40 protein-coding genes (1 of these 40 only partly in view) are annotated in these 50126 nt (G+C 46.4%); 7 read left to right on the top strand and 33 right to left on the bottom strand.

Going from position 1 to position 50126, the window contains the following annotated elements:
- Positions 1-215: 215 nt before the first annotated feature.
- Together T499_RS0106120 and T499_RS14640 are read left to right on the top strand one after the other, a co-directional pair.
- The gene (locus tag T499_RS0106120) at positions 216-785 is read left to right on the top strand and encodes an HU family DNA-binding protein (RefSeq protein WP_033150106.1); all 570 of its coding nucleotides are present in this window, start codon (positions 216-218) and stop codon (positions 783-785) included.
- A gap of 74 nt (positions 786-859) precedes the next feature.
- Positions 860-961 carry a smalltalk protein gene (locus T499_RS14640; protein WP_157054530.1) on the top strand — a complete coding sequence of 34 codons (102 nt, stop codon included), beginning with the start codon at positions 860-862 and terminating at the stop codon, positions 959-961.
- Between the two features lie 155 nt (positions 962-1116).
- Here T499_RS14640 and T499_RS0106115 read toward each other — a convergent pair whose 3' ends face one another.
- From T499_RS0106115 to T499_RS0105970, 30 genes are all read right to left on the bottom strand, one after another.
- A complete protein-coding gene (locus tag T499_RS0106115; protein ID WP_033150105.1) occupies positions 1117-3024 on the bottom strand; it encodes a fimbrillin family protein in 1908 nt (635 codons plus the stop codon).
- Positions 3024-4070, bottom strand: coding sequence for a fimbrillin family protein (locus T499_RS0106110; protein WP_033150104.1), 1047 nt, complete (start codon positions 4068-4070; stop codon positions 3024-3026). Before T499_RS0106110 ends, T499_RS0106115 begins: the two co-directional genes overlap by 1 nt.
- 14 nt (positions 4071-4084) lie before the next feature.
- A complete protein-coding gene (locus T499_RS0106105; RefSeq protein WP_033150103.1) occupies positions 4085-6574 on the bottom strand; it encodes a hypothetical protein in 2490 nt (829 codons plus the stop codon).
- Between the two features lie 6 nt (positions 6575-6580).
- The gene (locus T499_RS0106100) at positions 6581-8137 is read right to left on the bottom strand and encodes a hypothetical protein (RefSeq protein ID WP_157054529.1); all 1557 of its coding nucleotides are present in this window, start codon (positions 8135-8137) and stop codon (positions 6581-6583) included.
- Between the two features lie 32 nt (positions 8138-8169).
- Positions 8170-10845 carry a hypothetical protein gene (locus tag T499_RS0106095; RefSeq protein ID WP_157054528.1) on the bottom strand — a complete coding sequence of 892 codons (2676 nt, stop codon included), beginning with the start codon at positions 10843-10845 and terminating at the stop codon, positions 8170-8172.
- A gap of 5 nt (positions 10846-10850) precedes the next feature.
- Positions 10851-11921 carry a fimbrillin family protein gene (locus T499_RS0106090; protein ID WP_198021247.1) on the bottom strand — a complete coding sequence of 357 codons (1071 nt, stop codon included), beginning with the start codon at positions 11919-11921 and terminating at the stop codon, positions 10851-10853.
- 4 nt (positions 11922-11925) lie between these two features.
- A complete protein-coding gene (locus T499_RS0106085) occupies positions 11926-13884 on the bottom strand; it encodes a fimbrillin family protein (protein WP_198021246.1) in 1959 nt (652 codons plus the stop codon).
- A 23-nt stretch (positions 13885-13907) separates the two neighbouring features.
- Positions 13908-16031, bottom strand: a complete 2124-nt coding sequence (locus T499_RS0106080) for a fimbrillin family protein (protein ID WP_033150098.1) — start codon at positions 16029-16031, stop codon at positions 13908-13910.
- A gap of 9 nt (positions 16032-16040) precedes the next feature.
- Entirely contained in the window at positions 16041-18278 is a 2238-nt protein-coding gene (locus T499_RS0106075; RefSeq protein ID WP_084162912.1) for a fimbrillin family protein, read from the bottom strand.
- Between the two features lie 33 nt (positions 18279-18311).
- The gene (locus T499_RS0106070) at positions 18312-19514 is read right to left on the bottom strand and encodes a fimbrillin family protein (RefSeq protein ID WP_157054527.1); all 1203 of its coding nucleotides are present in this window, start codon (positions 19512-19514) and stop codon (positions 18312-18314) included.
- On the bottom strand, positions 19501-20709 hold the full coding sequence (locus T499_RS0106065; protein WP_198021245.1) for a fimbrillin family protein: 1209 nt from the start codon (positions 20707-20709) through the stop codon (positions 19501-19503). Before T499_RS0106065 ends, T499_RS0106070 begins: the two co-directional genes overlap by 14 nt.
- The gene (locus T499_RS0106060) at positions 20706-21869 is read right to left on the bottom strand and encodes a hypothetical protein (protein WP_033150094.1); all 1164 of its coding nucleotides are present in this window, start codon (positions 21867-21869) and stop codon (positions 20706-20708) included. The genes T499_RS0106065 and T499_RS0106060 overlap by 4 nt, the downstream gene beginning before the upstream one ends.
- Positions 21866-23191, bottom strand: a complete 1326-nt coding sequence (locus T499_RS0106055; RefSeq protein ID WP_157054526.1) for a DUF3575 domain-containing protein — start codon at positions 23189-23191, stop codon at positions 21866-21868. Before T499_RS0106055 ends, T499_RS0106060 begins: the two co-directional genes overlap by 4 nt.
- Before the next feature lie 236 nt (positions 23192-23427).
- Positions 23428-24402, bottom strand: a complete 975-nt coding sequence (locus T499_RS0106050) for a F0F1 ATP synthase subunit gamma (RefSeq protein WP_013063234.1) — start codon at positions 24400-24402, stop codon at positions 23428-23430.
- Between the two features lie 6 nt (positions 24403-24408).
- Positions 24409-25995, bottom strand: coding sequence for a F0F1 ATP synthase subunit alpha (gene atpA, locus T499_RS0106045; RefSeq protein WP_013063841.1), 1587 nt, complete (start codon positions 25993-25995; stop codon positions 24409-24411).
- A 6-nt stretch (positions 25996-26001) separates the two neighbouring features.
- Positions 26002-26538 carry a F0F1 ATP synthase subunit delta gene (locus T499_RS0106040; protein WP_013065407.1) on the bottom strand — a complete coding sequence of 179 codons (537 nt, stop codon included), beginning with the start codon at positions 26536-26538 and terminating at the stop codon, positions 26002-26004.
- 11 nt (positions 26539-26549) lie between these two features.
- Entirely contained in the window at positions 26550-27065 is a 516-nt protein-coding gene (gene atpF / locus T499_RS0106035) for a F0F1 ATP synthase subunit B (RefSeq protein WP_013065315.1), read from the bottom strand.
- 54 nt (positions 27066-27119) lie between these two features.
- Positions 27120-27362 carry an ATP synthase F0 subunit C gene (gene atpE / locus T499_RS0106030; protein ID WP_028913239.1) on the bottom strand — a complete coding sequence of 81 codons (243 nt, stop codon included), beginning with the start codon at positions 27360-27362 and terminating at the stop codon, positions 27120-27122.
- 68 nt (positions 27363-27430) lie between these two features.
- A complete protein-coding gene (atpB, locus tag T499_RS0106025; RefSeq protein ID WP_033150092.1) occupies positions 27431-28486 on the bottom strand; it encodes a F0F1 ATP synthase subunit A in 1056 nt (351 codons plus the stop codon).
- A 6-nt stretch (positions 28487-28492) separates the two neighbouring features.
- Positions 28493-28885, bottom strand: a complete 393-nt coding sequence (locus tag T499_RS0106020) for a hypothetical protein (RefSeq protein WP_033150091.1) — start codon at positions 28883-28885, stop codon at positions 28493-28495.
- 15 nt (positions 28886-28900) lie between these two features.
- Positions 28901-29143, bottom strand: coding sequence for an ATP synthase F1 subunit epsilon (gene atpC / locus T499_RS0106015; RefSeq protein ID WP_013063897.1), 243 nt, complete (start codon positions 29141-29143; stop codon positions 28901-28903).
- A gap of 32 nt (positions 29144-29175) precedes the next feature.
- Positions 29176-30702 carry a F0F1 ATP synthase subunit beta gene (atpD, locus tag T499_RS0106010; RefSeq protein ID WP_013063092.1) on the bottom strand — a complete coding sequence of 509 codons (1527 nt, stop codon included), beginning with the start codon at positions 30700-30702 and terminating at the stop codon, positions 29176-29178.
- Between the two features lie 131 nt (positions 30703-30833).
- The gene (locus T499_RS0106005; protein WP_033150090.1) at positions 30834-31934 is read right to left on the bottom strand and encodes an AAA family ATPase; all 1101 of its coding nucleotides are present in this window, start codon (positions 31932-31934) and stop codon (positions 30834-30836) included.
- Positions 31935-31995: 61 nt separating this feature from the next.
- Positions 31996-32973 carry a 6-phosphofructokinase gene (pfkA, locus tag T499_RS0106000; protein ID WP_028904323.1) on the bottom strand — a complete coding sequence of 326 codons (978 nt, stop codon included), beginning with the start codon at positions 32971-32973 and terminating at the stop codon, positions 31996-31998.
- Positions 32974-32994: 21 nt separating this feature from the next.
- Positions 32995-34386, bottom strand: coding sequence for an SLC13 family permease (locus T499_RS0105995; protein ID WP_033150089.1), 1392 nt, complete (start codon positions 34384-34386; stop codon positions 32995-32997).
- Positions 34387-34399: 13 nt separating this feature from the next.
- Positions 34400-36223: a transporter substrate-binding domain-containing protein gene (locus tag T499_RS0105990; protein WP_033150088.1), complete on the bottom strand. Its 1824-nt coding sequence runs from the start codon at positions 36221-36223 to the stop codon at positions 34400-34402.
- A 112-nt stretch (positions 36224-36335) separates the two neighbouring features.
- On the bottom strand, positions 36336-37136 hold the full coding sequence (locus T499_RS0105985; protein ID WP_033150087.1) for a DnaJ domain-containing protein: 801 nt from the start codon (positions 37134-37136) through the stop codon (positions 36336-36338).
- Positions 37137-37142: 6 nt separating this feature from the next.
- On the bottom strand, positions 37143-37712 hold the full coding sequence (locus T499_RS0105980; protein WP_033150086.1) for a Maf-like protein: 570 nt from the start codon (positions 37710-37712) through the stop codon (positions 37143-37145).
- Positions 37713-37767: 55 nt separating this feature from the next.
- The gene (locus T499_RS0105975) at positions 37768-38286 is read right to left on the bottom strand and encodes a KdsC family phosphatase (protein ID WP_013063720.1); all 519 of its coding nucleotides are present in this window, start codon (positions 38284-38286) and stop codon (positions 37768-37770) included.
- 116 nt (positions 38287-38402) lie between these two features.
- Entirely contained in the window at positions 38403-38930 is a 528-nt protein-coding gene (locus tag T499_RS0105970; RefSeq protein ID WP_013064502.1) for a nitroreductase family protein, read from the bottom strand.
- Positions 38931-39064: 134 nt separating this feature from the next.
- On the opposite strand from T499_RS0105970, the gene T499_RS0105965 reads away from it, so the two are divergent.
- The gene (locus tag T499_RS0105965; protein WP_033150085.1) at positions 39065-40045 is read left to right on the top strand and encodes a GNAT family N-acetyltransferase; all 981 of its coding nucleotides are present in this window, start codon (positions 39065-39067) and stop codon (positions 40043-40045) included.
- On the opposite strand, the gene T499_RS0105960 is transcribed toward T499_RS0105965, so the two are convergent.
- Together T499_RS0105960 and T499_RS0105955 are read right to left on the bottom strand one after the other, a co-directional pair.
- Positions 40046-40342 (bottom strand): hypothetical protein, encoded by a 297-nt coding sequence (locus T499_RS0105960; protein ID WP_157054525.1) that lies wholly within the window; start codon positions 40340-40342, stop codon positions 40046-40048.
- A 17-nt stretch (positions 40343-40359) separates the two neighbouring features.
- Complete coding sequence (locus T499_RS0105955; RefSeq protein ID WP_033150083.1) at positions 40360-42432, bottom strand: RelA/SpoT family protein; 2073 nt, start codon at positions 42430-42432, stop codon at positions 40360-40362.
- A 108-nt stretch (positions 42433-42540) separates the two neighbouring features.
- Between T499_RS0105955 and T499_RS0105950 the strand changes: the two genes are divergently transcribed.
- On the top strand, positions 42541-44040 hold the full coding sequence (locus T499_RS0105950) for a DUF4301 family protein (RefSeq protein WP_033150082.1): 1500 nt from the start codon (positions 42541-42543) through the stop codon (positions 44038-44040).
- A gap of 264 nt (positions 44041-44304) precedes the next feature.
- Here T499_RS0105950 and T499_RS0105945 read toward each other — a convergent pair whose 3' ends face one another.
- Positions 44305-44928, bottom strand: coding sequence for a TetR/AcrR family transcriptional regulator (locus T499_RS0105945; RefSeq protein ID WP_013063633.1), 624 nt, complete (start codon positions 44926-44928; stop codon positions 44305-44307).
- Positions 44929-45046: 118 nt separating this feature from the next.
- Here T499_RS0105945 and T499_RS0105940 point away from each other — a divergent pair, with 118 nt between their 5' ends.
- The 3 genes from T499_RS0105940 to rpsA all read left to right on the top strand — a co-directional run.
- Positions 45047-47350, top strand: coding sequence for an NADP-dependent malic enzyme (locus tag T499_RS0105940; protein WP_033150080.1), 2304 nt, complete (start codon positions 45047-45049; stop codon positions 47348-47350).
- Between the two features lie 231 nt (positions 47351-47581).
- Positions 47582-48919 (top strand): NADP-specific glutamate dehydrogenase, encoded by a 1338-nt coding sequence (locus T499_RS0105935; protein WP_033150079.1) that lies wholly within the window; start codon positions 47582-47584, stop codon positions 48917-48919.
- 324 nt (positions 48920-49243) lie between these two features.
- Positions 49244-50126, top strand: the 5' portion of a protein-coding gene (gene rpsA / locus T499_RS0105930; RefSeq protein WP_013063631.1) for a 30S ribosomal protein S1. It continues 896 nt past the right edge of the window; only the first 883 of its 1779 coding nucleotides appear in the window; it begins with the start codon at positions 49244-49246; the stop codon falls past the right edge of the window.

The raw sequence follows: 50126 nt of genomic DNA, 5'->3' as shown, positions 1-50126 counted from the left end.
TAAAATAACTACCAAAATATTTGCACAATTCAAATATTTTTTGTACCTTTGCAATGTTGTTGAAAGGCAACAAAAAAGAGCGTTCAAGCCATAGAAAAATTTTTTGTAGGCCTACCAGAAAATTTTAGATGACTACACCCGCTCAAACACGACTAAGGAAGAGGTTTTAAGGAAAAGGAAAGATTATAACAAACCCTTTAATTTAAAACAAAATTATGGCACTTAAAGTAAAGGCAGTTGAGCGACTGCTTAAGTTTGACAAAGAGAAAGAAGGTAAGTATCGTTATGTACTGAGCCCCGACCTGTACTCTAGTCTGGATCAGGACAAGGTAATCAAGGAGGCTGCCAGTCGCAGCGGTGTGATGGAAGGCGTAATGCAGGCCTGCTGGAATGCTGCTGGCGAGGTAATCAAGGCCTGGGCCACCGAAGGACACTCGGTTGCCATTCCCGGACTGGGCACCATGCGTTTCGGCCTACGTGGTAAGGCGGTTGAGAACGTGAACGAGGTTAAGGCCGGACTGATCACCACCCGTCGTATCATCTTTACACCAACGGTTAAGCTGAAGGACGAGCTGGCTAACACAGCTATCCAGATTACCTGTATCGACCGTAACGGCAAGGAGGTGAAGCGTGTAACCAGTAGCGACAGCGGCGACGTGGAGGATCCTGAGAACACCCAGCCATCAACTGGTGGTAACACTGGCGGCAACGGCAACAACACCGGCGGTAACCAGGGTGGTAACACAGGCGGTGGCAGCGGTAACCACGAGCCGATTGGAGACTAAGGGCTTGGGGCTTAGGCCCCAGCCTTCCCATTAAACATGAAACATTAAACATTAAACAGTAAAGATTAAACATTATGAGTAAGAGAGAAACAGTAAAGTTCATCGTACAGATGATAGCGAGTATCGCCACAGCGATAGTAACCGCCCTAGGCGCCACCAGCTGCATGGGCCTATAATCAAAGAAATCAGCCGAGGTACCCTACCCCTCGGTTGATTTTTTTGCCCCCATCCAAAAATTTCCCAACCTGTGTCAAAATTGCACAGGTTCAAATTGAAGAAGATGAACTTGAAAGGAATACTTGACAGTTCAAAAAAGGAATATTACCCCACGTTATCTTATAATAACCGTGGGGTAATTGCCGGGGGTGAAGGTGTAGTTAAATTGGCTACCTTTAAAAGAATTGTCCTTATACCATTTGTTTAGACTTGAATTCAAGTTGCTTACAAAGGTAGTCAATGTTGAGTTTGTAAACGAGGTGATATCGCTGGCTTGGTAGCAGCCTACGATGTTGCCGGTTTTATCTCCATCGTAGTTGGTGCCTACCAGATTGCCTGCGCCTGTGTAGTAGCTGGCATGGATAGTACCGGTGTTGGTACCTACCAGGGCGCCAGCGCCATCGCCAGAAAGGGTTACATCGTCGATAACCTTACAGCCACCGATGATACCTGCATTTGTGCCAGCCAAGGTGCCATTAGTAACATTGCCAATGGCGGTGATATGCAACTGCTCAACACAAGCATCCTCCCCCAGCTTAACAAACAGCGAGCTCCCACTCAAGCGGTTGATATAACGATCGCCACCCAGGAAGGTGCCGTTGAACTCGTTACCATCCTCGCCTATTCCTTTCCACACATAATCGCTGGCAGTAGCGCTGCTTTGCATGGTGATATCGGCATCGAGTCGCACATATTTACCTGTGAAATCGTAATCACTATTCACCTCCTTAGCAAACGCCAACATCTGCAAGGCGGACGTGATACGGAACGCAGTAGCAGCACTAGTACCATCGTTGCCATAGACATCCTTCACGACATTGTTGGATTCATACAGCCAGATAGCATCGTCGATATTATCTACCTGACTATGCGTTTTAATGGCGGTATTATCTACATTCATAGTCATATAGGTAGACTTTTTACGCAGCACACCTAAGTCGGGTGTTGGCACAAGATTCCAGTCGTTATAGGTCACATCTATGTGCATTTTCTCGCCACTATGACTCAATGCTACATTAATAGTGGTGGTTTTGCCAGAGTTAAACAATACGCCACTTTTAATACCATGATAGTTATGGGTAACATAATTGCCACCATCGTCGACATCGCGATACCTTACTTTAAAATCAAACTCAAAAGAACTATTGTTGGCATCATAAGCTAAGTAAGCAGCGTCCTGTGGTGTGGTGAGTCCATAGAATGTAAATGTTTTACCAGCGCCTGAGCCTGAAGTACTTTTACGCCATAGTTTTATGTTGCGTTTGGTCTGACCATTACTATCATCGCAATTAAGCGTAGAGAGTTCCTTGCTATAACCGCTCCACTTAAACTTGCAGGGCTGATTAAGAATGGTCATATCTGTAACATCTATATCGGCATCGAGTACATTGTCACCAGTAGCAAAATCCTTGATATTAACCACTATACACACATTGCTGAGTGCATGGGTAAAACTAACAGCGGTTGTAGTGCTACCAGCCACCGCCTTAACCGAATCGCTATAACTTATCAGCAGATCTTCGGCAATAATCGCATCGTTATCTGATGAGAAATCGACGGTTTTATCACTATCCAATCCATATCCCAGCTCGCCTTGATAAGGTTCGGTGGTATTGGCTGTGGGTAAAACCCAATAATAATTTTCAGAAGGCAGACTATAACCTGCAAAAGTATGGTAAGACGTAACATCGGTCCAATATATCTTCTCAGGATCGGTGGTGGTACGTTTCCAAGTGTCGTTATAGGCATACGGGATGTTGCTGTATGTAAAGGGTTCCAACGCATCCTGGCTACGACGGATGGTGGTAAGCACCACCTCATTGCCAGCTTGGAACGCCGTACGCCCTACCCCAAGCATTTTTGACTCAGCAGCACGTGTAAGCGACTGGTTATCGACAGCTATAGTAGGTGTGATACTACTAATCTCGAGTGCTGTATCGGGGGTAACAGTCTCATCATTAGCTTGGCATGCCGTAAGGAGTGCCAACAAACCTGAAAAGTATATTATTTTATTGCGTTTCATTATTTAAGAGTCATTGTAATTTGATAAAGTGTACCGGGCTGAACATCGTCGATATTAAGAGCCATGTTATAGCGTTTGTCGCCATCACGCAACATGATAGTGGCATTGTTAATGGCATAAGGCGGAATAATGAGTCGATAGGTATTATTTACATCTTTATACGCCGTATAAGTGGTTTTCTGTGTAATGTCCTTGAAGAGCTTACAAGTAGCCGTTCGCTTTTCATCATTTATCACAGTTATGCCCAGCGCCTTGCCGTTATCGCCTATATCGCAGCTGCTCTTGGTTTTATAGCTATAGTCGTATTGTTTATCAACCGCCGTATTAATTTTACTCTTGGCAGCATAGTAATCGCCTACAATCACCTCGGCCTGGTTGATATCAAGCATATTATCGATAGTAAGCACAGCATTGGAAGATATATCGCCTACAACCTTGATGAGCAACGCCGACATAACGTGTTTGAAATTAAAGTGCACACGATAAGTACCTGTTTGCATGATGGTTTGCGCCCATAACAGATCGCTGGCCTTATAATCAGCTTCCTTGCTCTGATTGGCATGGAACACGTTACTATATTGCTCAACACGTGTACTCTTGGAATCAACAAATACCTGCTCTTGGCTCCAGGTTTGTGCTGTAAACACGTAAGGTGTGGGCTGAGCCAGAAAACGGCTATAGATATCAGGAGAATTGGAATCGGTGTAATCGCCATCGATATCGCAATGATCATCGCTGGTAAGTGTAGCCAGTGAATCGGCATGCCACTTAAGCAGATAAAAGGCATCGAAACTGCCACCATAGGTACTTTCACCCAACTCGGTATGTTCAGAGAATGGGCACACAATCTTTATTTTGAATTTATCGCCTGGCTCAAAGCCATTACCCGACAGATTGACACGAGTAGAAGCCTCGCCATCAAACTGCTGTACCGATGTGGTAAACGAAAGCGTGCCTGCCTGTTGCTGTGTGGGCTGCGGCTCGTCGGCCTGGCAGCCCACTAACAGCAGGGCAATAGAGAAAAAGGGTATCTTATATATCTTCATTGTTACTATTTTTCTTACTTATCTAATGTAGGGTAACTGTTGGTGTAGGCATCGCCAACCATGCTGTACTTCATAATGCAGGGATATTTCTTACCAACAGTAGTTTTGTTATACTCGCTAATACCTTGGTTCATTGCATTCCAAGGCGCCATACCGTAGATGGTATTAAGTACATTTGGCTTTTCTTTAGCAAGTTTTGCCTTATCAACATCATTACCGAGCATATAATCGAACTTTGCCTTAAGCACATACGACTTGCTACCACGAACGTAATCATCGTAATCGTAGGCATCGGCAACTCCTGCAACGGCTGTAGCTTTCGGCGACAGGCTTGTATCGTAATAGTTATACATTTGTGTACCCCATTTAACACTCTTATTACCAACCAAGGCACCAGTAGTTTCATCAAGATTGTCAGCAGCCTGCATACACCCGAACATGGAAAGTGGATAGCCTGCATCAGCTACTCCTACCAACGCTGCCCCAGCTGTACCGATATGAATACAACCTACCACATAGCTTGTACCTTTTAGCGAGGTGGCAATAGAACTGCCACTACTGGGGCACAACATCGAGATACCGGCAATATAACAGCCCCATCCTAATGTCTTATCGCTAAATTCGGCCTTATTCAACAAACAGGTATTGTGGGTGCTCTCAATCTTAAGATTAGTAATGGCACCATCCTTTACATAATCAAACAGATAGCCACCATCCATATACAGGTTTTTAAGCGAGTTGCCACAACCATTAAAGTAACCACGGAAAGCCTTGCCTGCCGCAGCATCGCCAATGCCAGGAATCTTTATATCATAAAAATCAAGATCATTGGCAAGTTCTACCTTGTAACGGAGATCAAAATCGGTATCGTAGAAATCAACTGGTCCGGTAACATAATCCTCGATGACATACGCGCTCTGGTTTACATCTGATGCATGGTAGTGGGGATAGAACACATAGCCATCAGACTCGGCCTGTTCACGTGTCATCTGTACCGTATTGCCATTGCCATCATCCTTTATCCAATAGTAGGTAGGGAATCCCTCGGGTCCATTTTCAGCACGAACCTCGCCACGTTCAAGTCCACTCGTTTTGGTAGCAGCCGTGCCGTTAACCAAACGGATAAAGGTGTAGAACTGCTGGGGGCTGGAAATAGTAAACGAGGGCACAAAATCCTTATTACCGTTAATGGCATCGTTGGCTGCCGATGCTATAGCTTCTGTCCACCAACTAAAGTCGAGATTGCCCAGAGTATGGTTTTCGAGGGTGGCATAGTCGGCAATCTCAGGGCCATCGGTCCAAGAGAAACTGCCGGTACTTATTACAGAGAACTGATTGTACTGATAGCCCACACTAAACGAGTAACTATAGCCCGCCTTAAGCGTAAGGCCATCTGGGAAGGCTTTAGTTTTACCATCATCTTTCAGAATCTTACCCAACTCAAATATATGGCATTCGGTTTCGCGACTACTCTTACCATTTTCGCCTACCTTATACAACCAAACCTTAACACGGGTACAGGCAGGCAGTGTGATGGTTTCGCCAGCATTAGTTTTACTCATGTCGAACGGGATCGACAGCAGATACTGATTACCATCATTGTTTTTAAACTCCGGATGCTGCACATTAGCAGCAATGTCGTCGGCTTCCAAAGTATTAATCTTTACAATATTATCCTCGGAGGTATATTTCTCAAGATGATTAAAATCGGTTTTATCATCCTCATAAAGTTTCTTAGTCATTGCCGTAAGCAGGAATGTTTCATCATCCACACCGGCTGGCATACACATCCTGTAGTAAGCATTCCTCACTTCAGTAGCAACTGCAGTATTATTATCGTAATCAGCATCGTCTAAACACAACTGTACAGAGCTCAACTCATTACCCGACTTGGGGGTAAGAGCTATACGACAGGCGATATGGCGCATGGTAAGAGGGATGTTTTCGGTTGGACCCGATACGGTAACCCAATCGCTAACGGTATAATCGGGATAATAAACATCACGGGCTGCGGTATTTGTTGATGCCGAAAGGGCACCCGACAGATTACTACGCCCCCACGCACGGAAACGCACAACACGTCCATCCTCCCATGTCAGCGAATCGGCTGAAGTCTGAAGCGATGTAGTGCCAGGCACATCGGATTTCTGTGTATTTAATTTATCATAAGCCGGCAACCAGTCGTTATTAAGCGACAAGGCAGTACCTGTGGCGTAGTTCATTTTGTAATAATAGGTACGGAATATCTCGCCGGCCTCATCAAACGTTATACCATCGGTATTAGCATACTGACGGAAAATACGCATCTGGTCGCCCTCGTTAAACGAGCCATCATGATGATAGGTGGTGCGGGTAACAAACGGGTCGGCCATGGTGGCACTAAAGCTAATACCCTGCCCTATCAAGCTCTCCTGCCGGGGAGTAAGCTGCCAGCTGATATCTTCGGCTGTACAGGCCGCAAACACAGCGGCTGTTATCAGATATATCGTGTTTCTTATCTTCATATATACTTAGTTTTTATATGGAACAAGGTCGGGAGTAACATCACCTACAGAACTACCATCATTCCAGCAATTCTTTACATGTGCGTTAGTGGGTTGCGTTTCGAAGAGTACACCGCCCGTGATGGTTACATTGAATATCTCAGAATTCCATCCTGCATTTAAACTACTGTACAACCAGTTACGAGTGCCATCAGGCACAACTGTTATGGTATGCCCCATGCCATCGAGATGCCCAACCAACGCGGTGGGGAAATCAGCCAGAGATATGGTGATATCCTTTAGCAAAACAAAATATTTGCCTTTACAGTCGCCCTTTTCGGTAGCTTGCTTTAACTTGGCAATAAACTCTGCACCATCTGAGATATACTGATATTTATACTCTTTACCATCGGCAACTGTAGCGTTATAATCGCGATAGGTATAGGCACGCTGCCAACTGCTGCCTGCCATCGAGAGTTCGTGATCGGGGTTATCAACGCCATAATACTTATCATGGTAAGTATTTAAATTCCAAAGGCGTGAACCAGTGCTGTTATAGTCGATTTTCTCGGGACTGACACGCAGATAAACCACCGTTTCGTCGTTGGCATTCAGGTCGAACTTAAACGTCTTCTCGTACTCCAGATCGTTTTCGAGTGTCAGTTCAAAATCAATTTTGTTGGAACAGGTATCGGTGTCGTTCGCTGGCAACTCGTCGCCCATTACCATTGCTTTATTAGAAGTTTTGGTATAGGTGGGGCGCACAATGATATCGTAGTATGGTGAATCGCCGTATGAGACAGCTGTGTATTTACTACTGTTTTCGCTAGCCTCCTTATAATTATCATCGGTAGGGAATACGAAATTGTTGGTTCCAGTTTCCTGATAGATGGTAATATCCTCGTGGTTCAGATAATGAGGGGTTACTTTGGTAGCAGTAGTCCAATGCGGGCGACCATCTGTATCAACATAATCCAGCACCTCCACATTGCAAAAGCGCAGTTTTGCATCTTTGGGATCGGTGGCATACCCTTTCAGCTTGGTTTTCGTGCCATTCACGTTCTTAATTTTATCATCTATCAGAACGTATGCTACCACACGAGCCAGGCGATGCTGCGTAGGGATGGTAATCTTATCGATAGTGGCATAAATCTCCTTTTTCGGGGGCAGCGAAGTGTACTGCCAAAGATCGTCGTACGCTTTGGTAGTACCCTCATTACGCAAGTTCACAGGCACATAAGCCCCACGGAACACATGCGCACCGTTGCCCAGCCACTTAGCTGGTGTATCGGTAACTTTGCCATCGGTACCATACAGATTCATACTATAGCTACTTTTATCATATTTTAAAAGGGCATACTGCTCACAGGTACCCAAATCGTACACCATATTCATACCATCTGTATTCAAACCTTCGTTTAGCCAGCCTGGAACGGTTGACGCTTCGGCACGGGTGGTAACAGCCGTAGTCATGTCGGCTGTAGTAACAGAGCCTACATGTATGGTCAAAGCCTCGTCATCAGCGGGGTTCAGCACATCATCGTGCGAACCGCAGCCTGATAATAATATCAAGGCTAATGCCATATTGATATATCTATATTTTAATTTCATCGTAATTAATAATTTGAATCAGAAGTTGGTGCAATGGCATTACGTTTACCGATGGCAGCTTCAACACTTTCGAAATAGGTTCCCACACCACGGCAATCAGCATCTGTAGGCCACCAGTTACCCTGACACCCCTTAGCTGTACCATTTGCAGAACCATTCTTGGCATATCCTAAGATACTGCCATGGTGTTCGTCGTTATCAAGTTTTACAAAACTACTGCAGTCGGTAATGGTAAGTTCAACTTTATCGTCAGAATCCTGTTTATACATAATACCACCCACAATACCGCCATAATAGGCCTGCTGGGATGTTGAGCCAGTAAGCGTACTGCCTCTATGCAGCACACACTGGGTTACGGTTCCATTCGAAACTGCCGACACAATACCACCAGCCAGTTTATGACCTTGAGTATTATTGGTTGGAGCCTGTGATACAATGTTTACCTTTGCCTCGCAACCACTAACGGTAGCACCACCATAAACCCATACCACCAAACCGGCCGGGTTAGATGATGTGATTTTAAAATCGGGATCGGCCATCTTTACCTTTACATTACTAATCTTGGCGTCGGTACCATGAAGAAATAAAGCCAAGGGAGCCATTACATCGGTACCATCATCTTTCAATTCTGATTTCAAGTTATCGCTCAACATAAGGGTAAAATCATGCACATGGCTAGTTATCGAATTAAAGATCATGGATTTTGTAGTAATCTGCTTACCATTGCCATCCAATTCATATTCAACATCTTTTCCTGTGGGAGAATCTACAGTAATATCGTCGGCTAAGCGATAACGACCTTTACCAGAGGCATAATTAAGCTCTTTCTCATTATCGATAACACCGGTATAGGGATTTGAATACGTATTATTCATACCCGAATATGTAGCAATAGTGGGCCAAGCATTACCATCGATTGACTTATAAGAAGATATCAGCTCACCAACAATATTTCTATGGTTATCTTTTTGCAGTAAGGTTATACCATACTCGAAAGTATTGTTGGTAACATAACCATCGGCACGGCCCACAATACCACCTACCCAGGCTTCAGAATTACTACTTGAAACACGATTTGTTACCGTACAGCCATCTATAACAGCAGCCTTAGTGCCGTTGGAAGTAGATGTGGCTGCAATACCACCTACATAATTAGCATCGGTACTAACCACTTTAAGCGCAGAGCGGCACTTAGAGATGGTGCCGTTATTAGTAATCACAGCACCAGCCACCTTGGCAGAAGCTCCCGAATTATCCTTAACCGTAATATTGATGTTACTGATAGAACCACTATTCTTGTTAGCAATAGCAGCATCTACCGTACCACCTATCTGGATGGTACCATTAAGCAAGCTGGCAGCCTCACCTAGTTCATCAAGGAAACATGAGTTACTGGTTAATGCAAAGTTACCAAGATCTAAAGTACAATTTAGTTTGCAATTCTTATACTGATCCCATGAACCTTGATAAGTAGAATTCTCGTCATAACCATCAAGATTGATATTTTTCTCTAAAGTCGCTACGTTACCTGCCTTATTCTGCTCTGAATTCTTAAGAAAAGCAATCAACCTATCGCGACTATCAATCATGATGGGGTCGCCAGCATTACCATAATCATCGCTGACAATGGTTTTTATCTCTTCAGTCCAATCACGGATATATGCCGACATTTTGTTCTGACGACTGCCACGACCTAACGTAACGGTAAGAATCAGATGCTTGCCTGGCTCAAGTTTATAATTACCATCATCACTTGTTTCGTCGTTGGCTCGGTAGAACGAATAGTTCTGACCCGAAAGGTTTATCTTGGTTATCAGGTCGGATGATGGATTCGTATAATAATTGTATGGTTTTACAATTGCATCGTAACGAGTGGTGTAAGTGTACTTTGTTTCACCATCGTAAATAATTGAATCCTTGCAAATTAGCGGTGCAATTTCCAGTTTAGCATCACCATACGAATAAATGGTTGCCGAAATATCTTTCTTGGCATTTTCAACCTGTAATGCCTCGCGACTAACACCCTCGCCAGCCTTCAGTATTACACTAATGCGAGCACGCTTATGCTTAAGGAAAAGTGGAATCTTTTTATAATCAGTATCATCTGAAAACAGCTTAACTGTACTATTCAGATCCTTCCAATCCTTTGCTGTTCGATAGTTAAAGTCATCAATATTATCGATAGGCGAACCTGTATTCTCGTCGCCCTGCCATTTTTTAATGTAACCAAATCCTTCTAAAAGGTCTTGTTTAAGCCAATCGGTTACATTTGACTGCGTTTCTGACAATTCCTCACTTCCAGCAATAGCCTTAAAACCGTATTCTACCACAGTACTTGGCCAATAAAGCTGGGTTGTTGTACCTTTTAAGGTACCATTATCATAATTATCATCAATGGTATATTCGCCTGTTTTTTCGTAATTACCATCTTTCGAGCGCATCGTAATACTAAACTCATAAGCTTTATCTACAACCTTATAGTTCTTCATCGCTTCGTCGTAATCGGATTGGGCAGAACGGGTTACAACAGCATTAGCCATTGAGGTGGTAAACATCACCTCCTCGCCCACCTCGATATCATCCGAGAATATATGTTCGAAGGTTTCACGGCAACTCGTGGTAACCACCGCGAGGATTGCCATCAGCAACAGTTGTATAATCTTATTTATCTTACTTTTCATCATCATCAATCATTAATAGTACCCTCGGTGTTATATGTTTTACCTGTATTCCAATCAACAATCTGAGGGATTACCTGCGCTATGGTACTGCGACGCAACTCGATATTATAGATATATTTCTTTCCGCTTTCGAGCGTAGTTTTTGTTACACTATTTACAATGGCTTTATGTGTAACAGTACCACCAGGTTCGGTCCATGTTACACGAATACGCTGCAACGTACCAAAAGCAATACCCTCGAATGTTTTCAGATAACCAGGGATAGTCACCTTTCGAGCAATCAGGCTAAACGACGAGCCGTATTCGCTATCATTACCGGTATTGATATCAACCTCTTCGGCTTGTGGCTTTTGAATCTTACCATTGGGCTGAATACTAAAGGGAACATATGCTTTTTGAGCCACACCCAACAACTCAACAGAAATTACCTCAGAAGCATCTTTAATATCAACCGAACCTTCCTGCGAATTCATAATGTTTACCTGTACCTGCGCAAACTGGTGCTCAAAGAACAGCTTTACACGATTAGCCTCGGAGGTGGCACCTAAAGGTTTGGCTATTTCATAAGCCAGGATAGGATCAGGTTGCTGAGCAATCGTATCCTTATCACCACGAGTCAAATCGAACTCAATTGAGTCGCCTGTAAATGTAGAATCTGCTTTTAGCTGGTTATTATCGGTTAATGCCAGGAATACATGGTCCTTACGATTCTGCCAATAGAAAGTATTATTCAAGAAGACGGCATTACCATACTCGTTTTCAATCTTCAACTGGTCTGTCATCATGTTCACATCAACTGTAAGCGGATTGGTTGCCGAGTAGAATTCTGTACTGTCGGTGTCATTAGGGCCAGCATGGAAGAACATCTTACATACAAACTTACTGTTCTGCGGCATATACGCAGCCGAAGCACGGGTAACGGCAACATCCATATTACCTGCCGAAAACAGCACAGGCATCAGGCCCTGCTGCTTACCGCCGTTTTCAACCTCAGCCTCCGAACATGCCCCCAAAGTAAGGGCTATCGCCATCGCCAAGGCCGCCGTAATCATATATAAATTCTTTTCTATCTTCATTTTGTTAATCCCAATCAAGTTTTGCTTCACCGCTACCATAATTTTCTGTCCATTTCTGAATCATAGCACGGAATTTTACCTCCTCTTTGGTAATGGTGATAGTATAGCTGTACTGATTACCACGAAGCCACTCGCCTATTTTTACTTTTGTTTTATCGTCTATACAGTCTTTGAGAGACAATGAGTATGTTGTAGATGTAGCATCAGTGGCACCATCGTGCAGGTTGATAACCAACTTAGCGTTATCTAGTTTCTGCGGGATCATCATCTTAATATCGCCACTATTTCCATCATCAAAAGCCGAAGCAACTGCATCAGCAGCATTAATCTCACCATCAATCAAGGCAATAATACCCGATGTCGACAGATTAGTTAATTTGATTGTTGCTTTGCTGAGATTAACATACGCAGGATCGTTTGGATTTTCTTTTGTAGCCAAAGTAATAATTATTTTACTCATGGCATGCTCGAACGACAAAGGCACAGTACCAGTACGAGGTGCAATGGCAGCGCCTGCCTCGTAAGTTTCATGCGCAGGCGTAGTAGCCCATAGCAAATCGGTACCCTGTTTAACCTCTGTGCTTGTTACTTCCAGGAGGGTATGCTCAGAGGTTTGATATGCCAAAGCTCGGAAGAAATAGCTATCATCTTTATTGGGCCAATAAATTGGGGCGGATGTAGATGATACTGAAAAAGCCCCACCATCGTAAGAATAGGTAGCTGCAATGCTTCCAAAGTCAGCGTCTACAAGTATTTTATCGCCATCTTTCTTTGCTCTCCACAATGTGAACGAATCGTCTTTATTCAGACTCGTATCGTTGTTACCTTTATCTTTAATATCAGCCGAGAACTGGATTTGGCCTTCACCTGTAGCTGTGACAGGTATCCAATCTGCCAGCGTTGCCGACACGCTGATGGTCTGCTTATTAAGCTTAACGTTGAGCAGATAGTTAACACCGCTCTTGGTTTCGTCAGAAGTAAGGCCATTCCCCCAGTTAGCAGCTTCGAGAATCTTTTCGGTAATTATAATCTCATAGTTATTACCACCAGCATCGGTAATAGTTGCAAGTACTTTATCTTTCTCAAGTTTTGTATGGGGTACTGTAACAGCCTGATAAGTACGAGTAGTCTTATTAGTATTGCCATCAGGACACATTGTCACATCGATAGAGCCAGAAGCAGTAACCTCACCTTTAGGAGCATCAAATGTACCAACCTCACTTACCCCCTTCAAGGTAACTATCGTATTTTTCAAATCACCATCTTTATACCCATCCTTAGCCTCAACAACAATGGTAAACATACTCATAGCGTGGGTATAAGGAACAGTAATAGTGCCATGATCACTCTCTTTAGAACTGCCATGATCATATACCACTGGAGTCTGCGCTGGTGACCACAGAAGGTCGTTATGCTTCATAGCATCTTTAGCCGACTGATCTGGAGTAGTTGTCCAAACAAGAACACCTGTAGGCGTAGTTGTTGTATTAAGAGCCTCGGTTGGCGTGCCACCATTATAACAATAACCATAGTACGACTGCAAGCCGTGATTATCTTGACGCAGGTTCTCGGTGGATACGCTTGCGTTGCTGAAATCATCCCAATACAGCGCTTTGCCTGGAGTCAAATCCGAAGTCGAATTTGTAGATGTATTAACAACGACCATAGCATCGCTACCTTTTTCAAATTCTACAAGACTAGCTTGTGAAGCCAATTCGTATGATGTAGCGCTTGCTAAATCGGTAGTACTATATACGTGACGTACATAACTATAAAGCACATCGCCAGTCTCAAACTTGCTGCCCTCGGCACGTGTTACAGGACGATTGCCTGAGAGGGTTGCTTCGAGGCGTAAAGGCAGACGTTCATCGGTAGATGAGCTGTTGTTTACCACCTCATCACCCGCGCATCCTGCCAACATCAGAGCTGATAGTGAAAGTATGAAATATCTCCTAATAATCATATCCTTATTATCCATTAATCTTTTTAGAACCAAACGTCTTCGCTTGCCGCTACGGTAGTCCAATCGGTAAGCGTGGCAGCAGCATTAATCTGCGTCTTGGTAATGTTCAGGTTATATACGTAATGTACACCTGCCTCCCAAACGTTTGTTGCTTTAGCTGTACCACCATTGGCAGCCACCTTAATAGGTGCCACATCGGCGTAGTACACATCTTTGGCGGCAGATGCATTCAGAGCAGGGTCTTCACTATATACCGTAATCTTGAACTTTACCTTATTTTTATCATTATCAATCAGCGTTTGTGGTATGATTATATCATGATAGTGCTTATTATCACCATTTACCATGTGGAGTGCATATAACTTATTATCGCTCTCGATTGGAACTACAGCCGAACGATCGCTCAGCAGAATATTACCCCCGGTACCAACATTCACTAATTCAACCTTTACATAATCCAATTTAACCAACTTGGCGGTGTTATTATCATCAGTTTGTGATGTTAGTTTCACCTCCACCTGACTCATCATATAGCGGAAGTTCAGGTTGATATAGCCTTCGCGTGCGCAGATACCACCGGTACGCATATCTACCTGCGTATGCCCAGTTTCCTTGTTCCCACATAATGTTTCATCATCAAACTCAGGCATACCAATCATAAAATTACTTGGTGAGGTACTGGCATTATAAGCGCCATTTGCCACCTTAACAACCTGTATACCTTTATCCTCTACGACAAGAGGACCTGTTTTTGCATCCTCATCACGATATGGGAATAATCCACGGAAATGATAATGGGTATTGTGGTCTGGCCAATACAGCAAATTAGTTTCTTTCCAATCCATTGTACCATCGGAAATAATTGAAGGTGTAGCTCCACAAACATAGCCGCCATCAATTGTCTCACTATACCAAAAATCAAATTTTCCACAGACACTAGAAGGTAATGATACTGTTTGAGTTTCTGAACCAGTTACATTGATTTTAGGGTATGCCTCGTCCGAAACAACTTCGTTCCAAGCCGTTACGGTAGCGGTAGTTAAGAGACCTGTTTTATTTACAGTTACATTAATAATGTAGTTGTAGCCAGCTTTTGTTTTAAAGTTTGTATGACCACCAACTTCTGTAATCTTGGCACGAATTTGTTTTGCCGTAACATAATATACATTACCATCAGCCTGTACCACAGCAATCACATCATCATCATTATCTCCAAACTGTGTATCAGGGTAAACTATCGCCTGCTTGATAACGGTATAGGTTTTATCAGTAGTACTGGTAGTTCCAGCGATGACAGCAGCTTTATATTTGCCTTCACTCGCAGCTGTCGCTGTAGCAGTGGCAATATTAATTGTACCATTTGTTAGGCAATAGTCATTCGCAGAATTGGTGATACCATCCAAAGATTTGGCATGAGTCAGCGTTACTACAGGGTCTTCCTCAAACTTATAAGTTGTTTTACCGATTGTGCCCTTTGTAAAACCAACACCAGCCTTAATATTAATAGTAATCTTACTTAAGGGATGGGTAAACACCAAGTTGCCAGGATGCTCCTTTGTAGGCTTTTCGAACTTATATCGATTAACGTAAAGATTGTTAGAAACAATAATGTCGCTATTCAATACGTTTTTGCCATCGGTAGCTACAGGCCATGGCAGACTCTCCCACTTTGATTTATCATCAATAGCAGGAGCCTTATTCATTCCATCTATAGCTACACCCAGCACTTGTAAGCCTTTATTTGTATTTTCTTCGTTTTCTGGATCGCCAATGCCATAGTCGTCCCAATACAGCTTTTCGCTTTCGGTAAACGATAATGCGTTGATGGTTTTGTCTGTTTCTGTGGCAGCTACAGTAGTGCATGTGGTTGGCTTACTAATAGCTGGGGTTGGTTTTCTATTCCACGTACCATCCACCCTAAGGCGAACCTGGGTGTTTGGCTGCATGGCATAATAACCAGTTGTTGCTGGCGACTCTTCAGCACGGGTTAAGGCACGCTGGGCTGGAGAAGCCTCTACCCCAACAGTAAACTCGATAGGTCCATCGACGGTGCGGTCGAAGGTATCCCAGAAGTCCTCACTTGTACAGGAACAAAGTCCCAGTACAAGCGAGGCCGCAAGAGTATATATAAAATCTTTTCTATTCATTACAACGAATTAGCTTTCGAGAGAAATATTAGTTGGTTCAGCCTCAACTGTTTCCCATCCTACAACCGAGCATGTAATATTGGTAATACCAGTCTTTGTTAGTTTAATTGTATAGGTATACTCATAACCAGGATTCCAACGAGTAATAGCGTTGTCAGTACCATTTATCTTAATGGTACTTAAATCGTTAATCACATAATACTGGTTATTATCGGGAGTTGTAATAATCAAGCCAACCTTACGTGTACCATCAACCAATGCCTGTGGTATTACGCTGTACGAGAACTCATTGGTTTTAGTATACGCTGTATTGTAATAAACACCGGCACTTGCAGTAGAAGGAGCAGTAATAGTCTGACCAGCTGCGTCAGTATTCAAACTCTCTTTGATGGGAGTAACCAAACCATTACCCATGCTTACATCACCTCGTGCATAGAAATTGGTAAGAGCAATGGTACAACCTTTTTTATTTTTCTCGTCATAAAGTACAATAGAATTGTTTGTAGCTGCGGGCTGTGCAGGAGTTATCAGCACAATCTTGATGTTGGCCATCATGTGCATCTGAGTCATTCTGATATCAGCATCAGTAGCTCCGATAGCTGGATTGATGTAAGTGCTATATCCATTCGCAACATCGTAAGGCAATGGTGTTGTAAGACCATCAATTGCTTTAATAGGTGCACCCCAGATATAATCAGTACCCTTAGCAAGATCGTTAGATATTGCACCTGATGTCATTGTAAAGTAATCACTACCAGAAGTTGCAACATGATAATTATTTGAAGTTACATTCTCAGATGAAGTAGTACGGAAGTGATAGAACTTGGTGTTATCCTCGTAGTACCATTCTGTGCCCCACTTTTTATTATTTGAGTCGTAAGCAAAATTGGTAGAAGCAGTATATTTACCATTCCAATCAGTACTTTTACTTGCAGTTGTCTGGATGCTTGTTATGGTAGGATCCTGGTAGCGATAGAATGTAAACAGATTATCAGTTATTTCAACTCCTCCATTAAATAAATCAAAACTATAATGGTGGTTATCGAGTGCAAGTTCTCCATTAATTTTTTCAAAATCAACCACGCTGGCGCTAATCACTTCTATCTGTTTCTTATTAACAGTAATGGTAAATATATAATTATTACCCTGTTTCATAGTAATAGATTCCTCAGATGTTTTCTGCCCATTATTAAGTGCAGTAAGCATCATATCCTGTGAAACAGTATACTTGTTGTTATCAATATAGAACTCCAATACGTCTGTATTACTACCTTTGGTAAAAGTATAACCAGGCAATACCTGAGCCATCAAAGAATGGTTATATGTAGCATTATCAGGTATAGTTAGAGTAGTCATCTTTTTGATGTCTGTAGTAGTAGGATTACTTTCCCATGCACCTACTTCTATGTCCAGAGAACCTGAAATGGGTGCATTTAAGAATTTCACATTACCTACTTTACCATCTGCGTCAGCTGTAAAATTGAACGAACCAGTTGAAGCAAAACCAGTACCCTTTACAAGGTTAACAGTAATGCGGCTCAGGGCATGATGAAACTCAAGTTTACCCTGATCAAAAGTACCAGGACCATCAGTTGAGCTACCACTATTCAAACGGAACTTAAGGTAACCATTCTTATCTGTTGTATTGGATGATACCACACCACCTTCACCATTCTTGCTAACATTATTACTATAAGTAAGGTCTTCGGCATCAATGGTAGAAAAATTTTCAATGTCAGCAGATGTTCCACTCTGATCTTCAGACAATTTCCAAGCTATCGTCTCACTAAGTTTACTTGTGCTCCATGCACTAGTACCAGAGAGAAGATTTACAAGATTTTCCCCGTTATTCTTTGGGAGCAACGTTTTGGGAATCGCTACAGCAAAAACCGACAGCTGAGCATCACGACCATAGGCATCGTCCCAATAGCGAACATTTTCATCGGCTATAGCTTCTATTTTAGAAAACGATGCCTCACCTGCAGCTTTGCCATTAGCATAAGTTCGTGTCTCACAATTAGTATTATCAGTATCATCCTTTGCATCTGTACTGCGGATATGCATTGCTATCAGCGTATTCTTTTCAAATCCTGCACGGGTGATTGCAGTATTGCTAGTTTCGCCTACGAACGAAATGGGGGTTTTGCCGTTGGGGTCGACGGGGGTTACGTCGTCCTCGAGATTGTTTGTACATGCTGTTGCCACGAAAGCGGTGGCCATGAGCAAGGGGTAGAAAAGATTTTTCATTTTGTTTGTATTCTTTATTATGTTATTATTCTGTTATTTCTCTAGATCGGTGCTGATAGAACCTGTGACTTCGGTCCATGGGGCCAACTCAGCACTAAACTCGATGGTGAGCGGTTTTAAATCGCTGATATTAATATAATAGGTATATATCTTGTTCGACTCCCATGTGAAGGAATCGATAGTAGTTTCGCCACTTTTTACAGCGATAGGAATATCGCTATAAGGGGTGCCGTTGATATCGAAAGAAATCAACAACTTAACATCCTGCTGTGGTATCTGCAGCAGACCATCTTTGCAATGGAACCAATAAGGGGCAGAAGATGCGTTAAATTGGGAAATATCATCGGTGCCACTACCATCGGTAAGTAACACACATTCAGTCTGTTCAGCAGTTGTGTTCGTAAAATGTCCTGAAAGCATATTAGTTGTAGTAGTTAAATCTGCTGTATAACCATTTGCTTCGGTAATGAACCCTTTAGCACGCTGGACCTTAATCTTGATGTTGCTGAGTTTAAAGGATGCGCCATTGCTGCTATAGATAGCAAAGCGAACCTTTGAGGTGATATGATGGAATGGCAGGGCTACATAACGAGAAAGCCCAGTAGTGTGACCATCGTTGCTTTTATTAATCTGTGCATTATTGTTCAGCAAGTCGTAGTCAAAATCGTCACTCTCCTGGGTACAGCTTACCTGAGCAACATAATAGGGCTCAGCACCTCCTACAATCGAACCATCGACCATAGTCTCTGACTGATAGATAACTGACGTTGGCATTGTAAGATTATCGATAGATAACCTAAAGTTGCCAATCTCATTATCAGCAGGACAAGGCGAGATAGCATGGAAGCGATAAGGCATATTTGAGAAGTCCCAGTATCGCAAATACTGTTCTTTGTAAAAAGTTCGACCTGAGGATGTTACGTAATCCCACTTCGTGTTAAAATTCCAATTATCCTGATAGATCTTTACCTGATAATTATTCATCACCACCTGCTGCTTATCGTTGCCGAAAGCTTTCCAACAGCTTACCAAGAAACCTGTTGTTAAAGTATTATCCGCCCCGGCACGGGTTGCAGGTGAATTAATTGCAGCCTGACTGAACTGCATAGGAACATCATCATGCTGTTCCTCAACATCATGAATTGTTGTATCAGAAGAACATGCCGAAAGGCTGGCACACAAAAGTGCGCCAACCCACCAGCATGATATAGAGTTTAAACGATTAAATATCTTCATTATATGGATTTGCAGCTTCGTAATCCGAGATTGTAGGATTATCAAATACGATAGGATTAAGAGCCTTATCTGTTGGAACAATAGGACTATCTACATCAACTGTACCATCTGTATTACCAGTACCAGTTGTAGTAATGGTAAAGTTATAAGTGTAAGCCTTGTTAGACTCCCACTTAACCATGTTTGCAGGAATAAATACACGAGCATCGCGAACGATAATCTCCTCATTATTATCCTCAGCAATCAGCTTGTAAGATACGTGGAGAGTGAAACCTGGATTATTATCTGACTGAACAACAGCATAGTATGTAGTTGTTGAAACTTCATAATCAGATTCAGAAAGTTCGGTTTTTGTTGGAAGAGCGAAAATCAGGTTTACATTAGAAGTCTTTTTTGCTGTTGCATTTGTAGTAGGTGCATCAGGTTTAGTATAACTGATGGTTACATTAGACTTTTCATTATACTCACCCTTAGTGTACTTCTCGTCAAGAGCAGTTTTAGTATCATCATTAACTGCTGGTGTCAACTGGATACCCTTACCGGCTTCAGTATTATCCTTAACATCAATAAGCTGAACCTTATAACCCGCAACGTTCTCACGGAAAGCAATGTTTACCTTTGCACCAATGTGCTTGAACTGAAGGGGCACATTTTTACCATAACCATTTTCCTTATCTACTGATTTACCAGCATAGATTACATCATTTTTAGCATCGTAACCAGCAGTTGAAGAAACGGTGATAGTTTTGTTTGTTGCATTAAACTCTGTTGCAGAAGCATAAGGTGCATAAGCATAGAAGTTTGTGCTATCAGTAGAATAATCCCAATAACGTGTAACCTGACCATCAACTTTACCTACATAATCCCAACTAGCTGGAGTCTCTCCTGCTGCAGCTGTATGAGCAACTTTGTAGTTACCCATCACCAAAGCCGAAAATGAAGGTTCACCATTCTTCACCTTGTAAGCCCAAACACCGAAATCGTTGTAACCAGCATCCTCAAGATTTGTTGTACGTGTGATGTTCTTTTGGCCCACGTTGAAGGCGATGGGGGCCTCGTTGTTTACTGGTGAATCGCTTACCAGCGAATCGCTACTACAGCTGGCCAGGGCCAGAGCAGAAACTGCATAAGTTAGAATTTTTCTCATTTTTGTTTTTTGTTTTAATATAATTAAATAAGTTTTGTCAATAATCAAATATCAATATTCCACTCTACCTCATCGTAATCCTCGAGGGTTGGGATGAAGAGGCTACCACCGCCTTCGGAGCCGCTACTATCGGGAGGGGTGAGCTTAGAGCAGTCGATCCAGATGGTGATGATGCCGCCATGCGAGTTGGCCTGCATCTGCGAGGTGACGTCGGCCTGATAGGTCTTAACCTGATCGTTGTTCCACACCAGATCGTAATACACGATATTGCTGAGATTGCTACGTGTACCTGCGTAAGGGGCTCCAGAACGGGTGTAGGGCTCGTTGTCGCACAGTCCGAAGGTGGTTAGTTTGCCACCAAACACATCGCACATCTTACCATCTACCTCCCTATTCTCTTTCATACGGGTGTTGAAGTAAACCAACGTAGGCTGGTTGCTGGTATGTCCGGTATAGAGGTTGGTGCTGGCAGCCATCGACGAGATAGCGGCGTTACCATTGATACCTTTGATACGTCCATCGTCGTTATTAAGCAGGATGAACTGCACCAGATAGATATATACCAGCGGACGGAGCTCGGCCTGGAGATGCTTGATATAGACATTCTCGACGGGGTCGTACTCGTAATCCTTGAGATCGGGTGAGATATACACGTTTTCGGAATAGCAGGCATAGAATATCTCAGGTTGATTGAGTACACCAAGCGGGGCATCGCTTTCGTCGGCACGACTGGCATTCAGAATGCTTCGTGACAGGCCACGTGTACCGGTAGTAGTAGCGATAACCGAGTCGGCACTCTCCTTGATAACCAGCACCTGGGTGCCATCCTGAGAGTCGATATTGCTATAGAACAGCATATCGTAATAACCGAACTGGAAGTAACGGCGGAAGCGGTTGTTATCGATGGTAAACACATCGACACCAGAGTGCTTGGCCAGCGGATCATCGCCTTTATAATAGCGGTAAACCTCGTAGCTTGAGGGATGTGGATAGGCCAAGCCGCCCCAGATAGAATCGTCTTTCAAATCCCAGCCGTAATACCACTCGTGCTCAATCTGCACCTCGTTATCCCAAACCAGATTCAGCTCGGTCTGGGCTACCTGTACGTCGACAGCCAGATCCTGTCCGGGCAGATGCAATGGGGGCTCGATACATGATACGAAGCCCAGCATGGCTGCCATGATATATATAAGATGTATACGTTTCATCGTGTGACCTCCTTCTTCTTTCTGTAAATGATGTCGTAAGTAAGATGGATACCTGCGTTGGTAGGTCCGAACCACAGGAACTGGTGGTTACGACGCTTAAAGTCGCTGATGCTACCGTGATAATCGTAGTAGTACTTGCCATCGATAACGTTGCCATTACCCCACACATAAGGATCGTAACGGGTAAGGAAGAAACCGAAGTTGGCACTCAGCTCCATACGCAGACTGCCGCGTTTGTTGAGTTTGAAGGTGTGACCCAAGCCCAGGCCTGCGCCTCCACCCTCGCCTTCCCAGCCTTTGGTTTCGCTAAAGCCGATGCCATAAACCATACCTTCGGCATAGGCTGAGAGATAGGTACCGATGAACTGGCCCTGGCCCTTGAAATAGCGGCGAAGCTCTAACTGTGCATCGCGAATCTGCATGAACTTATGCGTTTCCCAATGGCGATGGTTGGTAAAAGTGAAACCAGCATTGAAAGTATAGTGACCCGACAGCGGGTAGTACTCTAACTGGATATTGCCACCAGGTGCGAAACCGAACTGGGGCACATACAGGAAATCGTGCAGCAGATTGGTACGGATAGCTATCAAGTGGCGACGCTTGAATGCGGGAGCTGACATACTATCGGATGATAGCGGCAAATAGGCAGCAAGGCCAGGCACAGCCAGCATATCGGCTCTAAGCACGGAATTGCATTTGGGGATAGGCATGTACTCGGGATTGATCATATACCACAGCACCATACGACTCTGACGCAATGTGGGGAAATACACCTGCAGCAGGCGTTTCCAGGTGGTGCCGCCATTCAGCGCCATGAGTTTGCTCTTGCACAGGCGTTCATCGCCGTTGCAGGCATCCCATATGGCTTTTACCTGCTGATATTCGGCATCGCCAGCCAGCTCCATCAGTTTTACCAGATAGGCATAATCCTCGGTAACAAACATGGAGTTGATGGGACGATGAGCGATGGGCTGATTGATGTTACTACTGAGGAACTCAATCAGGCGATTGGTACGCTCCCGGCTCAAACGCAGGTTGTTATTGTAAGGACCTTCGGGCGAAGCGGCTCCCTTAACAAATACCTGGCGCAGAATAAGATTGTGATTCTTGAGCCAAGGCACCAAGCTGTCGTTATACAACGAGATAAAGGGATCGTTAGTAGGGAGCTCGGTTCTGTTTACCTTGAATCGCACACCTCGCGCAATCATATCGAACAGCGAATCGCTGACAACCAACGGTTCTGACACCAGCGAGTCGGAAACAAACACAAAAGGGTAATCGGGCAGTTGTTTATACAACCGCGCATCAGGCTTCTGAGCCAAAGCGCTTGCTTGGACTAAAAGCACGAATAACACACACCACAAGTGTCGTAGTAGACAGTAGTTTACTTGTCGCACTTTAATTTTTTAAATAATTTTAATCAACATCCTTTTTTTAAGCGACTGCAAAATTATAAAAAATCTTGCAAAAACTCAAAAATTGAGTTTGGTGTTTAACATAATTTAGAATAAAAAGAAAAGAAGTTTGCGTTTTTGGTTGCGCAAACTTCTTTTACATGTTAGTTATTAACCGAACCACCCACAATATCGAGCAATTCGGATGTAATGGCTTGCTGGCGGCTCTTGTTGTATTGCAAGTTGAGCTGGCGCAGCAATTCATCGGCATTATCAGTGGCCGTTTGCATAGCTACCATTCGGGCTGCATGCTCGGAGGCATTGCTATCCAACAGGGCTGTGTAGAGCATCAGGTGAGCCAGTTTTGGCATGAGCAGCGAGAGCACACAGTTCATGTCGGGCTCAACGATAAAGTTATCGTTAAGTGGCTTAACCTCTTCGCTCTTAGCACCCTCGTCCTTACGCTCTCCCCTATTCTTAAGGTACTCCTGACTCTGCTTGGTGGCAATCACACTCTCAAGATCGCGCTCATGATCGGCCTGCAACTCACTCTCCACATCGATAGGCAGGAAGGTTTTGCGGGTAAGCACCTGCGAGCCTGCACTCTTAAAGTGGTGATAGATGAGTTCTACCTTATCAATCTCGCCCTGAGCAAACTTACGACCCAGCTCCATGGCTATCTCGATGCAGTCGTGTACATTGGGATGATCGGCAAGGGCCGAATACTCGCCCTGCACATTCAAGCCCATCTTACGTGCCTTCTCGTACACCTTGCGACCAATGGGATAAATCTCCACATTATCGCGACCGATGGTTTCGGCGTACTCATTCACAGCATGTGTCATCTGCTTGATGATGTTGGCATTGAAACCGCCGCAAAGCGACGAGTTACTTGAGAACACCACCAGCGCAGCCCTTTTTACGGGGCGCTCCTGATCGTAGATAGTCTGAGCCTCGGCTTCGGCAGCTAAGAACGACTTGAGGATGTGCTCCAACAACTCCTCGTAAGGCAGCATATTCTGAATAGCCACCTGTGCGTGGTGCAGTTTGCTGGAGGCAACCATCTTCATAGCCGACGTGATCTTTCGCGTAGAATTGACTGAGGCTATGCGGCCTTTAATTTCTTTCAGGCTAGGCATAGGCTATCAGGCTTTATACGTTCCAGCAATGTCGGCCATTACAGCCTCGATAGTTGCGGTGGTAGCATCGTCGATCTTACCACTGGCCAGTGTCTCGATAACCTCGGGATGAGCTGAGCGCAGCTTATCAAGGAACGATGTCTGGCACTCGCGTACCTTAGCGATGGGCACTTCGCGCATCAGGCCGTGTACACCGCAATACAGGATGGCAATCTGCTCGCCTACTGGCATTGGGCTGTACTGTGGCTGAATCAACAACTGGTTGTTCTTACGTCCACGGTCCAGCGTCATAGCAGTTACAGCATCCATATCGCTTGAGAACTTTGAGAAGGCCTCGAGCTCACGATACTGAGCCTGGTCGATCTTCAAGGTACCAGCCACCTTCTTCATACTCTTGATCTGAGCCGAACCACCCACACGAGATACCGAGATACCTACGTTGATGGCAGGACGGAAACCTTGGTTAAAGAGGTCGCTCTCGAGGAAGATCTGTCCGTCGGTAATCGAAATTACGTTAGTTGGGATGTAAGCCGATACGTCGCCGGCCTGAGTCTCGATGATAGGCAGAGCGGTAAGCGAACCACCACCCTTAACGTGACCCTTCATGCACTCTGGCAGGTCGTTCATCTGCTCGGCTACCTCCTGCTGTTCGTTCATCTTAGCAGCACGCTCCAAAAGGCGTGAGTGCAGATAGAACACGTCACCGGGATAAGCCTCACGTCCTGAAGGACGACGCAGAATCAGCGATACCTCACGATAGGCCACAGCCTGCTTCGACAGATCGTCGTAAACTACCAGGGCAGGCAGACCACGATCGCGGAAGTACTCACCGATAGCGGCACCTGCAAATGGTGCATAGTACTGCATAGCGGCAGGATCGGCAGCTGTAGCGGCTACCACGATGGTATAAGGCATAGCGCCGTGCTCCTGCAGTGTAGAAACGAGGGCTGCAACGGTACTGGCCTTCTGACCGATAGCTACATAAATACAATACACGGGCTTACCAGCCTCGTAGAAACTCTTCTGATTGATGATGGTATCAACGGCGATGGCAGTCTTACCTGTCTGACGGTCGCCAATGATCAACTCACGCTGTCCACGACCGATAGGAATCATCGAGTCGATGGCCTTCAATCCAGTCTGCAGAGGCTCCTTAACGGGCTGGCGGTAGATAACACCAGGGGCCTTACGATCCAGAGGCATCTCGAATGCCTCGGTGAGATCGATATCACCCTTACCGTCGATAGCCTGACCCAGCGGATTGATAACGCGACCGAGCATGTTGTCGTTTACACGGATAGAAGCGATACGCTTGGTACGCTTCACTACCATGCCTTCCTTGATGCCTGAGGTAGAGCCCAAGAGCACACAACCTACGTTGTCCTCCTCAAGGTTCATCACGATAGCCATGGTACCGTTCTCAAACTCCAGCAGCTCGTTAGCCTCGGCGTTGCGCAGTCCGTAGATACGTGCCACACCATCGCTGACGGTGAGTACGGTACCTACCTCGTCGAACTTCTCGGCATCCGAGATTCCCTTGAGCTGATCGATCAGCACCTGGGAAACTTCGCTTGGTTTAATCTTATCTGACATTGTTGTTTACTTTTTTAATGTATTGAGAATACTGTTGAGTTTGGTTTTGACACTGGCGTCCATCCGGTAGGTGTCGTATTCGAGGATAAAGCCACCGATGATATCGGGGTTAACCTGCGACTCAAACTCTACTGTTCCATTAGTCTTACTCTCCACCATGCGGCGCATCTTCTGTTCTGTTTCAGGCGATACGGCTGCAGCGGTGATGAGTCGTCCGCGGATGACATTCTTCTGCTGGCGGTAAAGCGTGACGTACGAATTGGCGATGAACTGCATCACACTCTCGCGGTCTTCCTTCAGCACAAGCTGTACGAAGGCCTTCATCAGGGGCGAAGGTTCCTTGCCTGCTGCTGTGAGCAGCAGCGCCTCCTTCTTATCCTTCGAGAGCATCGGATTGTCAATCGTAGAGCGCAACTGTGGCACCTCGATGTAGCTCTTTGCTATCTGCTGCATCTCGGCATACACCTGCTGCTCTATCTTAGCGTCGGTGGCACTCTTGAGGAGTGCTCGCGCGTATCTTACCGATATGACTCCTATATCCATACGTTTAATGCTTATTTATCAGTAGAAACATCATCCAGCATACGGTCAATCAAATCCATCTGTGCCTTGTCGTCCTTCAGGCTCTGCTTGAGAACCTTCTCGGCGATGCCAACACTGAGAGCGGCAACCTGCTGACGGATATCGGCAATGGCGGCTTTCTTCTCCTGGTCGATAGCCACACGGGCATCTTCCAAAAGTCGGGCACCTTCGGCCCTAGCCTTCTCCTGAGCCTGCTCCACAATAGCGTCGCGTGTTTCGGCAGCCTCCTTCAGTATCTGAGCCTGCTTGGCACGTGCCTCCTGCAAGATGGATTCTCCCTCCTTCTCGATGTTAGCCAAACGCTCCTGGGCCTCGTGGGCCTTCTTGAGGCTGTCTTCAATGTAGCGGTTTCGCTCCTCAACCATACCAACGATGGCAGGGAAACCATACTTGGCAAGTACGAAGAAGACGACGGCAAACGCCAGAAGCATCCAGAACAAGAGTCCCAGATCGGGGGTGAGGATTGCTGGCAGTTTACTGAAATCCATATTATTTAAAATTTTTCAGTTCTTGAATACTTCAATTCTTGAATTCTTCAATCCTTACTTGATAAGGAATGCACAAGCTGCGATAGCGAAAAGGGCACAACCCTCAACGAAAGCAGATGTCAGAATCATGTTGGTCTGAATCTTACCAGTAGCCTCTGGCTGGCGAGCAATAGCGTCCATAGCGCTACCACCAATCTTACCAATACCCAAACCTGCACCAATTGTTGCAATACCTGCACCGATACCGCAGCCCAGCTGAGCCAGACCCTCGGCTAAAAATAAAGCTGAAATCATAATACTTTTAATTTTTAATTATTAATAATGTTGTTTCTATTTCAATTTTTGAATTTTGCAATTCTTACATTTTACTCTGCGTGGTGCTCTTTGTGGGCAAGCCCGATAAACACCGCACTAAGCATGGTAAATACATACGCCTGAACAAATGCTACCAGCAACTCGAGTGCATTCATAAACAGAAGCATTATGATGCTGAAAGCATTCAGTCCGAGACCGAATCCTACACCCATCGACCAACCGAGGAAAATCACACAGGTGAACGAGAGTATCACAGCGTGACCTGCCATCATGTTGGCAAAAAGACGGATCATCAGCGCAAAAGGCTTGGTGAACACGCCGAACAACTCGATGAGTGGCATTACCGGAGCGGGATAGGCCTTGAGGAACAGAGGTACCTCGGGCCAGAAAATCTCCTTCCAGTACTCCTTATTGGCAAACAGGTTAATGGCCAACATGGTGCACACCGCCAGGAAGAAGGTGATGTTAATGTTGCCAGTAACATTGGCGCCGCCTGGGAATACAGGTATCAATCCGATGAGATTACAGGTAAGGATAAAGAAGAACACCGTGAGCAGGTAAGGGGCATACGGCTTGTAGTGCTTCTCACCTATCGACGACTTGATGAGGTCGTCATGAATCGTCATCACGATCATCTCCATGGCTCCTACAAATCCCTTCGGAGCCTCGCTCTTCGCATCGTGGTTCTTATACCAGCGGGCACAACTCAGGAAAACAGTAATCAGCACTACCACCACAATCCATATCTGCAGCACACTCTTGGTGATGCTCAGGTCGAGGGGGCGTACCTCTTCGCCTCCCACACGCTCATATATCTTGCCGTGATGTTCCTCGCTGAAGAAGAACTGATCGGGCAGACTGTGAGCGGTGCAGAAGAACCACTTTTGTCCTGGATTATCGCTCGCACTACGAAGGATGATTGGCAGCGGAATGCTGATATGACTACCCTGATAGCTGGCGATATGCCATTCGTAAGAGTCGGCCAGGTGCTCGAGTACAATCTCGGGGATGTCGAGCTCCTCACCTTCTCCACCCTCGTTAGCCAGGGCAGGCACAGGCAGCAGGGCTACCATCATCAGGAGGATTATCGTTCTAATTGTTTTCATTACTACTTATCTATTATTAATTCTGGCGAAGAAGATGGAATGGTGTGCAAGCATAGCAAAATAGAATGCTATAAACACCATGAAGAAACGAAGCATAGAATCCTGAGTATCAACCAGATAATAGACAAACATAACCGCCAGCGCAAACAGCATACGGAAGCCTGACACCGCCGTAAAGAAGGTAGGCAGGCTATCGGCTGAACGCAGGGCCACACGGCGCCATATCAGGGCGATACTCACGCATACTACAAGCGAGAATGCCACGCTAACGATGACGGGTGTAAGCAAGTCGAGATACTTTACCTGCATCACCAGGAAAGCGATGAGTGCCAGAGCTACTGTTACCATCAGTCCCTGTCGGATGTAGGCTACGCTCAACTTCTGGATATCCATTGTCATACGATTAACTCAAAATTACTTCAGTTCTACACAAAGACTTACCACATTCTTCTGCACCTCCACGAAACCACCTTGTATCTCCAGCTGGGCTTTACCCTCGGCTGTGGTGTACTCCACGGTGCCGCACTGGAGGGTAGAGATGATTGGCGCATGATCCTGCAGTATCTCGAACTGGCCCATTGTGCCAGGCACGAGAACGCTCTCAACCGCACCGCAGAACTCTATCTTTTCGGGAGAAACAATCTTAAGCTGCAACATAAACTTTAATGTTTAATCTTTAATGTTTAATGTTACGCTTTAGCAGCTTCCAGCAGTTTCTTGGCTTTCTCCTTGGCATCCTCGATAGTACCAACATTCAGGAATGCCTGCTCAGGCAGATCGTCGACCTCGCCATCGAGAATAGCATTGAAGCCCTTGATAGTCTCTTCGATAGGTACCATTACACCAGGCAGACCGGTGAACTGTGATGCTACCGAGAATGGCTGCGACAGGAAGCGCTGTACACGACGTGCACGGTTCACAGTCAGCTTATCCTCGTCGGAAAGTTCATCCATACCCAGAATAGCAATAATATCCTGAAGTTCCTTATAGCGCTGCAGAATCTCCTTTACACGCTGGGCACAATCGTAGTGAGCCTTACCCACAATCAGTGGATCGAGGATACGTGATGTAGAACCCAGAGGATCAACAGCGGGATAGATACCCAGCTCGGCAATCTTACGATCCAACACGGTAGTAGCATCCAAGTGTGTAAACGTGGTTGCAGGTGCAGGGTCGGTCAAGTCGTCGGCAGGTACATATACAGCCTGTACTGAGGTGATAGAACCAGTCTTGGTAGAAGTGATTCGCTCCTGCATCGATCCCATCTCAGAAGCCAGTGTGGGCTGATAACCTACAGCTGATGGCATACGTCCCAGCAGAGCTGATACCTCAGAACCTGCCTGGGTGAAACGGAAGATATTATCGATGAAGAACAGGATATCGGCAGCACCGCCATCCTTACCGCCACCATCGCGGAATCCCTCGGCAACAGTCAGACCAGAGAGGGCTACCGAAGCACGTGCGCCAGGGGGCTCGTTCATCTGTCCGTAAACCAGTGTGGCCTGCGATTTCTTCAACTCCTCAGGGTCAACAAGACTCAAATCCCACTTACCCTGATCCATAGCCTCGCGGAACTTCTCGCCGTAGCGGATTACACCACTCTCAATCATCTCGCGGATCAGGTCGTTACCCTCACGGGTACGCTCACCTACACCAGCGAATACCGAGAATCCGTTGTGACCTTTGGCAATGTTGTTAATCAACTCCATAATCAGTACCGTTTTACCTACACCGGCACCACCAAACAGTCCGATCTTACCACCCTTCATGTAAGGCTCCAGCAGGTCGATAACCTTAATACCTGTAGCCAGAATCTCTTTCTTGGTTGATAATTCTTCGAATGTTGGAGCCTCGCGGTGGATAGGATAAGCGCCTTCCATATCGAGCTGTTTCATACCGTCGATAGGCTGACCGATAACGTTCAGCATTCGACCCTTGATCTGATCGCCTGCAGGCATCACGATAGGTGAGCCCAGGGGGATAGCCTCAAGTCCACGATGCAATCCGTCGGTATTGTCCATAGCCACGCAGCGCACCGTATCCTCGCCGATGTGCTGCTGCACCTCGACAATCAGGTCGCGCCCGTCGCCACGATCAATCTTCAGAGCATCGTAAATCTTTGGCAACACCTTTTCGGCATCCTGGCCCTCGGTATCGAAATATACGTCGATAACAGGGCCGATAATCTGCGAAATGTGTCCAGTAATTTGTGACATACGCTGTTTTATTTTTTAAGTTACTATAGATTTATATTTTCGTTATAATGCTTGCAAAGGTAAGTATTATTATCCGAACAAACGAACTTTTACACGACAAAATTCCCAAATTCACCATTTTTGGCGACTTTTCAATGTCGCAAAGCGATGTTATAGTTCAGATATTTAGGATTTCCGGTCACATCCTCGAGCACTTTTACGAACGGGGGGAAGTTAACGGTTTCCTGTTCCGAAATACCTTTGGTTTCCATCATCACCAGATTGCTGACAGGGTCCTGGAAGGTGTCGATCTGGAAGAACTGACCTTTCCAGATAAAGCTCTGACGCTTTTTGTGGATGGTTACACGGTAAGGATCGGCCTGCTGCAGCATCTGCTCGTACAGGTTGTTATCTACCTGACGCTCGGTCTCAATCACTTCGGTTTCGCTGATGCGTTTCTTCGAGCGGTGAACATTCACCACCTTACCCCCACTCCACTCGCGGCGGCGCAGGCGCACCTCGCTACCGGGCTCAGCTACCAGATAGGTCTGGGTAATCAAGCTCTCGGAGCACTCGGGAATCTCACCGATAATCTCTACGCGGAAGATACGCTCCTCCTGCACAGGCTGTGGCAAGCCTACAACCTTTGAAATCTCGGTAAGCACACGCTTAATCTTATTATCGAAATCGTCGTGATTGTTAATTACACGCAGATGGGGATGACCGGTCCAAGCCTCGATCACCTTCTTATCCAGCTCGCGGGCAATACGCAATCCTTCTTCGTTGGCCTGCTCGTAACGCGTGGCGTTGGTGGCAGTAGTATAATACTGCTCGGCGCCATCGGCTGCACTCACCAGGTGCAGCACGGCATCGTAGCTTTCGCGCAAAGCCTCTGAATTGGTACCAGCCATGTGGGTAATCTCCTCCCACTCCTCGGGTTTGATATAGGCCGAAATATCCATCGCACCTCTATCGCACACCACCAGCACGGGATCTTCACAAACCTCGGCCAACTTCATAAACTGGTTTTCGAGTGCCAACTGGGTTTCCAGAATGGCACGTTCGCCTTGATAGTACAACTTACGGTTAGGCGTCAGGTAGTTCCAGCCTGCGGTGCTATAGATAGTAGGCACCTCGGGTACGTTAAACACCTTGTAACCAAACCCTGAGAAATACTCGGTAATCTTTACCAACGCGGTAGTCTTACCAGCACAAGGTCCTCCTGTCAGAACTATTTTCTTTATATCTGGCATTTAATGTTTAATCTTTTAATCGTTTCTTTAGTACGCTTGGCATCGCCAAGAATGTTTAATATCAAATGCTGAGCTCGTCGAGTACCTTAATCAGTCGCTTGTCGAAACGCTTATCAGTACGGATGCACTCGCTGAAAGGTACATAAACCACCTCGTTATTGCGGATACCAACCATCACGTTGCGCTGTCCCTGTTTGATGGCTTCTATAGCACCAACACCTGTGGTAGCAGCCAGAATGCGGTCGCGCGCTGATGGTGTACCACCACGCTGCAGATGGCCCAGGATAGACACACGTACATCAAACTCAGGGAACTCCTTTTTTACACGGTCGGCATAGTACAGAGCGCCACACTTAGGACTCTCCGACACAATCACGATACACGACTTCTTTGATTTACGGATACCACGACTCATGAACTGTGCCAGCTGGTCGACATCGGTACTCTCCTCAGGTACGATAGCAGCCTCAGCACCACATGCAATGGCCGAGTTCTGTGCCAGGAATCCGGCATCACGTCCCATTACCTCGACAAAGAAAATACGTTCGTGCGAGTTAGCAGTATCACGGATACGATCGACACACTCCATGATGGTATTCATGGTTGTATCATAACCGATAGTAGAATCGGTGCCATACAAATCGTTATCAATCGTACCAGGCAGACCGATTACGGGGAAATCGAACTCCATACCGAAGTTACGGGCACCAGTCAACGAACCGTTACCACCGATAACTACCAGCGCATCAATCTCTTCCTTAACACAAGTCTCGTAAGCCTTCTGCATTCCCTCGGGAGTTGGGAACTCCTTTGAGCGGGCTGTTTTCAGGATAGTACCACCACGGGTAACAATGCCACTTACATTTTCGGTGGTAAACTCCTGAACCTCATCATGAATCAGTCCCTCGTAACCACGATATATACCTTTAATCTTAAAACCGTTGTAGATACCGGCACGTGTCACAGCACGTATAGCGGCATTCATTCCTGGTGCATCGCCTCCCGACGTCAGGATACCAATTGTCTTAATCTTTGTCATATTACTACTATAATTGTTTAGTTATACATAATTCAACTCAATCCAAAGCACAGCCAAGCCTACCAGCATACCTGCCAGCACCTTCAGCGTCAGGTTCTTAATATACCAGCCTAAACGCATGTGCTCCATCTTCATCAGGGCCAGTCCGCTAACCGAACCAACGCTGAGCAGACAGCCACCCACGGCGGTACAGAAAGCGATAATCTTCCAGTAGGCACCATTGATAACAAAATTCTCGTCGTACGAACCAACAAGTGCAGCATCGGCTATCTGATAAAGTGAGATATCGCTCATGGCGATGGTGAAAGAATCAACGATACCGCTGAGGAAACCAGATACGATACCGAGTACCCATACGCTGTGAACGGTATCATCAATCCACTCAGCCACATCGCCAAACACGCCTGTTTCGGTTACTACACCCATCGCCAACATGATACCCATTACAAACAGTATCTGCTGTAACGAGCCGTACTGCACCGAACGTGGTGTCAGGCGCTGCATCATCTGGTCGGCACTATTCAGCTTGCGGTTCATCACCTCGTTTACTACCCACAGTATGCTGAGTACACACAAGGCGCCAAGGAATGGCGACAGTTTGGTGATGGTATGGAATGTTGGGATAAACCACAAACCACCGATACCTACAAACAGCATCACCACACGCTGCCAAGGCAACAGATTGGTATCGTCGCCACGGAACGGCATTGGCGCCCACTGGGTATCCAGGCGTTCAGGCAGTTCGCGGTTAATCAGTATGGTAGGTACTATCCAAGCCAAAAGGGCTGGCAGAGCCAGATACGACGAATAGTTGGTGGCTGTGATAGCCTCGTCGCCCCACAGCACCAGCGTGGTAGGATCGCCAATCACCGTCAGGCATCCACCACAGTTGGCAGCTATCACAATGGCAGCACCAATCAGCATACGCTGGCGACGGTTCTGCACAATGCTATGCATGATAACCAGCATCATGGTAGCTGTAGTAAGGTTGTCGAGATTAGCCGACAGGATGAAAGTGGCCAGTGTGATGGTCCACAACAGGCGCTTTGAGTTACGGGTCCTGATCCACTTGGTAACAAAGTCGAAGCAACCGTTGTTATGCAGAATCTCTACAATACTCATGGTAGCCAGCAGGAACATCACAATGCTGGCAGCCCGACCCACATAATAAAGAAATACATTATTATATATATAGTACTTAACGGCCTCGCTCGATGGCAAGCTTCCCGCTAAGAACTCCCAGTAATCCTGGGCATGGCGCTGCATCACGAAATCGGTGCCGTAGCAGATGTATACCACCCACCCCACGGTGCCGATAAAGATGGCAATAGCCGATTTGTTTACTCCCGTTGTGTGACCAGTGGCAATCACAACGTACCCTAACAAAAGTAATATGACGATGATTAGTGTCATTTCCCTATGCCTCCTAGTTTAATATCTCAGTTGGCGTCCAATACCAGAAGATAGTGCCTCTGCCGTCTTCTGTGTTATCGCGCGCACCTATTTTTCCATTGCATCGGTCGATAATGGCCTTACAAACACTCAGTCCCAGTCCTGGATTATCCTGATTCTCGTCGTGGGTATATGTATTCTTGTCGGCCAACAGTCCGAATATATTCTGTTTCAGTTTCTCGGGCAGTCCCTTACCCGTATCCTTCACCTCTACATACATACCGCCTTCTTTCAGGTAGTAAGACAGGGTGATCTTACCCTCAGTAGTATGCTGCATGGCATTCTCAAGCAGGTGCATGGTTACAATTCGCATCAGCTTCTTGTCAACCAGCGCACGCAAGCCGTCGATAGGTTCAACAACCTCAAGGGTTACACCATCTTTCAGCTGCATACGAATCTCTGAGGCATACTGCCCCATTTCGTAATCCACATCGGTAACCTCGCGCTTAAACAGCTGATTATCACCCTCAACCTCGCTTAACGATAACAGTTCGTTAATCAGGTGCAGCAGTTCCAGTCCGTTCTTATTAATCAGCTGCAACAGATTGGCACGCTCCTCGGGTGGCAAAGCACTATCATCCATCGTCATCAGCAGATCCGAGAATCCGATGATGGCATTCAGCGGTGTACGGAGCGAGTGACTCATATTACCCAGGAAGATATCCTTCAGTTCTTCGCTCTTTCGGGCAGCTTCGGCAGCTTCGCGGGCTTTTGCCTCGTTCTGACTGGCTACCATCGCATTATGTTCAGCCTCCTTGGCGTTGCGCCTTGCCACATCGGCAATACGCTGTGCCTCAGCCTCGCTGGCCCTGGCCTTTTCGGCATTAGCATTAGCAATAGCCTCGTTCTCCCTAGCCTTCTCGGCATTGGCACGTGCCACCTCCTCACTCTGGCGTGCCTTTTCCTCGCTGGCTTTAGCTTTCTCCTCGTTTTCGCGGGCTGTATCCAGCGCCTTCTTCAGCTGTCGCGTGTTGTGCATCTGGTTTAATATCACAGCCAGCAGCGCCACAATCACAAACGCCACAATGGCCATATATACCCATCGCGGTATGATGATGCCATTGAATGTCGAAGCCACGTGGCCATACACATCGTCCATCAGGCCCTCTTCCTCCATCTTATCCAATTCCTTGTCGATGGCATCTATCAGCTTTTTGTTGCTGCTTGCGTAGCAGTATTCGCGTGGTGTCAGCGTCAGTTCTTCCTGCTCCAGATTCCGCAGTTTATACTTGCCAATCAGATACTTTGCCTGATAACGATAGCACACCACCGCATCGTATTTGCCTGCCGACAGTTCCTTCATCGCCTTGGTCAGGTCATCTACTATCACCAGTCGTGCACCAATCTTCTGCAGCGTGTCGCGTACGGGCCTACTGGCCATCAGCGCCACCTCCACATTGTGCATGTCGCGCAGTCCGTAGTTCCTCTTGGTACCCTTACGAGTTACCAACTGGTAGTACAGTCTGATCACGGCACGCGAGTAATTGGTAACATCCTTGCGATAAGGCGAATAAACCATCATACCCAGATCAACCTTGCCACCTAAGATATCGTTAGCAATAGCTCCCCATGTGTTAGGTGCAAACTTAAACGGGATGTTCATTCGCTTCATCAGAATCTTCGAGAATTCCACATCGGCGCCACTAGGTTTTCCTTTTTCATCCACATACTCTAATGGCGGATAGTCCTGATCGATTCCGATAACCAATGGTTTAGAATCAGAATAGCCGAGATTGTTAGCATTTACCTTGAGGGCAAACGTTATTATTAGTAGAATGTTAATCAGTCTCAGCTCCATAAATTATCAACCTCAAGCTTTATGCTTGATGGGTACAAAAGTAGAAAAAAAACTTTAAACCTCCAAACTTTTTCTTGAAAAAGTAGCAAATTAGAGGTAGAAATGCGGCAAATTAAAGTCTACGTGCCTTCCAAATGCGGTCTTTGGCGGCATTTATCTCCTGGAATTTCTTCTCGGCAGCCTTTCGTACATCCTCGCCCAGAGCAGCCACCTTGTCAGGATGGTGCTGCAAAGCCTGCTTGCGATAGGCCTTCTTCACCTCGTCGTCGCTGGCATCCGGACTCACACCCAGCACCTTATAGGCATCTTCAAGACTACCACCCTCCAGATGCAGCATCGAGTCGACCTCGTTAGCATGCAATCCCATCCACTGGGCACACTCTTTCAGGGCTGTAATCTCACTCTGGGGCACACTGCCATCGGCCTTAGCCACCATCACCAGATAGTTAAGCAGCTGCAAACGCTGCGAGTAGTCCATCTGTCGGCTTATCTGTGCACAGCAGTCGCATACCGTTTGCTTGAACTGCTGCCAGCCTTCGCGTTTCTGTTCCTCAAAAAGTCGGTTCAGTATCTCGTTACCCTGCTGTACGGCAGCGTTACCAAAGTTCTGGCGCAACATCTGTCGAACCAGTTCCATCTCGGAATGCATAGCCTTACCATCGGCCTTGATGATATACGACGACAGCACCAGGAGCGAGAACATAAAACTGTTACGCTGCCCTTGCTGCTGTTGCCGTTGGTAAGCCTGCTGGTAGCTCTCGTTATACGATTGCCAGGTACCTGAGTTTTCGGGGGTATTCACCCCATTCAGCATAGTATCAAATAGCGAGCCAAGCAGATAGCCAGCCAGCGCACCAAGAGGTCCACCGGCCATCCAGCCGGCAAATCCGCCAATCCATTTTCCTGCAGCCATATTATTTTACATATTTTGCAGTTCGGTATAAATGCGCTGAACGGGCAGGCCCATCACATTATAATAACTGCCGTTAAGTCCTGTAACACCTATGTAGCCAATCCACTCCTGAATGCCGTAGGCACCAGCCTTATCAAACGGACGAAAACATTTAACGTAATGCTGTATCTCGCTGTCGGTAAGCTGTTTAAAGGTTACATCGGTAGTAACCGAAAACGAACGCTGACTGGTAGCGGTGAGCAGCGAAACACCTGTAGTAACCTGATGGGTACGACCACTAATTTCGCGGAGCATACGTACGGCATCGGCCGCATCGTGAGGTTTACCCAAGATATCGTCACCTACTATCACCACCGTGTCGGCAGTAATAATCAGCTCGTCTTTTTGGAGTGTTGGTTTGTAAGCAGCAGCCTTCTTTTCAGCAATATACTGTGCCACCTGGGCTGCAGGCAAAGTTTCGGGATACGACTCGTCGATACCATCAATCACACGCACCTCGAAATCCAGTCCCAACCCCGCCAACAATTCTTTTCTACGAGGCGAATTACTCGCAAGAATATATTTGTATTTATCCATTGCCAATATTTAATGTTTAATCATTAATGTTTAATGTTTAATGTTTAATGTTTCATCACCACCCGAAGGCTTTGGCATTCATCACCCATTTGCCCTGGGCACGTAGTACCTGTTCGATCACATCGCGACCACAACCATAGCCACCATCACGATCAGAAACATACACGCTTACCTCACGAATCTCAGCACATGCATCTTTGGGGCATACGGGGCAACCTACCCTACGCATTATCTCCAAGTCGGGGATATCATCACCCATGTACATCACCTCCTCGTCGGTATAGCCATAAATAGCCAGGAACTCATCATAGGTGGCAATCTTAACGGCACAACCCAGGTAAATATCTTCAACACCAAGACCCTCGTAGCGTACACGCAGACTATCTACCCTTGCACCCGAAAGAATGGCAATACGCAAACCTAACTTCATGGCCAACTGGATGGCATAACCATCCTTGATATTCACCGTACGCAGCGGTGTACCATCAGCACTCAGATTAATCGTCTCGGCACTCAGCACGCCATCAATATCAAAGATGATGGCCTTGATTTTATTTAAATCGTAATTAATCACGTTAAAGATTCTTTTAGTCGCTTAAGCTTTGTAAAAGCGAGCAAGCTCGAGCGAAACATTAAAAATTAAACATTAAACATTCTTTGCAAGCAAAGCGAACAAGTTCGAGCGAAACATTAGAATTTGTTCAAGTGAACGTTTTCCCACTTCAGTTTCTCTTCGTCCTGAGGCTTGCGCTCATCGGTCCAATGACCAATGGCAAGAATGCACAAGCAATTGTAGTTATCGGGAATACCCAGCACACCACGAATCACCTCGTCGGCTGTGGTACCGTCGCTCAGTCCGCGACCTCGCATCTGAATCCAACAAGATCCCAAGCCTAACTCTTCGGCCTGATACTGCATAGAGATAGTGGCTATCGAGCCATCCTCTACCCAACAGTCGTTCTGCATAGGATCGCCTAATACGGCAATAGCCACAGGGGCATCCTTCAGGAACTGCGAACCCATATTCTTGGCATCGGCCAACTTCTCGAGATCCATCTTATCATCTACAACCACAAACTGCCAGGCACGCTGACTCTTTGACGTGGGCGACATCAACGCTGCACGCAGAATAAGCTTCAAATGTTCGGGGTCAACCTCCTTATCAGAGAACTTGCGATGGCTGCGGCGCAACTGCGCCAAATCTTTAAAACTTGTCATATCCTACCTAATTTTTGTGCAAAGATAGTGATATTTTGGCACGAATTACGCGAATTAACGCGAAAAAAGATTTTAAAACTAAAAAATTCGTGAAATTCGTGCAATTCGTGCCTAAAAATATCTATCTTTGCAGTATGAGCCAACTGATTACTACCATATACACCAAATCCAAAGGCATGCCAACATTGCGCCAGGGTAGCTATTTCCACAGTCAGGAACTGATGGAAGTATGCGAGGCCGCCCCACGCCAGCGCCCTTATATGGTAGTCATTCACGATGAAACAGGTCGCGAACTGTGCCACATGTTGGGCATTGTGAGATACCGCACTCTGATACTGCCGCCATTCCTGCTGATACATTGTCGGATATTAGGCGAAGGTGTGTATGATGAAGACTGCGGCTACAAAAAAGACGAGCTGTTCGACCGGATGCTAAGTGCACTCACCCACAAACTTAACAAACGCGTACTGTTTATGGAGATGAGTAACCTGAGCACCAAGATGTTTGGCTATAAGGTTTTGCGCGAGAACGGCTACTACCCTGTAAACTGGATGTCGATACACAACTCGTTGCATCGCCACGCACCCGAAGAACGAATCACTCCCAAACTGCAGAAACGCATCGACCACGCCCACGAACGAGGTGCAAAAACCGAGATAGTCAGCAACGAGCACGACTTTAAGGCTTTCTCGAAACTACTACGCAAGCACCATATCCTGAAGCCCAAACGCTATATCCCCGATGACATTTTCTTCCGTGAGCTGATGGAGGGCCAGAACGGCAATCTGTTTATTACCAAATACCACGAGAAAGTGATAGCCTGTGCCGCCTGCGTATATAGTCAGGGCGATGCCTACCTATGGTATTCGGCCTTCAGGCGCAAAACATTCCATGCCCTACACCCCGACACCATTGTGGTGTGGGATGTGATGAAGCACGCCTACAACGAGGGCTATCAACATATGCGATTCATGGATGTGGGACTGCCTTTCCACAAAAATCCTTACCGCGAATTCATATTACGTTTCGGCGGCAAGGAGCAAAGCACCTACCGATGGTTCCGTTTCTCCATCAGATGGGTGAATAAACTTTTGGCTTGGATCTATCGCGAGTAATCAATAATCGCCACCTTCTTTTGTCATATCACCATCACCAGTACCATCGATTATATCCTTAATCTCATCATCGTTGGCTTTCATGTTGACTTTTTGGTCGGACGGCATTTCGGGATACTCCATAGCGGCATCCACATCAACCATACCAGCACTGTTAATCGAGTCGATTGCTGCCGAATCAGTCACCAATGGATGATATTCAACTTCCTCCTCAACATACTTCTGCGACTGAGATCGACCACGACAAGCCGACAGCAGCAAAATACCAACCGCAACATACAATAGTTTTTTACTCATACTTGCATCTATAATCATTATATTCTATCTACCTGTTTAACGCCCTTAACGGTACGCAGTTTCTTAATCAGCGCCTCCAGGCGCGAAGTATCTTCAAGCATCACCACGATATTACCGCTAAACAAACCGTCGTGACTATCAATATTGATACTACGCAGCACCAGTTTCTCTTCCTTCGAGATAATACTGGTAAGATTATTCACAATACCGATATCGTCGTTACCAATCACACGCAGGGCGATGCTATATTGCGACGATCCCTTACCACTCCACTTGGCCTTAACAATACGATACCCGAATCGGCGGCGCAACTCGGGGGCATTCGGACAATCGCAACGGTGAATCTTGATACCGCCATTAACGGTAACAAAGCCAAACACATCGTCGCCATAGATAGGCGAACAGCATTTTGCCAGCTGGTAATCCAAGCCCTTCAGGTTACGGTCTATCACCAGCACGTCATCGTTCACCTGCTGGTTCAAACCCGCAATCTTCGACTCATCAAGTTCGAATTCCGAAGCCGAACGCGCTTGATTATCTCCTGTAACAACAGCTTCTTTTCCTCTGAGTTCCAAGAACTTATCAAGCACATCGTTTGTATCCAGCACACCATCGGCAATAGCTTTATAAAAGTCGCTTACCTCCTTGTAACCCATCTTACGGATCACGTTGAACATGATACTGTCGTCCTGTTCAATCTTACGGTTGCGGAACTTACGCTCCAGCATCTCCTTGGCAAACAGTCCGTCCTTAACCTGGGTTTCCTTCAGCGCCAAACGTATCTTGGATTTGGCACGCGAAGTCTTCACAATATTCAGCCACTCCTGTCGGGGTTTCTGGTTAGCCGATGTCAGGATTTCAACCTGGTCACCACTCTTCAGTTCGTAGCGTATCGGCACCACTTTTCCGCTAATGCGACCGCCCGTACACTGGTTGCCCAGTTTCGAGTGGATATGATAGGCAAAATCAAGCACCGTAGCACCTGCGGGAAACTTCCACAAATCGCCAGCAGGTGTAAACACAAACACCTCGTCTTCGTACAGTTCCATCTTAAACTGGTCCATAGCATCCAGTCCGTCGGCATGCTCCAGCATCGTACGTATATTCGTCAGCCACTCGTCCAGCCCCGTCTCGCCCTTCACGCCTTTATAGCGCCAGTGGGCAGCCACACCGCGTTCGGCAATCTCGTCCATACGTTCGGTACGTATCTGTACCTCAACCCACTTCTGCTCTGGGCCCAGCACCGTGATGTGCAGACTCTCGTAGCCATTCGATTTGGGTACCGACAGCCAGTCGCGCAGTCGTTTTGGGTTAGGCTGATACATATCGGTAATAATCGAGTAAGCCTGCCAGCACTGCATTTTCTCCTGCTCCAGCGGACAATCGATAATGATACGGATGGCAAACAGATCATACACACCCTCAAACGGGCACTTCTGCTTCTGCATCTTCTGCCAGATAGAGTGGATCGATTTGGTACGCCCCTTGATATGGCAACGGATACCCGCCTCCATCATCTTCTGTTCAACAGGCTTAATAAACCTATCTATATAAGCGTCGCGTGCCGCCTTGGTAGCACTCAGTTTTTCGCGAATATGGTAATAGGCATCATGCTCCATATACTTCAGCGACAGGTCCTCCAGTTCGCTCTTCAGCTTATAGAGTCCCAGCTTATGCGCCAACGGGGCATACAGATAAGCAGCCTCTTGCGATACCTCCAGCTTGGCCTCTACGTTCTCCGTATCACGAATCTGTCGCATCAGGTTCACGCGATTGGCAATCATTATCAGTATCACACGCATATCCTCGGCAAACGAGAGCAGCAGATTTCTGAAGTTCTCGCTCTCAACCGCCGGGTTTTTATCATACAACTGCTGTATACGGTTCAAACCATGCAATATGCGCGCCACCGATGCGCCGTATTTCTGCTCTACCTCATCCAGCGCAATGTTGCCCTCCTCTATCTCAGGTATCAGCTGCACAGCCTCTATCGCATCGCCTTTCAAACCGATTTCCTCAGTCAGGATCTCGGCCGTCTGCGATGCCATTCGTTTTCTTTCCTCGTATGTAAATGCGAATTTTTCCGCCATAATTTCCAAATTTTGCCACAAAGATACATTTTTCTTTCGATTAATTAGCATTTTTCGAAAAAAATGGTTACTTTTGCCGTAGTTTATTGACTAAATACCATTTTTATTATGTTAGAGGAGAAAGACTTGAAGCAGATTGCTCAAAAAGGTATCACCAAGGAGCAGATCGAAAATCAATTGAACGAGTTTAAGACAGGTTTCCCATTCCTGAAGCTGGAGGCAGCAGCAGGTATCGGTAACGGTATTATTGCTCCCGACGCAGCCGAGCGCCAGAAGCTGGTTGCCGCATGGAACGAGTACAAGGCAGCAGGCAAGCGCGTGGTAAAGTTTGTGCCCGCCAGTGGTGCCGCCAGTCGTATGTTCAAAAACATGTTTGCATTTGTTGATGCCGATTACGATGTGCCCACTACCGACTTTGAGAAGAAATACTTCGACCAGATAGAGAACTTTGCCTTCTACGAGGCACTCGACGCTGTTTGCCTGAAGAACGAGGGTAAAGGCATCAAGGCCCTGATGGCCGAGGGCAACTATAAGGCTGTAGCAGCCAACATGCTGAAGGCCGAGGGACTGAACTACGGTCAGCTGCCAAAGGGCTTGCTGCTGTTCCACAAGTACCCTGAGGGTGCACGCACACCTATGGAGGAGCATCTGGTAGAGGGTGCCCTTTATGCTGCTTCCAACGGCGAGGCTCACGTACACTTCACCGTCAGTCACGAGCACATGGAGCTGTTCAAGGCAAAGGTAGCCGAGAAGGCCGACTTCTTTGCTCAGAAATACGGCATCAAGTACGATATCAGCTTCTCAGAGCAGAAGCCATCAACCGATACCGTAGCCGCTAACCCCGATAACACCCCATTCCGCAACGAGGATGGCTCGCTGCTGTTCCGTCCAGGCGGTCACGGAGCCCTCATCGAGAATCTCAACGAGATCGAGGCCGATGTGATCTTCATTAAGAATATCGACAACGTAGTACCCGACCGTTTGAAACCCGAGACTGTAGAGTGGAAGCAGGTACTGGCAGGCGTATTGGTAACCCTGCAGAAGCAGGCCTTCGAGTACCTCAAGGTGCTGGATGCAGGTGCCAGCGAGGCCCAGCTGCAGGAGATTGCCCAGTTTGTAGCCAACAACCTGTGTACCGATGCCAAGAATAATAAGGTAGATGCCGCTTATCTGCGTGGCAAGCTCAATCGCCCCATGCGTGTGTGCGGTGTAGTTAAGAATGTAGGCGAGCCTGGTGGCGGCCCATTCCTTACCTACAACCAGGATGGCACCGTTAGCCTGCAGATTTTGGAGAGCAGCCAGATTGATACCAACAACGAGGCCTACATGAAGATGTTCACCCAGGGCACCCACTTCAACCCAGTTGATCTGGTTTGCGCTGTGAAGGACTATCAGGGCCGTCCATTCAACCTGCCCGAGTTTGTTGATAAAACCACAGGCTTCATCTCATCAAAGTCAAAGGCTGGTAAAGAGCTCAAGGCTCTCGAGTTGCCAGGTTTGTGGAATGGTGCTATGAGCAACTGGAGCACCGTATTTGTCGAGGTTCCCCTGGGCACCTTCAATCCTGTTAAGACCGTTAACGACCTGCTGCGCGAACAGCATCAGTAAACAATATCGTTAAACATAATAACAAATCCCCGTTCTCATTCAAGTGAACGGGGATTATTGTTTTATACTTCAAGAAGAACATAGTCATACTTGCTCAAAAAACTGTACATTCTTACAAAATATACCAACAGAACAAAAGCATCGTTTTTTTACGCCCTAGTTATGCAAAAAAATTTTCCTAGTTAACCAGCAAGTTTTTCATGGGTTGAGAGTAAAAAAATTCATCCCCACTAAAAATAAACGGGGATGATTTCTTGTTTTACTTTACTGGAACAGCATCTCGTCGATGGCCTTGATGCCCTTGTCGGTACAGAGCCCTCGGAGGGATACAAACACGAGATTGCGGAAGATGTCCTCGATGGAATATTGGCGGTAGAGCTCTTTCTGCATGATATACTCGCCCATGGCATCGAACTGCAACACAGCCATCTGATAGTTCAGGTCGGCACGGAAGTAACCCTCTTCGACACCACGCTGAATAAAACCATAACTGCTATCGCGCATAAGATTGTTCTGCTCGTCGAGGAACTTCTTTACCTGAGGATAGCGAATCATCTCGGTAAAGAACAGGGGATTGGTTTCCTTAAAGTTGCTCACCTTCATGTGATATACCTCGAGCAGTATCTCCATCACATTAGAGCAATGGCTCACAGCCTGCTCCATGCGATCCATACGCTGCTTGAAGTGCTTTACAACCACCTCGAAGAGCAAATCCTCTTTTTTGTCGTATAATTCGTAGATAGTACGTTTTGAAATACCCATGGTTTGCGCCACATCATCCATCCTCACGGAATTGATGCCTCGCTCGGTAAAAAGTTGCAAAGCAACATCGGGAATTCGCTCCTTTAAATTTAATTTGTAGTCCGAAATGTCTTTTATTTCTTGCATAATCTTCCAATTTGGTGGCAAAGTTACAAAAAAATCTAAAAACCCAAATGTTTTTCAATAGTTTTTTGTATTTTTGCGGTCGTATTTCAGAATAATAACATTATTAATAATACACTTTATGGTAAAGATATCTAAAGAAGCCGCACTCATATACCACGAGAGCGGACGACCAGGCAAAATCGAAGTAAAGCCTACAAAGGCTTATCGTACACAAACAGACTTAAGCTTAGCCTACTCTCCAGGAGTAGCATATCCTTGTCTGGAAATTCAGGAGAACCCCGACGATGCTTACAAGTACACCGACAAGGGTAATCTGGTAGCAGTTATCTCGAACGGTACAGCTGTGCTGGGACTGGGCGACATTGGTGCCCTGAGCGGCAAGCCTGTAATGGAAGGTAAGGGACTGCTGTTTAAGATTTATGGTGGTATCGACGTTTTCGATATCGAGGTAGCCGAGAAGGATCCTGAGAAGTTCTGCGAGGCTGTAGAGCGTATCGCCCCCACCTTTGGCGGTATCAATCTGGAAGATATCAAAGCCCCTGAGTGTTTCTATATCGAGGACCGCCTGAAGAAGTCTCTGGATATCCCCGTGATGCACGACGACCAGCACGGTACTGCCATTATCAGCGCTGCCGGACTGAAGAACGCCATGGAGGTAATCGGCAAGGATATTACCAAGGTTAAGATTGTGGTTAACGGTGCCGGCGCTGCTGCCATCAGCTGTACCAAGCTGTATATGGCTATCGGTGCCAAGAAGGAGAACATCGTGATGCTGGACTCGAAGGGCGTGATCTCGAAGGAGCGTACCGACCTGAACGAGCAGAAGAAATTCTTTGCTACCGACCGTACCGATATTCACACCCTGGCCGAGGCTGTTAAGGATGCCGACGTTTTTGTAGGACTGTCGAAGGGTAATGTGCTCTCGAAGGATATGGTGAAGTCGATGGCTAAGGATCCAGTGATTTTTGCGCTGGCTAACCCTGTGCCCGAGATCAGCTACGAGGATGCCATGGAGGCACGTCCCGACGTACTGATGTCGACCGGACGTACCGACTATCCTAACCAGATTAACAACGTAATCGGTTTCCCCTACATTTTCCGTGGTGCACTTGACGTTCATGCCAAGGCTATCAACGAGGAGATGAAGCTGGCTGCCGTACATGCTATTGCCGACCTGGCCAAGCAGCCTGTACCCGATGTAGTAAACGATGTATATAAGGTAAACAACCTGACTTTCGGACGCAACTACTTTATCCCAAAGCCTGTTGACCCACGACTGATTACCGAGGTATCGTCGGCTGTAGCCAAGGCTGCCATCGAGAGTGGCGTGGCCCGCAAGGAGATTAAGGACTGGGACGAGTACAAGCGTTCGCTCTCGGTACTGCTGGGACAGGAGACCAAGCTTACCCAGAAGCTTTACGCTACTGCTGCTGCACACCCACAGCGCGTGGTATTTGCCGAGGCTGTTCACCCCACTATGCTGAAGGCGGCTGTACAGGCTAAGGCTGAGGGTATCTGCTACCCCATCCTGCTGGGTAACGACGAGGTGATTACCAAACTGGCTGCATCGCTGGACCTGAACCTGGATGGTATTGAAATTGTGAACCTGCGCCACCCCAACGAGCAGGAGCGCCGCGAGCGCTATGCCCGCATACTGGCCGAGAAGCGCCAGCGCGAGGGTTACACCTTCCAGGAGGCTAACGACAAGATGTTTGAGCGCAACTACTTTGGCATGATGATGGTTGAGACTGGCGAGGCTGATGCCTTTATCACCGGTTTGTACACCAAGTACTCGAATACTGTTAAGGTGGTAAAAGAGGTGATTGGTATCCGTCCCGAGTACAAGCACTTCGGTACCATGCACATCATCAACTCGCCAAAGGGTACTTACTATATTGCCGACACGATGGTGAACGAGAACCCCGACCGCGAGGCATTGCTGGATATCTCGAAGCTGATTTCGACTGCCGTACGCTTCTTTAACGAGAAGCCTGTGATCGCCATGGTATCGCACTCTAACTTTGGTAGCAGCACCAGCGATGGCGCCCTGAAGGTGAAGGACACCGTAGCTAAGATGCACGAGCTGTATCCCGATCTGCCTATCGACGGTGAGATGCTGCTGAGCTTTGCACTCGACAACGAGCTGCGCGACCAGGAGTATCCATTCACCAAGCTGAAGGGACAGAAGGTTAACACGCTGGTATTCCCCAACCTGACATCGGCACGCTCATCGTACAAGATGCTGCAGATGCTTGGCAGCGACGCCGAAATCATCGGCCCAATCCAGATGGGACTGAACAAACCTATCCACTTTATCGACTTTGGTGCCAGTGTACGAGATGTCGTAAATATCGTGGCTGTAGCGACAATTGATGCGTATGTTGACAAAATTAAGAGCAAATTGTCAGCAATAGGCAAATAATCGCTTACACATTATTATATTATATAGGCCTCTTTTTTGTGCTCGAACACAAAAAAGAGGCTATTTTTTGCCATTTTGAATTGACTTAAATCAATAATCTTTCAAAATGAAAGTATTTTTGAGAAAAAAGTGATAAAAAGTTTGTTATTTCAGAAAAAAGCTGTAATTTTGCAACCAGAATTAAAAAATTAAATCACAAACAAACAACAACTAAAAAAAGGTATTAAGATTATGAATGCAGCAAAAGTTGTAGAAGATCTGAAGCAGAGATTTCCCAATGAGCCTGAGTACATTCAGGCAGTAAGTCAGGTACTCCCCACTATCGAGGAAGAGTACAACAAGCACCCCGAGTTCGAGAAGGCTAACCTCATCGAGCGTCTGTGTATCCCCGATCGCGTATGTGAGTTCCGTATCACATGGGTTGACGACCAGGGTAAGGTTCAGACAAACATGGGTTACCGTATCCAGCATAACAACGCTATTGGCCCTTACAAAGGCGGTCTGCGTTATCACAAGAGTGTAAACCTGGGTATTCTGAAGTTCCTTGCTTTCGAGCAGACTTTCAAGAACTCACTCACAACCCTGCCTATGGGAGGTGCTAAGGGAGGTTCAGACTTCTCACCACGTGGCAAGAGCGACGCTGAGGTTATGCGTTTCTGCCAGGCATTCATGAACGAGCTTTACCGCGTTATCGGTCCTGACGAGGACGTACCCGCTGGTGATATCGGCGTAGGTGGTCGTGAGGTTGGTTACCTGTTCGGACAGTACAAGAAGCTCACACACCAGTTCCAGGGTGTATTGACCGGTAAGGGTCTCTCATTCGGTGGTTCACTCATCCGTCCTGAGGCTACTGGTTACGGTACAGTTTACTTCCTGACCTCAATGCTGGCTACTCGCGGTATCGAGCTGAAGGGTAAGAAGGTGCTGATTTCTGGTTCGGGTAACGTTGCTCAGTATGCTGCTGAGAAGTGCCTGCAGCTTGGCGCTATCCCCATGACCCTCTCTGACTCAGACGGTTACATCTACGATCCAGACGGAATCGACTTCGACAAGCTGGCTTATGTTAAGGAGCTGAAGAACGTTGAGCGCGGACGTATTAAGGAATATGCTGAGGAGTATCCTAACGCTGTATATCACGCTGGTGAGCGTCCTTGGCACGAGAAGGCTGATATCGCTCTGCCTTGCGCTACACAGAACGAGATCAACGGCGAGCAGGCTCAGGCTCTCGTAGACAATGGTGTTATCGCTGTTGCTGAGGGTGCTAACATGCCTTCACTCCCCGAGGCTATCAAGATCTTCCAGGATAACAAGCTGTTGTATGCTCCTGGTAAGGCTTCGAACGCTGGTGGTGTATCAGTATCAGGTCTTGAGATGAGTCAGAACTCTGAGCGTCTGAGCTGGACTGCTAAGGAGGTTGACGACTATCTGAAGCGCATCATGAACGACATTCACGAGAACTGCGTGAAGTACGGTACACAGGCTGATGGTTACATCAACTATGTAAAGGGTGCTAACGTAGCCGGATTCATGAAGGTTGCTAACGCCATGATGGCACAGGGAATTGTTTAAATTTCAATATAAATCGCCATTAACTTGTAAATAGTTAGTAAAAGTAAAGTATAAAAGGTTAAAACTGGAATGGGAGGGGCCAGCTCGTGAGAGTTGGCTCTTCTTTTTGTTAATAATTCATAAATCTTCAAATTATCAACCGTCTAAAACGAGCTATCTCGCTAAAAATCAGTACCTTTGCACCCGATTTTCGCCCCATAGGGGCAATAGGTGTAGGAACAGGCGCCCGCTCCTATCAATATTAACCCTTTAAAATATGGTCTGTTAAACGTCTGTACAGATCTCGCTCCGACACACAAACGAGGAGCACAAATTTATTTAATTATGTCAGAATTAACAAAGAACGTTAAGCCACTCGACGATTTTAATTGGGACGAGTTCGAGAATGGAACAGTTGCTAATGTTAGCAAGGAAGAGCTCGACAAGGCTTACGACGAAACCCTGAACAAGGTTGCCGACCATCAGGTAGTAGAGGGCACAGTAATCTCTATTGACAAGAAGGAAGTAGTTGTCAACATCGGCTACAAGAGCGACGGTATCATCCCCGCTTCTGAATTCCGCTACAACCCTGATCTGAAGATCGGCGACAAGGTAGAGGTTTACGTTGAGAGTGCAGAGGACAAGAAAGGTCAGCTGATCCTCTCTCACAAGAAGGCACGTCTGAGCCAGTCTTGGGAGAAGGTTAACGAGGCTCTCGAGGCAGACGCTATCATCCAGGGTTACATCAAGTGCCGCACTAAGGGCGGTATGATCGTTGACGTATTCGGTATCGAGGCCTTCCTCCCCGGATCACAGATTGACGTTCACCCAATACGCGACTACGACCAGTTCGTAGGCAAGACTATGGAGTTCAAGGTTGTTAAGATCAACCAGGAGTTCCGCAACGTAGTTGTATCTCACAAGGCTCTCATCGAGGCTGAGCTCGAGGCACAGAAGAAGGAGATTATCGGTAAGCTCGAAAAGGGTCAGATCCTCGAGGGTACCGTTAAGAACATCACTTCTTACGGTGTATTCGTTGACCTCGGTGGTGTTGACGGACTGATCCACATCACAGACCTTTCTTGGGGCCGCGTAGACGATCCTCACAAGGTTGTTGAGCTCGATCAGAAGATCAACGTTGTAATTCTCGACTTCGACGATGAGAAGCGTCGTATCGCTCTCGGTCTGAAGCAGCTCACTCCACATCCTTGGGATGCTCTGGATGCTG

Source organism: Prevotella sp. RM4 (genome assembly GCF_000701965.1).
GTDB classification, from domain to species: domain Bacteria; phylum Bacteroidota; class Bacteroidia; order Bacteroidales; family Bacteroidaceae; genus Prevotella; species Prevotella ruminicola.
The sequence above is the reverse complement of the archived record's forward strand: the minus strand, read 5'-3'. Positions and strand labels throughout refer to the sequence as shown.

Coding starts and splice junctions, on each gene's coding strand:
- T499_RS0105980 (WP_033150086.1), bottom strand. CDS start 37,712: ATGGATAAATACAAATATATTCTTGCGAGTAATTCGCCTCGTAGAAAA.
- T499_RS0105970 (WP_013064502.1), bottom strand. CDS start 38,930: ATGACAAGTTTTAAAGATTTGGCGCAGTTGCGCCGCAGCCATCGCAAG.
- T499_RS0106040 (WP_013065407.1), bottom strand. CDS start 26,538: ATGGATATAGGAGTCATATCGGTAAGATACGCGCGAGCACTCCTCAAG.
- atpD (WP_013063092.1), bottom strand. CDS start 30,702: ATGTCACAAATTACTGGACACATTTCGCAGATTATCGGCCCTGTTATC.
- T499_RS14640 (WP_157054530.1), top strand. CDS start 860: ATGAGTAAGAGAGAAACAGTAAAGTTCATCGTACAGATGATAGCGAGT.
- T499_RS0105990 (WP_033150088.1), bottom strand. CDS start 36,223: ATGGAGCTGAGACTGATTAACATTCTACTAATAATAACGTTTGCCCTC.
- T499_RS0106085 (WP_198021246.1), bottom strand. CDS start 13,884: ATGATTATTAGGAGATATTTCATACTTTCACTATCAGCTCTGATGTTG.
- T499_RS0106050 (WP_013063234.1), bottom strand. CDS start 24,402: ATGCCTAGCCTGAAAGAAATTAAAGGCCGCATAGCCTCAGTCAATTCT.
- T499_RS0106060 (WP_033150094.1), bottom strand. CDS start 21,869: ATGAAACGTATACATCTTATATATATCATGGCAGCCATGCTGGGCTTC.
- atpF (WP_013065315.1), bottom strand. CDS start 27,065: ATGGATTTCAGTAAACTGCCAGCAATCCTCACCCCCGATCTGGGACTC.
- T499_RS0106090 (WP_198021247.1), bottom strand. CDS start 11,921: ATGAAGATAGAAAAGAATTTATATATGATTACGGCGGCCTTGGCGATG.
- T499_RS0106105 (WP_033150103.1), bottom strand. CDS start 6,574: ATGAAGATAAGAAACACGATATATCTGATAACAGCCGCTGTGTTTGCG.
- T499_RS0106100 (WP_157054529.1), bottom strand. CDS start 8,137: ATGGCATTAGCCTTGATATTATTATCAGGCTGCGGTTCGCACGATGAT.
- pfkA (WP_028904323.1), bottom strand. CDS start 32,973: ATGACAAAGATTAAGACAATTGGTATCCTGACGTCGGGAGGCGATGCA.
- T499_RS0106075 (WP_084162912.1), bottom strand. CDS start 18,278: ATGAAAAATCTTTTCTACCCCTTGCTCATGGCCACCGCTTTCGTGGCA.
- T499_RS0106080 (WP_033150098.1), bottom strand. CDS start 16,031: ATGAATAGAAAAGATTTTATATATACTCTTGCGGCCTCGCTTGTACTG.
- T499_RS0105940 (WP_033150080.1), top strand. CDS start 45,047: ATGGTAAAGATATCTAAAGAAGCCGCACTCATATACCACGAGAGCGGA.
- T499_RS0105960 (WP_157054525.1), bottom strand. CDS start 40,342: ATGAGTAAAAAACTATTGTATGTTGCGGTTGGTATTTTGCTGCTGTCG.
- atpA (WP_013063841.1), bottom strand. CDS start 25,995: ATGTCAGATAAGATTAAACCAAGCGAAGTTTCCCAGGTGCTGATCGAT.
- T499_RS0106120 (WP_033150106.1), top strand. CDS start 216: ATGGCACTTAAAGTAAAGGCAGTTGAGCGACTGCTTAAGTTTGACAAA.
- T499_RS0105945 (WP_013063633.1), bottom strand. CDS start 44,928: ATGCAAGAAATAAAAGACATTTCGGACTACAAATTAAATTTAAAGGAG.
- T499_RS0105995 (WP_033150089.1), bottom strand. CDS start 34,386: ATGACACTAATCATCGTCATATTACTTTTGTTAGGGTACGTTGTGATT.
- T499_RS0105955 (WP_033150083.1), bottom strand. CDS start 42,432: ATGGCGGAAAAATTCGCATTTACATACGAGGAAAGAAAACGAATGGCA.
- T499_RS0106005 (WP_033150090.1), bottom strand. CDS start 31,934: ATGCCAGATATAAAGAAAATAGTTCTGACAGGAGGACCTTGTGCTGGT.
- T499_RS0106110 (WP_033150104.1), bottom strand. CDS start 4,070: ATGAAGATATATAAGATACCCTTTTTCTCTATTGCCCTGCTGTTAGTG.
- T499_RS0105965 (WP_033150085.1), top strand. CDS start 39,065: ATGAGCCAACTGATTACTACCATATACACCAAATCCAAAGGCATGCCA.
- T499_RS0105985 (WP_033150087.1), bottom strand. CDS start 37,136: ATGGCTGCAGGAAAATGGATTGGCGGATTTGCCGGCTGGATGGCCGGT.
- T499_RS0106115 (WP_033150105.1), bottom strand. CDS start 3,024: ATGAAACGCAATAAAATAATATACTTTTCAGGTTTGTTGGCACTCCTT.
- T499_RS0105935 (WP_033150079.1), top strand. CDS start 47,582: ATGAATGCAGCAAAAGTTGTAGAAGATCTGAAGCAGAGATTTCCCAAT.
- T499_RS0106070 (WP_157054527.1), bottom strand. CDS start 19,514: ATGAAGATATTTAATCGTTTAAACTCTATATCATGCTGGTGGGTTGGC.
- atpC (WP_013063897.1), bottom strand. CDS start 29,143: ATGTTGCAGCTTAAGATTGTTTCTCCCGAAAAGATAGAGTTCTGCGGT.
- T499_RS0106095 (WP_157054528.1), bottom strand. CDS start 10,845: ATGAAAAGTAAGATAAATAAGATTATACAACTGTTGCTGATGGCAATC.
- T499_RS0105950 (WP_033150082.1), top strand. CDS start 42,541: ATGTTAGAGGAGAAAGACTTGAAGCAGATTGCTCAAAAAGGTATCACC.
- atpB (WP_033150092.1), bottom strand. CDS start 28,486: ATGAAAACAATTAGAACGATAATCCTCCTGATGATGGTAGCCCTGCTG.
- T499_RS0106020 (WP_033150091.1), bottom strand. CDS start 28,885: ATGACAATGGATATCCAGAAGTTGAGCGTAGCCTACATCCGACAGGGA.